The sequence below is a fragment of the Pseudomonas psychrophila genome (assembly GCF_001043005.1).
GTDB lineage: Bacteria > Pseudomonadota > Gammaproteobacteria > Pseudomonadales > Pseudomonadaceae > Aquipseudomonas > Aquipseudomonas psychrophila.
In genome coordinates this window covers 173,014-230,684 of the sequence record NZ_JYKZ01000005.1, presented here as the reverse complement: position 1 = coordinate 230,684, position 57,671 = coordinate 173,014, and the positions used below count along the sequence as shown (strand labels likewise).

Sequence of the window (57,671 nt, the reverse complement as noted above, 5' to 3'; positions counted from 1 at the left end):
TGAACACTTCTTTCAGCGGTTACTCAATCAGATCTATGGGTACAGTCTTGTTAACCTTAACCATAGTCAGTTAAACGCAGCAGCAATCGACCTAGCCGACAAGAATATTAGTCTGGCAGTCCAGGTCACTTCGGATCGCCGAGCGCAGAAAATCCAAAAGACCTTGGATAAATTTGTAAAACACGGGCTGGGGACGACTTACAAGTCGCTAAAAATCTTAGTTATTGGTGAGCGAACAGGTAAATACAGCACTTTGACTGTTCCTGCCGGAGTGTTCTTCGATGGCAGTACAGATGTCATCGATAATAAATCGCTCATGCAAGACATCGAAAAAAAGACGACCTTGGAGCTCCAGGCCATCCTTGCACTCATAGAGAGTGAGATCAGCTATGGGCATACTGCCATTTCCGTCTTGGATAAGACCGATACTGAGGCTCTTTCCGATATTCGGGATCACATGGATCGCTCAGCTTTGCAGGACCCATGGCATTTGGAGAGCGATTATCGGGCGTTTGGAGAAACAATTACTGGTCTTATTGAGATGGTCAACACCGGGCGAGCGGATGGGCAGCTCGTTACAAAACCGCGATTCAAGTACCAAGACCGCGGTCTTGCTGATCAACTAAACGTTCTCTACAACCAACTGCGCGCGCTTCGACTGCTGTATCGGACTTATGTCAAAAGCGGTGAAATCGATTTGCCAGGCAACGTTTGCAACTTCCAATTGGCACAGACCGCAAAAACGTTTGATTCGCATCGAAATTTAATTAACGCCCATTTCAACTCGATTTCCGCTCAGTACAATCTCGCACCGTTACCAAACATTGGCTAGTCATGGATGTCTGCTAACATAATGTCATCAACTATTCTCTGACGTAATCCCAGCGCCGTCAGTTGCTATATGAACGTTTGCGGAGTCCCCATTGTTGACTGTTTGCAAAGGGGTTACTGCAGATAGTTTCTCTAATACAGAAAATTGAGTATGGGTATGCAAGGAACTCTTGAGCATTTCCGATCGGCACTGGGCAGTGCTGGGTGCTCATACCGCCCTGTACAACCATGGGTTCAAGTTTTCATCACCACTTTCACCTGAATGCGTGGCGACCTTGACGGCTCTTAAAATGCTCGGAAAATTTGGGGCTCTCTGGCAGCTACGACTTTCTGACTTTTATCAGTGGGTGCCGTTGTAGGTCGCTTAAGCTGTAACTTCTTCGCACACCACTGTTCCATCCTGACGAAGGCTTGGAGGGAACACTTCAATCCCACCATTTTTTGGAACAATGTCTTTATGCTGCGCTTTAACAAAGTCGCGCAATTCAGTTTTTGTATACTCTGAGTGCCACCAGTACTTTATTTTATGGGGCGCTTGAAGCTCAAGTGTAGGATCGTAATAGTTGCCATCAATCTTTATTACAGCATGCCCTAACCTTTCACCACTTTCTATTTCGACAAAACATAGAACATATTTTTCTGCTAGTGGATAATTGGTTACTGCAGCCAAGCAATTTGCGTAGCATTGTTTCGGCACTGTACAGCCGACACTATCGAGTAGCTGAAGCAAGCCACTTGGCAGCGGGGTCATTTCAATTTCCATAAGGACATCCATTCGTGAAGGGGGGGGGGGGGAGGCAAACACAAACTGAAAATCGCGAAAGCATATCTAGCTCGCTATCCTAACCGGAAAACTAAGCAAGCAATGGGAGTGAAACTTCCTGTTTTGCTTGTACAGCTGGATCTGAAATAACAGCTTGAACTTTTAGTTCATACGCCATGGACTTGAAATCGTCACTGAGTGCTGTCCAATCACATGATTCGAACGCGGCTTCGGAGATAATATATATTTCCTTTACGCCATATTCTCCAGCGAATGAACGAAGATACGTGAAGTACGGCAGCAGGTAGGCATGTTGAGTATCAGGACGAGGTGGGCTGGTCGATTTTCCACAAAGGGAAAAAATGAGGACACCATCGACAGCGGTATCTGAAAAAAACTTGTCCGCGAGAAACAATTCTCCAACTCCAACCTTACGATCGTTGGTGCTAGATGATTCAATTACGCAAACTACCCTGCCCTCAGCGTCCTGGAAAGATAGATCTGGGCGGTACTTATCTGAGCCAATGACGCTTCCATTGGAGTGCCGAACCCAACCGGTAGGGAATGCGATCGGCTTTTGTTTGAAATCAGAATCCGCCATTGATTTACCTTAGGTTACAGTCACTACGCTCACGTATTCATTCAACAAAACGGCGATGCTAATGACAAAAAACCAATAGTAGCAAATTGACATGCACTCAAGCCAGCCCTCCCCTGAGAGCGTCAAGGCAAAGTCGCATGCTGGAACCAGCCTACGAACTGCCAAGTATAAAACCAAGGGCGAATTCAACGCGGAGATTGCGCCTTGGTGATGGCTATTGGCTATTATACCTCCTAGTCTTCCGATATCATGTGAATTTTTGGATCAGGGTTTAGGTAAGGAGCTATATGAATTGCCACCTGCACGTGCGTCAACATTTCCATCCGGTAGGCCACGGAACGTTTTTCACCGGGGTAGTTTGGAATAATCAGTTGCGACGGGCCGTATTCAGTTGGGCTTATGACTGCGGATCTAGAAGTCAGCATCGTGTAGAAAAAGCAATCAATGATCAAAACATCGTAGGCTGGTTACCGCAGGAAATCGATTTTCTGGTTCTTTCCCACTTTGACAACGATCATGTGAACGGTGTGGAGCATTTCTGTAAGCGAACGGTGAACCCACCTACCGATCTCCCAAAATAAGGGCTATCGCGTCCGCTTAAAAATAGGCGGATAACATCGCCCTTAAATCTGGAGTTCGAAAGGTGTGTTCACCGCTCCCTTACCATCAAACCGCCCTTTTCGCGTATCGCAGTATCACTAGACCACCGCGCTTAAACGTTAAAGCCAAACAATAGAACTACTTTCCGGCGTCAGAAAAACAACAAAAATCTCTCCAGCATGCGATTTACAAGACACCATTTACATGGTGATATCTTTGTGCCATTTATGAGCGCCATATCTATCCGTGAAGGGAGTCAACGTGAGCGTTAAGAGCAAAGGCTATCCAGCCACCGCTGTGTCTACGTGGAGCGGCTACGTCTACCAAGGAAAAATTTCACTTTATCACTCCCTCAAGTTAATCCATCAGGGAGACTTAGATTTTGAGCTTCAACTAGATAGCAGCGATGATTTCGCCATTTACAAAAGCGGCGCACTTGTAAGCGCTCATCAAGTGAAAGCCAAGATTGGCACGTACAAAAGCGAGTACATTGAGGCACTGGAAAAATCATCTGCTGTCGAATACGATCGAGTTAAAGGCGTGTCACGCTACTTCCACGTATCCGTCCAACTCAACGACACCGATGATTACACCGGAAAGAACAACGAGTTGGTTCAATTTTACTCGTACGGGAACAACAAATACTGCGGTCTAGACGAGATCGAAGGACTCACAAAAGCTGTCATCAAAGAAATATGCAGCAGCAACTTCATCCTGCTAACCGACGAGCTCTTGCACTACAACTACTGCCTTCTGTCTGAGAAGATAAGCACACAAGCAGTCGCGATTCACCGAATGGTACAGATCGACCGAGAGAAGGCCAACAAGGCAGCGTTTGAAAGCCGCATTACAGCTCAGAGTTTAATAGACGATATTCTTAACAAGAACCCCTACAACAACACTGAGTATTATGCGATCGATTTGAAGGCAAAGCTGCACAACCATTTGGAGGACAGGCTTGATCAAGCCTTACCTGGTATGAGCGACACTTCCTACGGGCGAGCGCGTCGGCTCTTCGAACATATTCGGGATTCAGAAGCCAGCGACATGCAGACGCTTTGTCAATTGATAAAACCATCAGAGCGTTTCTCTAGCATACAAAAAGCAGATATCCGGCGTTATTCTGGCCTTATCGAGGACATGTCGATTGAGCCAGTTTTTAAACAATTCCCGCACTATCTGGACAGTGACAAGCGATTCTATCTTCCGACGGCCCTCGATCTGCCCTTCGTTGATGACCACGAGGGTTGCACTGCAGACTTACTGGGAGAAATGGATACCAATGGAGATTTACTCAAGCTGCTTTTTGAGTACAACAACCTCATCCCTAGCAGATCTTCTGAGTCTTTCATTATCAACACCAAGTTCACGCACCCCAACGACCTTGACGATCAGCAGGTCAGAGACCACATTGACAGTAACATCCTCAAATCATTTTGTTTAAGCATCGTGACTAAAGAAGACGCAGAGGCTCGTTTGAATGATAAATAGAATTATTGATGAGGCACTCATTTTCCATGGGTTCATCAAAGACTGCGAAACCGACCTTACGAGCTTCTACATTCGGGAGTCCGGCTCCGCCATCCGCTTTGCGATTTTGCATAAGCTGGATCACTTACCCGGTCCCACTGAGCTGAATGCTCTTATTAACCAATCGGCCCCCGACTCCTTCATGAACCACCCGACATTCAAGAAGAACTGCGATCTCATCTGCATTCATCACCTGAACCACCTAGCTGAATTCAAAGACCAGGAAGAACAGATTTTTGCGATTGAAGAGGATCCTCACTTCTTCAAGAAATATGTGCTTTACTACAGCGATACCGAGCAACATGCCATCCAAGACTATACCTTTAACAAACTGGTCGCCACTATCTCGGACAAGAGCCAGTTCAGCAACTACAAGAAAGACCCTCTGGCAGCTACGCAGTACAGTGTTGCGGCAAAGATATTCATTAAGCTTCCTTTTCTTGAGCTCCCGTTCACCCGAGGTGAGCTTATTTCATTGCGCCTGCAAGCAGCCGATGCTGTGGTTGAAGCAGGCCTTGATGAAACCTACAAAATCATCCAGAAACTCACCTCGAATAACGCTGAAGAATTGATCACGGAGCTGATGAACAATGAAATGGAAAATAGCGCGAATTGAAGTTTCTCGTTTCAAGGCTTTTAAACACGTCAATCTGGATCTAGGCACCTCATCGCTGCTAACGCTAGACGGGCCGAACGGGTACGGAAAAACCAGTGTCTTCGATGCTGTCGAGCTGCTGCTCACGGGTCAGATCAAGCGGATCGACAATCTCTTTTCAACATTGATGACCAAGCTCAAAACAAACTATGACGACAATCTCTTCTGGAACCAACGGACCGACCAAAAAGACCTGACCATCAAGATCGAATTTCATGATGGGGATAACCGCTTGGTTCTGGCCCGGCATGCACCCGTAAAAGCGTTCGACAAAAAATCGAACAACCGAGCGGACAAGTTCAAGCACTTCAAGCTGTATGAACTCCCCGATTTCGAGTCGAAAGCCTTCACGCAGGCAAACCTGCGTGAGAACGAGTTCCTAGACGAAGTTTTCGGCAAAAACTTCCGGGAAAACTTCACTTTCCTCAACTACCTTGAGCAAGGGCAAAATAAACTGCTGCATACGCGGGTAGACGAGCGCAAAGACCAGCTTGGCAACCTGTTCAACATCAACGATGTTGCAGCAGAGATTGAAAATTGCCGCTCACTCTCGACAAGGCTCACAAAATTCCTAGGGGACGAAAAACGCAAGGCTGATGAAGAAGCGCTTAACAATGAGTGCACAGCCCTGCGCGCGATGGTGCAGGCCGATCTGGGAAGTGTTGAGTACAAAAAGCTGTCCACGGTTGAGGTCGGGCCGGGTTGGGACAAGGAAGATCCCTTCCCCACCTACGACTCGGAGATTCACACCCAGTTCTCGACCGCCATTCGCAAGCTGAATGGCCTGCTACCTCAGAAAACAGCCATTCGTGTCAGAACTCAGAATGATGCCATCGATGCGGACATCGAGTCGCACGCGGAGTCGCTGAGCAGCTTGGCACTGCTGGGCACCGACTTGAACAAACTGGATGACCTGGAACAGAAAAAAAAGGAGCTCGACGGGCTCGGTAAAGCAGCAAAAATCGTCAAGAAAGGTGCTTCCGCCATCACTGCTGAGCAGGCACGTACACTGCCAAGTTGGGCAGTTGGTCGACTTCAATGGTTTGAAGAGCGAATCAAAGCGCGTAATGACTTGAACACCAGAAATACAGCCAATGACAGCGCTGCTGCCGAACTGGCTCGTCTGAAGCAGCAGTTGCTGGATGAGCACGCCAAGCTCTATCCGGACGACAAGTTTTGCCCCCTGTGCGGGAACGACTGGAAAACTCACATTGCGATGCTCGAAGCGATTGAGATCAGAGCCCAAAAGATCTCTGACGCCTTAGGAAAGGATGGGAAGGCACTCGTCGCGCTGACCACTGCGATGACCACTGAGTTGGGCACCATTGATACATTCATTCAGGGGCGCGAAGCGATCCTGAAGCCTGCCTACAACGAAGCACTGCATCAGGCGTTGGCCAAAGTAAAAACTCGCCTCCCTGCAATCCAGCAGATCCTGGAACGGCTCAGGGGCGAAGGCATCCAGATCACCTTCACATTCAACGAAGATGAAGTGGTGACAGCGGCTCGCCTGGAAGAACTGCAAAAAACGATGCGCGCTAAGAAAACGGACGAGACAGTGGTGCTCCCTGACGATTGGCGGCAAACCATCGAAGCAGTCTTCAAGGACTTGCAGGACTTCTACATTTTCGACGCTCAAGATCTGGCAAACAAAGAGCTCTACATCACGATCAAAGCCAACGAAGCGCAGAACAGCCGGCTTCAAAAAAGCCTTGAAGAACTGCAGAAAATGCAACGCGAGACGGAGGCCGCCACTAAAGCAAAGGGCAAGGTCATCCAACTGCGAACTACCTTGGAGAAAGCGGAGCAGAAGTATGCAGATCAGACTATCTCGGAGATCGAGCTCATCTTCCACATCTACAGTGGGCGGCTGATCCAGAACTACCAACGCGGCCTTGGGTTGTTCATCGAGAGCCGAGATGGCAAGCAGCTCAGGTTCCTGACGGCAGAACAATCTGAACATGACGCGGTCATGTCCATGAGCACGGGCCAGGTGTCGGCGCTGAGCCTGGCCTTCTTCCTGTCGCTCAACAAGGTCTACGCAGAAGTCCCGCTTATCCTCATCGACGATCCATCTCAATCTCTAGACGAGGTGAACATCGCATCTCTGACCGACCTGCTCCGCTGTGAGCTCAAACACAGCCAGTTGATCGTGTCGTCGCACGAGGAGGATATCTCGGCGTACATGCGCTACCGATTCAACCGGGCCGGTCTGACGACGAGCTCGCTCAACATGCAACGCTTGGCCAAGCAGGCGTCCTAATGGTCACCGCGTAGCAATTCAGCGACAGGGGTAACCCGAGCGAGTTCGATACTGACGTCTTCGAGGTCGGGGGGCATGGAACGCCCCGCCCGACTTCATCGATGCTCGTCCTACCTTCGATACACCGCTCAACGGGATTCACTGGATATGTTCTCTAAAGCGCTCAGCAGATCGTCGAGGGCATCACGCAACCGGCGATATTACCGCTAAGGAGGTCTTACTGAGCTTGCGCATGAACTTCCTACTGATCAGCGACTTGGCCCAACGGCTTAACTGGCCATGAACGGCGAAGTTAGGGCCCGCCTCCACAGGCAATCCGAGCGTCCTCGCTGCCGACCAATTCGGCCGCCAATTGAAGCGGGAAGTTCTGGGTCTGACCGGACTATCGAGACCCACGACCAGAAATACGATGTTCAAGGTTGCGTACAACTTTCAGTTTTCTCAGCCAAATTTTTGAATGCGCACTTGCCGCATTTTCTGATTTTGAAAAGCCGATTGGGCATGTGCAGGATTTTTTCGTTGACTAGCTTCCTCCTGCCGCAGCACCACAGAATAGGCATTAGCAAAAATACGTGCCTCGACTGATCCGTTCGGCAGGCACTTTATGAGAGCTGAAAAAACGTCATTTCCCAAACCCGGCGTAACGTGCTGTAAGCGGGCACATTCGCCCCCCAATACCTGTATCGCTAACTCCATTTTAGTGTCATCGAGATGCCCCTGATGCCACTCGGTAATCAGAAGATAGACTCGCCAAAGTCGCACCCCCGACTCCCCCTCTAAAGATTTAATGCTTGCCGTATAGGTTACTAGACGGGCAATCGTTCGAAGAGCTTGATCAGGAGCATCTTTACTCATGCCTGCCTTCACAAACCACTGAATCATCAACGCTGCGATAGCAATATCACATATCGGCTCCAAGACGAGCATCAGACCAAGCAGCGCAGCAGCGTGTCGCATGGTTTTCTGGAACGGAAGCTGATAATCCCACACAGCTGACACCAGCATTTTCAAGTCGGGGTCGCCGTCAAGAATCCGAACTCCTTGACTCACGTTCGTCGCCTGCAAAAGCCCGAGAGGGAGAAGTGCAATAAAATCTTGCCAGCGGACCAAGATGCCGACATTCCACTGACAGAGCTGTGCAACCTTACGGGCTTTTTCTCTGATATCTAGAAGCCCCGACTCGACTAAGCCATCGAGCACATCGAGGGTGCAGATACCGTCAGGGTCAGCGCCCCCAGCGCAAAATATTCGAAAGGTAGCGTCGTCAGAATAAAGCCTGAAGTCAGCCGCTTGAGCAGCACAAATATCCGTGATATGGGTGTTCCCTCGACCAACCACGGCATACTTTCCCTGGCTACGCTCAGTCGTGGATGAAGACAGTTGGAGAATCGAGCTCAGGTGTTGTCTCAGTGCCTGCTGCAACGCCAAACATTTGTCACGCATGGGGCTGCCAAAAATGGGGCTGGAAAGCTCTAGCAACTCCTCCAGGGTCGCTTTGGAAACAGCGACGGTGCCGAAGAAAGTCATTACTCGATCAATCAGTTCCAGATCGAGAAGCACTAACAAGGCCGTGAGGTCCAACAATGGCACGCGCGCGCGTAAATCTTGCGCTGTCAGGATCGGCCGATCTGAACCCATTGTCATTGCCAGATGATATTTCGCGTCATCGCGGCTCGACGCCTTGGCAATCTCCCAGAGATGTACCACATCAGATACCGATGAAAGAGCTAAGCGGGGACGCCAAGAAAAAGGAACTGTGGTCGAACCCTGCTGCAATCCTTTCTCTAGCCTTCTTTGCAAAGCTTCACCAGCATCGGTAATACCCGTCAGAGACTTTAGGGCTGACAAGAACTCCTCATGAGACCAATCCTCTCGAATCTCACCTTTGCGCAGAATCTGGGAGTTTGGAAATTTTTCGAAGAATGCCGACGCCCTCTCCTGAAAGCGTTGACGATCAGTGGAAGCGTCGCCATCCGCATCGCCCGAAGGGGCGGCGAGGATCATCATCAGGAAAGCCCCCTCCTGCTGCTCATCGTTTCGATCAACCATCTCTCCGATTTTTAGCGCCAACGCACGGAGCCTAGCACTTGCAGGATCAGCAAGATGGATCAACGAATAGAGCGTTCTCATGCATTCGAGACGCTGCGCATTAGAATCGGCCACCTCCAGGAAGCGTTCCGCAGCATCGACGGCTTCACTCACATAGCCACACCGCGTAGCGATAGTGACATAAGTATCCAGCGCAACATGGTCATTTGAGCCTGAGGCTAGAAGAGCGGCTAAACGATCACGTGCCGCACTGGAGCGTCCGAGATGATCAAGCGCCAGCGCTTCGAACGCCAGCATGCGATCCCCGGCCTCCGCACGGACGCTCCCCCCTTGACACAAACTCAACAGCGCGGACCAGTCCTTTAACGTAATTAGCGCCAGCCCCACCCGTACCGCCATCACTGGAGTCAGCAGGCTCTCCTGGGTGATTCGCTTCGCGACCTGGACACAATGTTGCGCCTCTTCTGGCTGAGTCGGATTCAACTCCTGCAACAGCGTGAAGGCTAGGTCTTGAGGCTGACCGAGTTGCTCATAGCAGGAATGCAATGTGCGGAGCGCTTCACTCTTCTCATTCTGATTGTGCTCAAGGGCCAGATGATATCGTGCAAGAGCGGCAAAGCCCTGCAGGTTCGGGTCACGTTGGAGGTCGTCCAGCCAGGCACGCACAAGATCTGGCCGCACCAGCTTCTGCGCCGACAAGATGGCCGCGACGGCCGCAGTGCCAAAGCGCGGATACAGACGGTCAGCGGACCCATAACACTCCTGAAAGCTCCGCACGGAAAGGCGATGCTTGCCAGTAGAGTGAAACAGGAGTGTCGCCCACAGACTGTTGATTTCAGATGGTGGCAACGAGCTGTTTACCTTAAGCGCCAACTCATGGTCACCACACTCTACAGCGACAATTCGAAGCGCTTCCTGTAGACCGTGCAACTTAGGGCGCGCCGTCGTCGCCTCGACCAACAGTGGCAGAATTTCCGGCCCCTTACCCAAGGCAAGGGCGGTAGACGGCCAGATATCAGAAAGGTGTTCGATGTTAGATTGCCACCCTGCCGCCCGGAACGACTCAACCGCTGCGTTGACAGCTGCCCACACCTCCAGAAGCATCACCGGATCGACCCCAGGTAAGCCAGAGGCCGGGATAAAAGGGAACTCAGAGTCTAAGGTTGCAACATGAGCCAACGCGAACTTAGCTCGTGCTTTATAAAGCAGGAGTGTCTGCCCCACAGAGGTGAGCGGGTCAGCGAAAGTAAGCCCTTGATCGCAGCAATTCACGGCAGCGGTATGCTCGCCGTTCAGCAGATGAGCGAGGGCTGTTGTTACTGAGCGCTCGGGCTCCAGCAGCGCCTCGGCGATCTGAACTGCACCTCGATAATCCCCCTGGATCGCGGCAAGACGCGAACGGGTGGCAATAATCAGCGGATCCTCTCCCTGAAGCTGGGCCCCCAGTTCGGGCAACGTTTCGCGAGCATTGTCAAATCGCAGTCGGATCTCGGCCTCGCACCAAGCGGCTTGATACTTCGGCAATGGGTTGAGTTGATAGGCACGTTGATAGGCAGCGCTTGCGGACACATCTGCACCAGATTCCACATGCCAGTTACCCTGCAGGCACCAGTATTCGGCTTGTTCAAGGACGGTAGCCCCTCCCAGCATCCGCTCGGCGACGTCCAGGTGCGTGCACGCGCGCTCCAACGCATTTGCTAGCAGGTCGACCCTCGCCTGGCTGAGCTCCCAAGCAAGGGATCCCTGTGCCGGAGCGATCCAGTGCCCTTGCGCCGGGGCTGCGAGGGCTTCGATAAAGGATGCCCCTCGTGCGGTAATCCCCTGTGTCGCTCCTTGCACCAGCGATAACCGTTCCTCGGAAGGCATATCCGGATGGGTCTGTTCAGTGTGTCCACCCAACAGATGACCGACGCGGGAATAATCATTTTGCTGGCCGATTTCCGCAGACAGATCGGTCTTTCTGTTGATGAGGTTCTTACGAGGTGCTTTGAGCGTTACGGACTTCTGCTCGGCGGGCAAATCCAACACATTGATCCGGCTTAACTCCTCATGAATCCAGACGTAATGCAAGGGGCAGTCAACCGGATCCTCATTAACGGATAAATCGCAGATCACTAGAAGTATGGGTTCGACCACACGATTGTAGTACCTGACCGTCGAGGCCTTTAAGGCCACCGAGATAAACTCACCGTCCGCTGAAATCGACGGTGAGCGCGTTCCTTTGAGCTGGATACGAAAGACATCCGTGACCTGTTGGTTGGGCGTTGTCTGGACTTGATAGTCGAACCCGTAGTCGTCGGTCCCCTCCAAGCTCTGGATACGCCAATGTTGGGGGCGTCGCGCCCGGAGACAAGAGTCCGCATCAGCATTGATATCGTGCTGATCACCGGTTTGAGGCAGTGGTCCTTCTACTCGCATGCGACAATCTCCGATGATTCAGTGGGGCTACTCAACGAGCATCAATCGCTCACAATACTGTGGTGGCCAGGGCTAGTGGCACATAGAATGTCATTTCCCATCGCACCACGATACTCAACCCAGCCCGGCATCGCATTCAGCAACCTTAATTTCGGCAATGCGCTCGGATGAGTCCAGGGATGTAGGTGGTGCGCTGGTACGAAGTTGCCCACATTGTTGGAGGTCTTTCAGCCGTGATTCGGTGAAGTAACCTGGTCATTTCGCATGAGCGTCAAAGGCCGTCTTGTGCACCGTGGCCGCATGCATCGCCAAGCCTTCTACTACCCCTAGCGACGCATCTCCATGGTGTATCTCACAACCTGGAAAGTGTCGTTTGACAGCCTCTGCGATATAGGGCGCTCGCGACATGCCGCCGGTAAGCAACACGATCGGAGTTCGGCCAGCGGTCGCCCCCCTCACCTGACTGAGCAACTCGTTGAAGGAGCGCATGTACCTTTCATATCCAAACTCCAGATCAGATGTCCCCGCCTTGGCTCGAAGCCCCTTCTGCACGTAATCGAGAGAAACGTATGCTTCGGCTTCTGAACTGAGAGCGACCTTGAGCCTTTCTACGTCACGATTCATCCTGACAGTGACCCCATACCGCTGCAGCGCAAGCAAACGCTTCTTGTAGGGAGCTTTGATCGAATCAACGTCTACTTTTCGAAAGGCCGCTTGCCGGTTCTGGTCGCTGACCATGGCGGCGTCGACGTAAAACGGTGCGAGCAGGCGACAATCATTTTTTCCAAATAGTGGCATTACCGCGCGAAGAGAAAGTCCAAGGTCCACATCGGTGCCGCCCTTAGCTAAGCCCCAACTGGCGTCCAGCTCCGGCGCCCCGGCTTGACCACCGACATGCCCAACGGCGATATCAGTGGTACCACCTCCTACATCCACGACTACCGCAAACTGGGACTCAGGGAAATCCATGTGATAAGTGATTGCGGCGGCGGCGGGCTCTGCCAGGAAATCTACTGATTTAAATCCCGCACGATGTGCTGCTTCGCGCAGCAGCTCCACTGCCTGGTCACTTCCCTCTGGCCCCATCGAGCTTCTAAATACAACAGGCCTGCCAATAGTGGCTTCTGTGACATCGACACTCAATTGCTCAGTCGCCGCACGCCGGACGTGCTTTAGGACATTCGAGACGATTTTCACAATCGCTTCGCGCTGTGGAGCCGCTAACCTGAAACCAAGCATGGATTTCGGAGATTGGATGAGTCGGCCTTCCTCGTACCAAAAGAATTCCTCAATCGCGTCTTCGCCAAAAACTGCTGATTCGTCGACGTTAATCGAGCTAGCCCTACCCGCCTCCCTCTGCTCATAGGCCCATTGGCGTCGAGCTGCGGAAATGGTCGCTCTCCGAATTTCCGCAGCCAAAGGCGATACGGGCTTCTTCAACTCCGAGGTAGCCCAGGAAATTCGAGCCTGTGCCTCTTCTTGAGTAATATCGCCATTCTTCGCTAGCGATCGATAGTGGAACCGAATTTTGCTGGTTGCCTCATCATATTCTCCGAGAGCCTTCGTATACGCCGTCGTCGAAGCACTAAGGTTGTCGCGGACCTGCTGCTCATAGGCGTCTGGCTGAAAAAGGGTCCAGTCAATAGACTTCTCCGGTATGAATACCGCAGTTCGAAACTGGCTGTCGCCGCCGAAGGAAATATGTCGAAGCTCACCGTCTATGTAGGCAGCTGCTGCGGTGTAGCTCGTTCCAAAATCAATCCCTATGCGCATGGTCATCCTAAACATTCAAAGCGGAGGTCGCAGAATCCACCTCCCAACGTCACCGGGCACGGAGGCAATATGCTATCACTTTCAGTCAGATTGTGATCGGGGGTTCACCATTAGGAGTCTCAACTGATACATGCGCGGCCTTATACTGTGCCAAAATGCCAGACGCCCTCCGCTTTCCACCGAGGTGGCGCTGAAGCCCCAGACAAGACTGCTGCCGCACAGCTACGGACGAAGTAACTGCCGTAAGCGAACCAGCAACGCCGCCTGAAGGCGGGGAGGCAGATCCGCAAAGAGCCACTGACAGTCCACCATGGAGGTACACTGGAGTCCAGTGGGCGCCACCTCGACAGATGTTAGAAATCGCCGTTCGCGATCACTTTTACAACCCAAGTCACTGGGGGCAATAATGGGGGCATAATCAGCTTTTTGTGACCTGAAAGTACCGCGCTAGAGCCCTGTCAAAATGTTTTTTGGCGACCCCGATAGCCTTTGAATCACGCCGGGGTTCACAACCCTCATTCAGACTGTGGCTCACTGCCCGCCCGGCTCCAGAAGCTTTCGGCAGACTGACTGAGGATTGCTTTTGGGCGGGTCAGATGAATTTCCAGGGGTATGTCCCAGCTCTCGTCGAGCGCTCTAACCAGGCGTCCATCCAGGATTTCCTGCTCGGTGAGGCTTTTGGGCAACCATGCCACGCCTTTGCTTTCCATGGCCATGGACATCAGTACCGCTGCAAGGTGGCTGCTGAACAGTGGCTTGAGGTGCAGGTAGTCTTCCTTGCCTCGCAGCCTGTGGGCAACGATGCGCCCCAGTCCTGACTCATGGGTGTAGGCAAGGTAGGGCAAAGCTGCCGGTGAGGTGCCGAAGTTAGCGAATGCACTCGCAAGCGGCACGAGAACGTCCTCCCCCACCTTCTTGCTGATGAACTGATCAGGTGCCAGCAACGGCGGAACGTCAGGGTGGCGATGGCAGAGCAGAAACTGAACCTGGCCATGGATCAGCATCTGCTCGCAGACAGCCATGCTGTCCGAGTGCAGTTGCACAGCCTCTATGGGGGCACCGTTTTCGGAGCTTCGAAGCCACTTGGGAAAGAATGTAAACGACAGGGAGTGAGTGGCCGCAAATTGCAGCGACCTGGCTGCTGCCCCTGCAACTTCTTGAGCCTCGTTGCGCATCCTGTACAAGTTTCTGGCGGCTTCCTGGGCACTGGGCAAAATTTGCCTTCCTGCCTCGGTAAGGGTCGCCCCTTGCGGTGTACGCACAAACAACTCGACCCCCATCCAGGTCTCCAGTGAGCGAACTCGGCGGCTGAATGCCGGCTGAGTGACATGGCGCGCTTCAGCGGCACGGACAAAGCTGCCGTACTCCGCAAGCGCTGAAAGATCTTCGAGCCAGACGAGTTCCAAGGGGCCATGCCTCCTGTGCATAGGGTCCGGCATTAATAGCATTGGGCGGGTGACATCGCAAAGCCTAACGTGGGGCCACCAACAACAAGAGGAACCTGTCATGCGCATCGTAGACATCCGTGAAAAAACTGTTTCCATCGCCTCCCCGATTGCCAACGCCTATATCGATTTTTCCAAAATGACCTGCTCGGTGGTCGCGGTCATCACGGATGTGATTCGCGACGGCAAACCCGTCATCGGTTACGGTTTCAACTCCAATGGTCGCTATGGCCAGGGCGCTCTGATGCGCGATCGTTTCCTGGCGCGCATCCTGGAAGCGGATCCGGACACCCTCGTCGACCACGAAAACAACAATCTGGACCCGTTCGCCATCTGGAAAGCCCTGATGACCAACGAAAAGCCAGGTGGCCACGGCGAGCGTTCGGTCGCCGTTGGCACCCTCGACATGGCGGTATGGGATGCCGTTGCCAAGATCGAAGGCAAGCCGCTCTATCGCTTGCTGGCTGACCGTTACCGTAATGGCGTGGCAGACGACAAGGTCTGGGTCTACGCAGCGGGCGGTTACTATTACCCCGGCAAAGACCAGACCAAGCTCAAGGCCGAAATGCAGAGCTATCTGGATCGCGGCTACGACGTTGTCAAAATGAAGATTGGTGCAGTACCGCTGGACGAAGATATCCGCCGCATCGAAGCGGTGCTCGAAGTGGTTGGGGACGGTCGTCGACTCGCGGTCGATGCCAACGGTCGTTTCGATCTTCAAACAGGTATCGCTTACGCTGAAGCCATCAAGAAGTACAACCTGTTCTGGTACGAAGAGATCGGCGATCCTCTGGATTACGCACTCCAGGCGGAACTGGCCAATCACTATGAATTGCCCATGGCAACCGGTGAAAACCTGTTCTCTCACCAGGACGCCCGGAACCTCCTGCGCCACGGCGGTATGCGCCCTGATCGCGACTTCCTCCAATTCGACTGTGCCTTGTCCTACGGGCTAGTTGAATACATGCGCACCCTGAAGGTGATGGAAGAAATGGGCTGGTCTTCCCGCCGCGTCGTTCCCCATGGCGGTCACCAGATGTCCCTGAACATCGCAGCCGGCCTGCACCTGGGCGGCAATGAATCTTACCCGGACGTTTTCCAGCCTTTCGGCGGTTTTGCTGACGGTATCCGCGTTGAAAATGGCTACGTCGGTCTGCCGGATATTCCGGGGGTTGGCTTCGAAGCCAAGTCCGCCTTGTACGCAGTCATGCGTGAGTTGGGCGAAGGCTGATCATCTTAAATCTGCGGTCTCTAGCCAAGGCCGCAGCATCAGGCGTCCTGCGCGAACGTCCAGCCACATGCCCATCACAAAAATAAAATGAGGTGCTTTCGTGGAAATATCCAAGTCCCGCTGGTACAGCCAGCTGTATATGCAAGTGTTGATCGGTATCGTGATCGGTGCAGCAATCGGTTACTTCATGCCCGATATTGGAGCCAAGCTCCAGCCCTTTGCCGATGGCTTCATCAAACTGATCAAAATGCTGTTGGCGCCCATTATTTTCGGTACGGTCGTTGTGGGTATCGCAAAGATGGGCAGCATCAAAGAAGTCGGGCGCATTGGTGTGAAAGCGCTGATCTACTTCGAGATTCTTTCAACCATCGCCCTGGTCGTCGGCCTTATTGTGGTCAACATCGTGAAGCCTGGCGTAGGCATGAATATCAACGTCAACGCGCTGGATGGCAGTGCCATCAGTAAGTACAGCCAAGCGGCCAGTGAGCAAGGTGGCACCATTGAATTCTTTCTCAATATCATCCCGCACACCTTCATCGGCGCATTCTCGAATGGCGTGATGCTGCAGGTCATCCTGCTGTCGGTATTGATGGGTGTTGCCCTGGTTCAAATGGGCGAGACCAGCAAGCCACTGATCAACACCATCGATCTGTTCCTGCAAGGTCTGTTCAAGATCGTAGCAATGGTCATGCGCCTGGCACCCATTGGCGCCGGTGCTGGCATGGCGTTCACTATCGGCAAGTACGGTATTGGTACCTTGCTGTCACTCGGTCAGTTGCTGATCGCGCTCTACATCACAACCTTGATTTTCATCGTGGTGGTACTGGGCACCGTTGCCAGATGGTCGGGCATGCCGCTCATGCAGTTTCTTCGTTATTTCAAGGATGAAATTCTCATCACCCTTGGCACCTGCTCAACCGAAGCCGTACTGCCGCGAATGATGGTGAAACTTGAAAAACTTGGCTGCAAAAAATCAGTCGTGGGCATGGTGTTGCCAACGGGATACACCTTCAATGCGGACGGAACCTGTATCTACCTCACAATGGCCGCCATCTTTATTGCCCAGGCAACCAATACGCCTCTGACGTTTGTGGATCAGATGATTCTGCTCGGTGTATTCCTGCTGACGTCCAAAGGCTCGGCAGGCGTAGCGGGTGCGGGATTTGTGACGCTGGCTGCAACACTCACCACCATCCACTCCATCCCTTTGGTAGGGCTCGTCTTGCTGCTGGGCATTGACCGCTTCCTCAACGAAGCGCGGGCCGTGACTAACCTGATCGGTAACGGCATCGGCACCCTCGCCATTGCCAAGTGGGATAACTCGTTCGATGTAGAGGCCTGCGAGCGTGAAATAGCGGCAATGAAACACGAAAAAGCGCAAAGGAAGGCAGCCTTGCTGGCGCAAAAATAACCTGCAACGCACTCCGGTCATTCCGTGTCAGTAACGGTGATGACCGGTAGTGCATTGCGGGTCGAGCTCACTGATGGAGCGATTACACCATGCCGTACGCTAAGGGGTTGGTTGTCTGCCTTACAGCGTTGCTGCCCTCGCCGCAGTGAGGCCGATCACTCCTTACTCAAATCCACCAACGGCGTTTGCCGCACTTCTGTCGCGCGTCCGTCCTGGATCGATTTGACCTGTTGCAACGCTTTGTCCACCGCCGGTTTGTCGGCCAGCAACGAGTAACTGATGCTGAACTGGCGCTGTTCTTTGGGGCCAATGGTCGGGACCAGGTTCAGCGGCCGCTGGTAACGGCGGTTGTAGGAAAAACTGGTGCCTGGCTCAAGCCCGGTGACGTAGCCCTGGCCGCGTGTATCGGTGTTTTTCCACAGCGAGAACACCGGCAATTGCTGGACATTGAAACCCACTGCGACGCCCAGGCTGGCGGCCTTGTTGTGCAGCACGGTCAAGGTATCGCCTTTGGCGTCGCCGTAGGGCACCACGTTGTACACGGTCTCATCGTAGTCAGGGGTAGGTGCGCGATAAGTCTGCCATTCGCCCAGATCGGCTTTGGCCTTGTCATTGAATGGCGACACTTGCTTGACCGGCGCCGCAAAGCGGGCGCCCTCTTCCAGAAACGGCGTGCTGAAGTTGCTGTGGTACAGCGCCTGGTATTCTTTCGGGTAATCGCCATTGTTGGTCAACGTGTCATTGAGCACAAAGCGCGCCGCACCCGGTTCGGTGACCAGTTCGGTTTGCACGCTGAAGTCCACTTTTTTGAAAGCCTGCTCTTTCAACTCGCCACGTACATGTATTGCATACGGTGGGGTTTCGTCGATGTGCACAGTCACCTTGCTGGCAGGGATATTCGCCGCGCGACCATGCAAGGTCAGCAACTCGCCGTTGTCCATGCCCGGATGGCCTACCCACTCATAACCACAGCGAGTGACCAGTTCGTTGAAGCCTTCAAGCCAGCCCAGACCGCCACGTCCGTTAAGCTCAATGAACGCCGGATTGACCACTTCCTTGACTGGCGAATCCCACCCCATGCGCGCACTGCCGACCTGGGCACTGAGCACATTCATCCCGCGCGTGGGCACCACCGTCAGTTTCATCGTGCCGTTATCGATATCAATCAGGCTCACGCCTTCCTGCCGACCGCCGTGCAAGGTGCGCATGCTGATTGAAAACGGTTTGTCGACCTTGATCCCCAGCTGCTCGCTGGTAATACGCTGATTACTGGCAGGCTTGTCGCTGTCGAGCAGCACAAAGTCCCATGCAAAAGCGTGAGAGCCAAAGGACAGAGCTGCAATGGCGCAGGTGACGGGAAGCAGTTTCATGGGCGGATCCTTTCTTGGAATTATAATTCGCTGATTAGGTGAATCGATTCAGCGCGGAGTCCAGTCTAGCTCCATTTTGAGCGCCCAGGGCGCTCGTCAGACTCATTGTTAGTTCGAGGTGGATCGCCCGGCTCAGTCCCGTACGTACAGGCTGGCCATTATTTGCAACAAACGATCATCCTCCCCTGCCGCGCCAATCACCTGCAGCCCCACCGGCATACCCCCCACTTGCCCAGCAGGCAAGCTGATAGCAGGTAGCCCGGTGAGGTTCCAGGGGCTGGTGTGGCTGAGTACTGCGGCCCGCACATCAATGCGCTGCTCGCCCACCCGGACCTCGCGCACATCAATCTCAGTCGCGGTTATCGGTACGCTGGGCGAAACCAGAAAGTCATAGTGTTCGAACAATCGCGCCATCGCCGCCTGGTACTGCGCCTGACTGGCCTGGGCACGAATGTACTGCCAACCTCTGACTTCACGGGACAACTCCAGACGCTCGCGTACCTCCTGTTCGAATTTAAGCGGCGCGTCCTCCATGCGCTCGGCATGCACGTCAAAAGCTTCGGCGCGTTGCAGCACAAGCAAGGTGTCTTTCATTGCAGCAGCCAGGGGCTCAAGCTCGCGGGTCTCCTGCAGTGCATCAGCAAACAGCTGCTGCGCCGTTTGGTAGACCTGGCGCTCCACTTCGGCGTCGACCGGCCCGAAGCTGCCAGCGGTAATCCAGCCAACTCGCAGCGGTCGAGAGTTCGTCGTGGGCGCACACGCTCGCCCCGCCACGGCTTCAAACAGCAACCGCGCATCCTCGACATGATTGGCAATCGGGCCCACATGGTCGAGGCTCGATGACAACGGAAATACCCCCTCAAGCGGCACACTGGCAAAGGATGGCTTGAAACCAACAACGCCACACAACGCCGCAGGAATACGGATCGAACCCCCGGTGTCGGTGCCCAATGCCAGTGGCACCATACCGCTGGCCACCGCCGCCGCACTGCCGGCGCTGGAACCTCCCGTGATGCAACGGGGATCCCAAGGGTTACGCGCGGCCCCCTGAAGCGAGCGGTCACCGGTCGGGCCGTAGGCAAATTCGTGGGTCAACGTCTTGCCGACGATCACTGCACCCGCCTCGCGCAAACGCTGCACGCACAGTGCATCGCGGCTCGGTCGGTGGCCCTCGAAATGCGCCGAACCATAGGTGGTGACGTAATCAAACGTATCGATATTGTCTTTGACCGCTACGGGTATGCCTTGCAACGGACCCAGGTCCTGGCCTTGGGCGAACAGCTCATCGGCCTTGCGTGCCTGGGCCAGTGCGATGGGGGCGTCGATCTGAACAAAGGCATTGAGGATCGGATTCAGACGCTCGATGCTGTCCAGGGCGGCCCGGGTCAGCTCGACGCTCGTCAGGCTGCCCGCGCGCAGGCGCTCGGCCAGCGCGATGACTGATTGGCCAAAGAAATATCCAGCGTGGGTAGGCTTCTCCAGGTTCATACAGACAACTCCATCAAACTACTGCTGGTGTAGGGGAAGTGACAACCGGCCGACCGCCGGGACGCACCATCAACATCGCACTCATACCCAGTGCCGTAGCCACCGCTGCCGCCACGAACATCGACGAGTATCCGTAGCGAACAGTCAGGTAGCCAGTGAGCATCGGAGCGATAAACGAAGCGGTGTTGGCGATGAAGTGGGTCATGCCGCTGTAGGCACCTACCCGGTTGGACGGGGCAGTGTCGATTACAACCGCCCAGTAGACCGAGTTGGGCAGTGCGTTGAGGGCATTAGCCAGGGTCATCAGGGCTATCACACCCCACACGGTCTGGGCCTGAGATACCAGGATGAAGCACAACGTGGTCAACAGCAGGCAGGTCGCGGCAAGCCAGCTGCGGGCCACTTTCAGATTGCCAGTGCGGCGCAGCAGCAAGTCGGAGATCTTGCCGCCCAACAGCACGGTGAAACAGGCGCCGGTCCACGGGATCATGCCCATGTACCACAGCGAGGAGAGGTTGTAGTGAAATTCGTCTTGCAGGTATTTGGGAGTCCACGTCAGCAACAGGAAGGTCACGTAGACAAACGAGAAATAACCGATCGCGTTAAGCAGCAAATCCTTGTTTTTGAAGAAGTGCCAAACCGGCGCGACGCTGGTGGTAGGGGTCGTGGCATTGACCGCTTCGGCCCGCTCCTTGCGCAGAAAATCAAGCTCAGCTTTGGACACACGCGGGTTTTCATCGGGGGTGTTGGTGAACCGTGTCATGAAGAAAATCAGCAGCGCCAGACTGACCACGCCCAGCACCACGAACATGCTGCGCCAGTCACCGGTCAGGGTTTGCAGGCCTACGGCTACCGGGGCGGTCAACAGTGCGCCCAGAGGTGTGCTGAGCAGACCTACTGAAACCACAAAGCCCCGCTCTTTGGGCGTGGCCCAGTTGGCCACGCTCTTGTTGATGACCGAATAGGCCGGGCCTTCGGCAAAGCCGAACATCACGCGGATAGTGGCAAAACCGGCCATGGCCGAACCACCCAGAAACGCCAGCCCGAAATCACCGGCAAAAGCAGTGGCGATTTCAAAAATCGACCAGGTGGCACCCGCAATCAACCAGATGCGCTTGGCGCCATAGCGGTCGGCCAGAATGCCTCCGACCAACGCGCCAAGGATGTAACCGTAACCGAAGTAACCCAGCACATTGCCCCAATCGGCCTTGTCGAAACCGTACTCGGGAAGAATGCTCGCCGACGCATAGGCAATCGCGCCGCGGTCAATGTAATTGAGCAGTGCCATGAGCATGATCAGGAAGAAAATCTGGTAGCGGAAGGACGGGATGACGGGGCTGTTCATAAGGGATCTGACTCTTCAAGTGATGGCAGAAGTCAATAAGTCGGCCGGTGTCCGCTGATGCCGGTCAGTTAAGGGTTGAACTTGACCCCTTGTGGGAGCGGGCTTGCTCGCGATACAGGCGACGCGGTCAGATGCTCACACCGCGCCGCTCCAATCGCGAGCAAGCCCGCTCCCACCTCTCCCCTGACTGACAGGCATTAGCCGGTGTCGGCGTATTTTTATTGTTTTACCCAAACGTTTGGGTTGGCGAAATGTAGAGCCAGAAAAAGTTTGAGTCAAACGTTTGGGTAAACATTTATTTCCGGGTAGGTGCACCCTATTCGGGTAGAATCCGCGCGCTAAACAACGGACTGCCGGAAGCCTCGAAAACATGCCAAATCCATCTCGCCCCGCCACCCTGAAGTCCATGGCTACTGCACTGGGAGTGCATGTTTCCACGGTGTCACGGGTCCTTAATGGCGACCCGACAGGGGTCGAGCGAGCGGCGTCGGCCGAGGTAGTGGCACGTATTCGCGCATTGGCAAAAGAACTGGATTATCGGCCGAACACGCAGGCATCTAACCTGAAATTGCGCAAAAGTCAGGAAATCTGCGTGCTCATGCCACGCCTCACCGACCTGGTGATGGCAACCATCTACGACAGCATTGACAGCGCTGCCGAGCAGGCGGGCTACCTCACGTTCGTCTCCAACACCGATGACCAGCAACTGCGTCAGATGGCGCGTGCCGAGCACGCCTTGCGCCGCTCGGTGGCCGGGCTGATCGTGGGTGACTCCCATGTGGGCGAAACTCAACCCCTGCTCGACCTGCTGACACGCAAAAACATCCCCTACGTGCTGGTCAGCCGGCAGATCGCCGGGCATCTTGCGGCGTGCAGTGACGATGAGCTGGGCGGCTGGCTGGCGGCCGAACACCTGTATCAGTTGGGGTGCCGGGATGTGGCAATTCTGGCGGGCGAGCGGCATGCGTCCACCGGTGCGGACCGTACTCGCGGCTTTATCCGTTACTTCCGCGAACAAGGCATCACACTGCGCCCTGAGTGGACCCTTAATGGTCCATTCGACAGCCTCACCGGGCACAAACAGGGCGAGTACCTGTTGGGTCTCAACCCGCCCCCCAAGGCGTTCTTCGCGGTCAACGACTTCCTTGCCATCGGCTTGATGGGTGCAGCTCGCGACAAGGGTTTGATGCCAGGCAAAGACATAGCCGTCGTCGGTTTCAACGACATACCGCTGTCCAATGAACTGATGGTACCGCTGACCAGCGTGCGCCTGCCGCTGTCCGAAATGGGCCAACATGCCGTGGAACTGTTGCTCAAGCGCATCAGGGGCGAGGCTGCGGAGTCAATCACACTGACCCCGCAGTTGCAGGTACGGGCGAGTTCTTCACGGGTGGTGTAAGTGTCCCGTGATCACCTCAAAAGTCCCGCAAACCAGTCAATTAGACACTCTTCCTATTCCTCAAAGCGTTCTATCTTTTAGTCCTCAAGAATATATCCCTCAACATTGAAGCCGATGGACTACATGCCAAACGGAGGCCAGTGATAGACGCTTGTGCGGACAATTCTTCTTATTAAATACCCACTGTGAGGTGGGTCCATAAAAACAAGAAGAGGTGTCAGCCATGAGTGAATCTGTTGCTGTCAGTGCAGTGCGGGTTGCAGTGGTGCAATTCGATCCGCAGGTAGGAACTCACAACATCCAGACCAATCTGCAAAACGGCCTGGACTTGGCCCGGGAGGCGGCCATGAACGGAGCCAATCTTATTGTGCTCCCGGAGTTGGCCAACACCGGTTATCTGTTTGCTAACCGCCGGGATGCCTTCAACCATGCCGAAGCGGTTCCTGAAGGCCCAAGCACTCAGGCATGGATCGATTTCGCAGCGCAACACCAGGTCTATCTGGTAGCCGGTCTTGCCGAACAGGACGCCATGCAGCTGTTCGATACGGCGGTGCTGCTCGGCCAGGGCGGCTTTATCGGCAAATATCGCAAAGCTCATCTGTGGAACAAGGAAAAACTCTGGTTCACCCCCGGCGACCTCGGATCCCCGGTGTTTGAAACCCCGATCGGGCGCATCGGCCTGCTCATTTGCTGGGATATCTGGTTTCCCGAAGTGCCCCGCCTACTGAGCCAGCAAGGCGCCGATATTATTTGCAGCCTGAATAACTGGGTCTGGACGCCACCGCCATTGTTCGACGACGCCGGAAAATGCATGGCCTCCTACCTGACGATGACCGCTGCCCACGTCAATAACGTTTTCATCGCCGCTGCCGATCGGATTGGCAAGGAGCAGGACGCGCGTTACCTGGGCTGTTCGCTGATTGCCGGAACCAATGGCTGGCCCATCGGTGCAGTGGCACCTGCTGATGAGCAGATCATTCTCTATGCCGACGTCGACTTGTCGACGGCCCGCAGTGCGCCGATCTGGAACACCTTGAATGATCTGCAACGCGACCGACGCACCGATATATACGACGGGATGCTCGGCTATTGCCATCATCCACGCCTGCCTCGCTAAAGGGGGCAATCATGGAGTCCTTATCTGAGAGACCAACGTGCGGGCCTGCTGCACGTCTTCTGATTTTAATCATGGTTGCCACGGCGATTGTTGGGGCCGTAACCACGTGGGTGGCCGTGAATTACGCCACCCTCCACACTGATTATTGGCCGGCCTACAACGACATGATGGCAAGCATGCCCTCCCCGTTGGCCTGGTTGCGCTGGGTGTTGGGCGACATCAGCGAGGTGGCGTTTTACAAGCACGAACTGGCCTCATTGGGCTTGTTACTCGGAGGCGCCCTGGGCTACTGGACCAGCCGCTACGCCCAACGCTGGAAAGGATTCAGCATCTGTTATGGCACCGGCTTGTGGCCTTGGCTGGTAACCAGTTCATTGTTGGGGCTGCTGCTCAGCAACGCGCTATGGGGCTGGACCCTTACAGCAAACACCTGGCAGCCGACCTTCGCCGCGTTCGTCTCTTTGCCTGCAGCCATGGTGCTGCTGTTTGGCGGCGGCTGGAAAGTCACCCTCAACGGAGCAATCCTCGGCGCCCTGCTCGTCACGCCATCGTGTCTGTTGATCGTCAACTACGTGTGCCTGCCCTTGGGCTTGCCCGTGGTCATCGGCAATGTGCTGGGCATGGCACTGGGGAGCGTGATTGCCTTTGGTCTGTGCCGGGCGCTACCCGCTCTGGTGTCATCGAGTAACGCGCAAAAACCGCCAACTGCGCCTGCATCGCCTGACAAAACGCCGGACTATGGTGCCATCTGGATAGCGCGTCGCGTGCTGGCTGACTTTTCGGAAGCACCCTTTTATGGCAATGAGTGGGCCAGCCTGGGCATGCTCTCGGGGGTTGTGTTGGCATTCACCTTGAATCCCCTCAGTCCGGCCTATGGATCCGGCTTGCTGTTGCATATGGTCGCGGCGCAGGCTCTAACGTCGCTGGTGGGCGTCATTGTGTGGCGTGAGGAATGGCGAAAACGTGGCTGGTATCCCACGTACGTGACGCTGGTTTCAGTCGTGCCTGCAACGGTCTTGACCTACGGTGGCGGCCCCGGAGTGATGATCGTCAGCGCAGTGCTCGGTGCCTTGATCGCGCCGCCCCTGGCCTGCGCCATCGCCCGGCGGGTGCCTGGTTACATGCACCCCTATATCGGCAATGTCTTGTCGATGGCAATCAGCACCTTGCTGATCATGCCGGTGATTGGCGTATTGGTTGCTGCTTAAATGACTGATTCATCCAGACATTATCAGATCCATTACAGAGGTCCCCCTTTAACAGGATTCGACCGCTGCATCTGTGCGGTATCCTGTAAACACTATCTGTATTTTGTGTATTTATTTGCGCAACTACCGAAACTGTCAGCGCTCGTATCTCCAATCTGCAGCGCAAAACTGGCATGGCACCACCATCTTGCCCGAGAGTGACCACTTGAAATTACCGCCGCTGCTTCACATTGTCGGGATGTACTGGCTACTGCTGTTTTCATGCAGTTCGTTGGCCAATGACAGCACTCTTCAGTTACATGCACGACACCCCCTGAACGGACTGAAGTTTCAACTCGATGGGCCCACAAAAGCGTGGGCGCAAGAAAAACGCACCCTGATTGTGGGTGTGCAAGAGGATAATTATCCGCCGTACCGAATCATCACCACCCTCAATGAGCTGGAAGGTATAGCCGCTGACTACTTGTCGGCCTTGCAGCGTGAGTTGTCGATGGACTTGACCCTGCGTCGCTTCGCTACAACTCAAGCACTATACGAGGCCTTGCGCGAAGGTCAGATCGACTTGGTGGCTGTCGCGACAGACGCTGATGCCAGACACTATCAAGTGCAATTGAGCCCACCCTATGCCTTCACCGAGCTGGCTGTGTTTACCGAGGCCGGAGACCTGCGCGACTTCGATATGCAGGCGAATGCAATGCAGTTTGCCGGCGTCGATGAACAGCTAATTGCGCTGTACAGGCAGTCAGGCGGACAGGCAGACATTACCCGCTATCGGTCACGGCGCGACGCAATGTCAGAGGTCCTGAAAGGACAATCTCAAGCCTATCTGGGCGATACCTTCTCCACCCGTTACTTGTCATCCCAATTATTCAGCAACCAGATGGTGGTCAATCAGAGCGCCCGGCTGCCGGAAATTCCGGTGGGTTTTGCCTACAGTGCCTCCAGTAAAATACTCGGATCCCTGCTCGATCAAGCGCTAGGCGGCCTATCGCGGTGCAATCTGGCTAACGCTATGCGCACCTGGAGTGAGACCGAGACATGCGATTTGAGCAGTTTTCGTCAACGCCTCAGTGAGTCCGAGCAAGCCTGGCTCGACAAGGCAGACGTTGTGAGGCTGGTCGTCAGTGAGGATTTGGCCCCTTACAGCTTTTTTGACAAGCAGGGTCGATTCAACGGCATTGCCTCAGAACTTCTGGACATCGTAAGGCGTAAAACCGGCATGCGCTTTGAGATCAATCGTGTCAGTTCACTGGGCGATGCCCAGGACCTGTTGAGCCAGGGGAAGGCCGACCTTGGCGTTTTGTTCCAAGACAGTGCTACAGCGGATGCTTATCTGTTTAGCCGACCTTTCGTGACAGCCCCCTATCTGATCATCACTCGGCATGAAGACGGTGCATTGACCTCTCTGAACACGCAGACGGCCGCCGTACTGGCCGTTGCAAAACGCCAACTGTCACCCGAGTGGCTGCGCAACTACCCCAACCTGCGCGTGATAGAAACGGCCACAACTGCCGATGCACTGAATCGGGTGCGCGATGGCAAGGCGGACTTCTCATTGGTACCGGCCAACATGGCGCGCTACTACCTGTCCTATAAATATGAGGACACCCTCAAGGTCAACGGCCTGATTGACTATCATGATGCACAAATACTGTTTGCAGCACCGGGGCAAGATCCTTTGCTGATGTCGATCCTCGACAAGGCCCTGGCTGAGATAACCCCAGCAGAGACCTTGCAGATTACCGGGCGCTGGCGAGCCAACGCCGCGACTGACGACAAGCATTGGGAGGGGCTGGCTTCGACCACATGGCAGACCCTGGGGGTGCTGTGCGCACTGCTCTTGGTGGCGGGGCTGCTGATCATCGCTCAACGGCGGCGGATCATCCGCAAACAGCACGACCTGCATCAGCGCCAGCTCATTCTTGACGAACTGCAGACCACCAAAGAAGCTGCGGAAAAGGCCAACCGCAGCAAGACCGTATTTCTGGCGACCATGAGCCATGAAATCCGCACACCGTTGAACGCCATTATCGGCATGCTGGAGCTGGTATTGACCCGCAAGGCCGACCCCACGCTCAACACCCGGTCCGTACATATCGCTTATGAGTCGGCCCATAACCTGTTGGGGCTGATTGGCGAGATCCTCGACATTTCCACAATCGAGTCAGGCACACTGACCTTGCGTCCACAAATCTCCTCGCTCAAGCAGTTGATTGAATCAGTGGCCAATGTATTTGCAGGTCTGGCGCGCCAGAAGCACCTCAGTATCCGCCTGGAGCTGGATCAAACGGCTGAAGAGCGGTTGTGGATCGATGAGCTCAAGTTCAAACAGATACTGTCCAACCTCTTGAGCAACGCAATCAAGTTCACGGACAAAGGCGGCATCGTGATCAGTTGCCAAGGCGAAGACGTTGACGAGCACACCGTGCACTTGCAACTGAGCGTCACTGACACCGGCAAAGGTATCGCTGCATCACAAATCGACAAGGTGTTTACCCCTTTCTTTGAGCTCGACAGCGCTGTGAACAACCTCAACACCGGTGCCAGTCTCGGTTTGTCGATCAGCCAGGTGCTCAGTCAGTTGATGGGGGCCAGTCTGCGGGTCGAGAGCGAGCCGGGGGTGGGCACCTCAATGATTTTCAACGCCCGCTTCGAGCGTGTGAGCGCTGACAGCACACAGATCAGCCCGATCCAGAAACAGACACCCGCAGCCATAGACCTGCCACTGAACATACTGATAGTGGAAGACCACCTTCCGAGCCAGTACCTGCTTGAACAGCAAATCAGCTATCTGGGCCACCATGGGATCACTGCCAGCAACGGGCAGGAAGGCATTGCGCTGTGGCAAAAACACGACATCGACATCGTGTTGACCGACTGCAACATGCCGCACACCAACGGCTATGAAATGACCCGTGCCATACGAGAACTTGAGTCCAGCCTTGGCGTCGAGCCTTGCATGATCATCGGCATCAGCGCCGATGCGCAGCGCGAAGCGCTCGAATATTGCCTGAGTTGCGGCATGGACGAAGCGCTCGCCAAACCCGTCGACCTGGCCGGCTTGAACCGGTTTATTCCAACACTCAACCGCGGTAACAACGATCAGGCGCAGGCACAAACCGACCGTGCAAAAGAGGTACAGCTTGAGATCGCTGAACACGTTATCACCAGTAACAATGAAGAACTGCTGGCGCTGAACAAGTCCCTGAGCCTAAACGACTACGAAGCACTGGCGCGTATTGCCCACAAGCTCAAAGGCACCGCCTACGTGCTCAACTCCCAGAGCTTGCTGCTGCTGTGCGTCACATTTGAGGAGCTGACGGCCAGCCATGACGGACCTGATGCAATTCGTCAGGCCGCAAAGGTTCTGATCCAGGCGCTCAACGATATCAATATGTCGCTGCAAACAGCCTGATCAATGGCTTCGCGCCCGAGCGGCTTCAAGCAGGTTACTGTGCAGTTTTGCCAGCGCCTGTTCAAGCAATCTGGCGCACTGAAGCACATGCTCTGGCACAACCTGCGAAACACTGCAGGCCTGCTCCAGCATGTCGCAGTATCTGACAACTACCGGGTCGGCCACGAGCAGCGCTGCCCCCTTGATACGATGGGCCAGGCCTGAAAACGACGCCATTTCATCCCTTGCCAGCATTTCGCCAAGCTCTGCACTGTCTCTCTCGAAACTGTTCAGCGCCTCATGAATCAACACGGTGGTGGCCTCGTGAACACCGCCCGTCAATGTATGCAGACTCGCCGTGATGGATGCCTGATCGGCACACACTCCAGCTTGATTCTCTGAAGCAAAACCGTCGGCCAATGGGGCTTGCCAGCCCGATAAAAGCATCGACAAGGCTTTCAAGTTCAGGGGTTTGAACAAGCAGTCATTCATTCCTGCCCTCAGGCATCTGGCCTTCTCCTCTGGCTGGGCGTTGGCGGTCAAACCCACCACCCAACAAGCCCCCATTCCCCGCTGAACCTCATCCTGACGGATCTGTTGAGCCAGATCGTAGCCACTCATCAACGGCATGTTGCAGTCAGTGATAACCATATCGAAATGCCCGGCCCGCCAAAGCTGCAGCGCAACCACACCGTCCTCGGCAGCGCTTGCCGATTGCCCCAGAAACGTCAACTGCTGGACCAGAAGCAAACGATTCGGCGACTGGTCATCTACCACCAACACTTTCATCGCACGCGATACCCCGAGAACTTGCTCTCGGGGCGTCACCGTGGCAGTCACAGCATCCAGTTTGTGAAATGACAACGATACTTCAAGTGTTGTGCCCTGCCCGATGACACTGCTGATTTCAAGTCTCCCCCCCATCAACTCGCACAATGAGCGCGAGATCGCCAGCCCAAGCCCCGTTCCACCTCTGCTGGAAACGCCGTGATCCGCTTGAGAGAAAGGTTGGAATAATCGCTGCAGATCGTGCGCGGCAATGCCAATACCGGTGTCTTCCACCGTCAGGCACACCTGCAGGCGCTCATCAACACTGTGCTCGGCACGAATTAATACGCGCACTTCTCCAGTGTCCGTGAACTTGATCGCATTTCCCAACAGGTTGGACAGCACTTGCTGAAAGCGCATGGGGTCGACCAGCACATCACCGCCGACGCTGGCGTCGATTTCAAGTTTCAGGATCAGGTTTTTCTGTCTGGCCAGGCCTTCAAACACCCGCGCTACCGACTCGACCAGCTCCCGCAGATTGGCCCTTCTGGGCGAAAGGCTGACATGCCCTGACTCAATGCGTACCACATCCAGAATATCGCCGATCAGTTCAAGCATGCCCTTGGCTGAGGTGTAGGCCACCTCGATCGCCCCGCGATCAAAATCACCCTGGTCGGCCCGCTTCAGTGCGAGTTCGAGCATGCCGATCACAGCGCTCATGGGGGTACGAATCTCATGGCTCATGGTCGTCAGGAAGGTGGTCTTGGCCCTGTTTGAGTTGTCCGCCTGCTGCTTGGCCGCACGCAATTGCTCAATAAGTTCACGACGCTCACTGATATCGATCCAGCCGCAAATAACCCCCTGAACATGCCCACGGGTGTCATGAAAGGGTTGAATCCAATGGTAAATAATCAGTGTCGAGTCACCCACATGCAGTGTGCGATCGACCTCGTATGGCTCGCCCTGCTCGATCACCCGCATATAACCGGCATGGAACTGCATGGCCTCGTCACGGTTGCGCTTGGCGCTTTGAAGTGCCGTTTTGCCGATCACATCCTCACGGGTGACAGAAAATGTTTTCAGGTAATGGGCATTGCAGGCCACCATTGCGCCGTGACGGTCACGGACATAGATCGGATGCGGGGTGCCGTTGATCAGCGCCTCCATGAACGTCAACTGATCACCGAGGGCCAATTGCGCCCGCCTGCGCTCGCGAATCTGGCGGCGGATGTAAATATTCCAGACCAGGGAGCAAAGAATGAACAGGAAGGCGACGCCAGCCATCTGGTAAATGAGGGTTTGGTAGTCCCTCCATTTCATGACCTCAAACACGGCAACCGGCCGCCAGCGATTGAGCACACTGTTGATTTCATCCGGTGCGATACTCAGCAGCGCCTTGTCGATAATGGAGATCAGTTCGGTCTCGCCCCGCTGGGCTGCAAACGCCAATGCCCCGTACTCGCCCTGCAGAATATTGCTGATGCGCAACTTGCCTGGGTACAGATGCTGAATGTAGTAACGGGCACCATGCAGCGTGGCAAACGTCGCATCTGCCCGACCATCGGCAACCATGGCCAGAGACTCTAGGATGGTGGTTGAGTCAATGATTTCGATGTCCGGGTACGTACTCAGCACTGCGCGTTCGGCCGCCATGATCGGCACCGCCAGACGTTTTCCACGCAGCGCATCAAGGCTCGAAGGTGCTTGCTCCACGTCAGGGGTGACAATAACGAACGAACTGAAAATAAAGGCCCTGCTGAACCTCAGGCTGCTCTCGCGCTCAGGCGTGTGCGCGGCCAGGGTTAAATCCGCTGTGCCATCCGACAGAGAACTGATGAGGTTGGCGAAACTGTCGGTGCGAACCGCTTCAAATCGCAGCCCAGTTCGCCTGTGGATCAACTCCAGCAGCTCTGAACTCATGCCACTGAATCGCCCCTCGGCATCAAAGAAGGCATAAGGCGCCAAGTCATCATTCACCACATAACGCACAACCGGATGCTGCTCAATCCAGCGTTGCTCATGGGTAGACAGGTCAATTTTCCGGGGCGACAGCATGGCCCCGCCACCGGACCAGCGCTTGACGATCTGGTGCAGGCTATTTTTGTCGATGGCGTTGATCGCACTGTCCAGGACAGCTTTCAGTCGATGATTGCCACGCCGGATGGCAAACCCGAAGCCGGCACTTGGCATATCGACAAAACGCTCAAGTCGCACATAGTTGAAATAACTCAAGTTGATCAGATAGTGACTCGACAACCCGTCTCCCAGGTAACCGTCAAGACCGCCGAACGCCAGGGCAGCCAAGGCCAGATCCCGTGATGCATAAGGCACAAACAGGGCGCCGGGATACAATCTTGCCAGTTGCTCGAGCGGCAAGTAGTCCTCGGCTATTGCTATGCGCTTGCCAGCCAGGCTGGTCGGCAACGGTTGCTGATCGTCGTTACGGACAAACAACGCGGACTGATCCTGCACATAAGGGTTGCTGAGAAGTGCATGTGCGGCGCTGACTTCAAAACCGTTGGCGCTGCCCAGCATATCTATCTCGCCTTGCTCAAGTGCAGCCAGCGCATGGCCGCGATCAGCAAAGCGCTTAAGCTTGAGGTTGACGTGAAGGGTCTGCTCCAGAAAGCACGCTACGTCAGCAGTGATGCCTTCGAAATACGGAGAACTGGCCGTCATTTCAAAGGGCGGGAAATCCGGTTGGGCGACACCCAGGACCAGGGAGCGCTTGTTCCTGAGCCACTGCCAGTCGTCATTGGAAAGTGCGACTTGCATGCTTGTGCACTGAGGACGCACCAATAGCCGTAATGGACTATCCACGGTTGTTGCATGCAACAAATCAAATGGAAGAAGTAGCCACACGACGATTACCACTACACGTCGAACTGCACAGGCTGGTGATGCAACAAACCCCATGACAACGCCTTTGAATATCAACCAGGGTGCGATCACGGCTGATCAAGGTTGTGCTGCAACCTGAACAGCTCAACATCGGTGCGTATACCCAATTTTTTGTAAGCAGAGTGTTTTTGCCCGCTGATGGTTTTCCTGCTGCGCATGAACTTCAGCGCAATCTGCGAGACCTGCAACCCTTCCAGGCAGCAACGCAGGACCTCGCGCTCTTTGGGGGAAAGCGCAACGTTGCTGACTAACAAGGTATCGCCAGATGGATCATCGCCATTTGCGCTCGTACGCTCCTGGCCGGACACCGGCTTTTTATCCAGCTTAAAGGCCATCATCGAGGAGAGATACAGCTGCCCCGAAGCAACGGTACGAATGGCCACGGTCAGATCCTCAACCGGCTGGGACTTGCCCAGAAACCCGTTGGCGCCTGCGCCGATGGCGAGATTGACGATGGCAGGCTTTTCCGAAGAGGAAGAAATCAGAATAAGCATTTTCGGGTACTGCTTGCGCAGCATCCTGATCAGATTCAAGCCGTCGAGTTCGCCTTCGTGCAATTGATAATCCAGGACCAACAGATCGATCGTCAGCTCGCGCAGGGCCGAAATCAACTCGGCGCTGGCGCTGAATACCCCAACCACCGAAAAGTCCGCCTCCCGGCTCAATCGCGAGTTCAAGGCCAGCCGAATAAGAGAATGATCATCGAGCACGGCAACACGTAAGGGTGTGACAACAGACCATTGCATTCTTTGTCTCCGGCAAAAGCAGTTTCAGATCATCAAATCAATGAGAAAATTCTGAATGATCTACCAGACAATGGATATAGGTCGTTGTCTCAAAACCACACAGGCAAGACCGTCCAGGCACATCACCCTGCGGGAGACACGGCAGTTCGCCATAGCGCTGGATCGCCCGTAAAAGCCCAGTTTGTCATGTGGGCCTCGCTCATCGGCCGGGCATACAAATAACCTTGCCCAAGATGACAGCCCAAGCTTTGCAGGGAGCGTAGCTGCTCGATGGTTTCAATGCCTTCGGCAACTACTCTCATGTTCAACCCACGCGCCAATCCCAAAACAGCGCTGATCACCGCGCCAGAGCGTGGCTGCTTAAAGTCCCGGATAAAACCGGCATCCAGTTTGACCTCGTTGAAAGGCAACTGGCACAGACGCTCAAGCGAGGAGTAACCCACTCCGAAGTCATCAATCGACAAATCGCAACCCAGCATGCGCAGCCGGACCATGTTGGTAATGCACATGCCGGGGGCTTGCAACAGACCGGTTTCAGTCAGCTCAAACGTCACGCTTGCGGGCGATGCGCCGTGCGCGGACAGCATGTCCCGTATTCGATCAACGAAGTGCGGGCATGCCAACTGAGATGCCTCCAGATTGAACGCAAGTTTGAACCCATTGCCAGCAGAACACATGTGTCGCTGCAAACGCAGTCCTTGTTCAAACAAGCTGAAGAAAATTGTATCTAGCAGACCGTACTGCTCTACAGCGGGGAGAAATGTAGCGGGCGACCACACTTCACCCGGTGACCGCTGCCATCTGAGCAACACTTCTGCACCCTGGATCAATCCGTTGCTCAGGTGGAACTTGGGCTGGAACCAGGCACAGAATTCTTGCCGGTTAATCCCCCTGTGTATTTCCTCTGCGCCCGGCTGATCTGGCGCAACACTGGGCCGTGCAATACGGGGGCGACTATTGGCTCGGTACGCCTGCAACAAGGGATTAAGCACCTGCGCCAGCGCCGGCTTGCCTGCATGACCCAACAACTCCAACCCCTGAAGCCTTACGATCTGCTCCACGGCATGAACCAACTCACCGGGCATCGCACTACAGATAATCACCCCGCTGACCAGTCTCGCCTCACTGACACAGCTCAAAAACGCCAACCCATCCACTACCAATGTCTGTATGTCACATAACGCGATATCAACACCTCCATGCCGTTGCAGCAATGCCAGGGCGCCCTGCCCGTCAGCCGCCTGCAACACATCAATGCTTCCGATCCCGAGCAATGTTTTGACGGTAAGCGCGCGCTGAACGTCGTGATGTTCCAGCACCAGCACGCGCAATCTTTTAAAGAGATCTCTTGCACTCGGCATATAAGCGCTCAAGAAGATTGCAGGGGTAAACGCCGGAACAAATCAAGATCACTTTTCAAGCCCAACTTTCGGTAGGCAGAACGCTTTTGCGCACTGACGGTTTTGATACTTCGCGAAAAGTCCGCAGCTATTTGTGTGACCGTCGACCCGGCGGCACACAAATGCAGGATTTCGCGCTCTCGTGGCGACAACATTGCGCTATTCAACAGGCGATCCCGAGTGACAACTACATGGCTTGCATGGGTACCGACCGGCTTATCCGGGATTGCTTGCGGAATCAGCCGGGTGCAAAAGTAAAACGCTCCAGCCGCCAGGCTGCGAATCGCGTCAACATAGTCATCAAGGGGTTGTGTCTTGCAAACGATACCGTGTGCACCAGATGCCAGGAGCAATACGGCTGTCGCCAGATGAGGTTGATCCAGCAAAACCAGAAATCTCAGTGATGGCTGCTCAATGCTGAGCGTCCTGATGAGCGCCACGCTGTCGCCCCCTTCTGACAAGTGCCCAAAAAGCAACATGTCGAATGCGTTATCACGGGCACTACGCATCACGTTGGCGCAATTCCCATAAGAGCCGACAACAGCAATGCCGGGTTGTTCGAGCAGGTGTAAACACAAGCCATAACGCGCAATTTCATGCGTATCCAGCACCCCGACTCTGACCGGGTTTAACATTTGTTATCTCCATCTCCTGTTTAACCGCGCGTCCTTTAAAAACGAACAACGCGGGCAGCAGTAGAACTTATAAAATCTTGAGGTGCTTCAGGCACGGTATTGGGCACAGTAACGAATACTTCTCCAATAAACCTTAAGACTTGTCTCAAAACATTCACCTGCGACCGCTGAAAAGCACACCACCCGGAGCAGAACTGCTCACACATGATCCGGCAACAAGTCCATTCAATACGCAACGAAAATTGCTTTGGGACAATTCTCAAAGACCGGCCCCCAAAGGCGACCTAACATAGTCCCCGCAGTTTGATGAAACACACTTATACCCTTTCAGGATACAAACATGAAAAAGCTTTACCTTGCTATTCTCAGCCTCTCGATTCTCGCAGCTTCCAACTCTGTTTTCGCTGAGGACGAAATTCCGCCATCTGCCAAGGTTAAAGGCGGCAGTGGTCAAATCCAGTTTTCTGGCTTTATCAACAATGATGCGTGTTCAGTTGATGGCAGTACCGGTAAAGATAAAGTGATCTCGATTGATATGGGCAACGTATCGATCAAGGACATGGGCACTGATGTAGCTCCAACTTCCGGACGCATGGGTGCAAATGACTTTAGCTTGACCGTTAACTGTAATATCGGAACCAAAGTATCCATGGTTTTCAAACCAAGTCTGAACGGTGGTTCGGGTCTGGTCAGTGGCAAGAAAGTGCTGAAGCTGCAAGGTACCGACGCGGCCAAGGGCGTGGGTATTGCTCTGCTTAACGGTGATGGCGAATTGATCGACCTGACCTCGGATACCGCAGCTATGGTTTCGACCGGTCTGAGCGGCGATCAAGCTGCGGGTGGTGACGGCACGTTGTCATTCGCCGCAGCCTACGTAACCACCGAAGGCCAGGCTAAAGCCGTTGCCGGTACAGGTAACGCAACACTGCCATTTGTACTTCAGTACGAATAAACCTGGCTCAAGGGAGAGGCTCTCGGGCCTCTACTCACCCTGCGCAATAGTAAGTGAATAATTCATATGATACGACGCTCAATTGCTGTTTTTATAAGTATGCTGGTCGCCACAGAAGTCTTTGCCAGTATTTCACTAAGTGCAACCCGAGTGATCTTTGACGGCTCACGAAAAGAAGCGAATATTACCGTACGTAATGGCGGGCAAAATGTATTGGTGCAGTCCTGGATCGACAGTGACCAGACAGAACATGTAGAACTGCCATTTGCCATTACCCCTCCCCTTGCCCGAGTGATTGCCAATCAACAGCAACTGCTGCGCATCCTTTACGAAGGCAGTGGCATGCCGCTCGACAAGGAATCAGTAGTGTGGTTAAACGTTCAGGAAATCCCGCAAACCAGTGCCGCCGATATAAACGTATTACAGCTGGCCGTGCGTCAACGGGTAAAGGTTTTTTTTCGACCGGCCAACTTGCCTGGAGAAGCAGCCCAAGCACCTGCACAACTCAAGTGGGCACTGAAAAAGGACGCTGGACAAACCCTGTTAAACGTCAACAACCCCAGCAGCTACCATGTATCATTAGCCGATCTGAAAGTAGGCGACACCGACAAATCTGAACTGATGATCGGTGCAACCATGATCGCGCCTGGCGAAGACAGAACATTTAAATTTAAAACAACTCCTCAGGCATTGTCGCCAACACTATGGTTTTCAAGCATCAACGACTATGGCGCGCTGCAAAAATTCGAAGCATTGCTAAACCCACAAGAATCAAGTTCGGCGACGGCCACAAAAGTCAAAGAGTAATCAATAACGGTCACCCACACGGCCATCTTGCACGCTTAATTTTTCGCACACGTTATGACTGCATCAGTCATGCTGACGGCACAGGCTATTGATATGTTTATCTACAATAACCCTACGCATGATAGTTGTGCGGACAATAGCGTCCAAACAAGGGGCTCCAATAACAAATACCTGCTTCTACCTCTGTGCCCACTGTGCCTGATCATAACAATCACTCTGTCGAGCACCGCCTTCGCCGAAGAACAGGCAGTTCAACTTGAAGAACAATTCAACACCTCATTCTTTCAGGGCGGAACATCGGTGGATTTACAAACGCTGTTGAGCGCCAACCGGGTATTGCCGGGTAACTACCGGGTCGATCTGTACAGTAATGAAGTGCTGGTAGGTCGCAGGGACATCGCGTTCAGACCCAACGAACACAACGGCAAGGTTGAGCCGTGCATGACGTTTGATTTGATTCAACAACTTGGCGTCGATGTACAAAAACTGCAGGAACAAGGGCTGCTCGATCCCCAGTTGCCCCACGCCTGCCATGACCTGACCTCCATGATTGAGCAGGCTACCTGGCGCTACGACTCCAGCCGCCTGCGCTTGTATTTCAGCGTACCGCAACTGGCAATGGCTCGAGGCATGCGCGGTTTTGTCGATCCTGAGCTATGGGACCAAGGCGTTCCTGCAGGGTTTACCAACTATCAGTTCAGCAGCAACCGCAACGCCACTGAGTTCAGCACCCAGGTATCCAGCAACCTGGGACTGCGCAATGGCATCAACCTGGGCCCGTGGCGTCTGCGCAACGAGTCGAACTTCAGCGCCCGTACCGGCCGTGCAAGCATATTCAAGAGCAATCGCAGCTACGTGCAACGCGACGTCACCGCTATCAGGGGGCAGTTCAGCGCTGGAGAGATCCTCTCCGATACCGAGTTGTTTGACAGTGTGCGCTACCGGGGCGTGAAAGTGGCTTCGGACGACGGGATGCGCGCCGACAGCGAACGCGGTTATGCACCGATCATTCGCGGCGTAGCCGAGTCCAACGCTTTGGTCGAGATTCGCCAGGACAACTACACCCTGTACTCCACCACGGTACCGCCTGGCCCGTTCGAAATCAGCGATATCTACCCCACGGGATCCAACGGCGATCTAGAGGTAGTGATTACCGAAGCCGACGGTCGCCGCAGAGTGAGCAAGCAGGCTTTTTCCGCCCTGCCCACGATGATTCGCGAAGGTCAGTTCAAATACAGCGTGTCTGCTGGCCAATACGCCAGCAACGCCGAAGGCGTGGCATCCCCTTCCTTTGTCAGCAGCACGGGCGCCTATGGTTTGAACAGCAACCTGACGGGTATTGCCGGTCTGCAAGCCAGTGAAAACTTTCAGGCGGTCTCGCTGGGAGCGGCGAAAAACACTGCGCTGGGCGCGGTCTCGTTCGACCTCACCCAGTCATCCAGCCGCGCCCAGGGCAAAACCACCCGGGGCAACAGCTTGCGGGCGCTCTATGCGAAAACCTTTACCGGCACTGATACCAGTTTCACCCTGGCCGCCTACCGTTATTCCACGGAAGGTTATCGCACGTTCAGTGATCACGTTGAAGACATCAGTCAAGGTATCAGGCAGCGCAGTGGCAGTTCGAAAACCCGCACCAACCTCACCATCAACCAGACACTCGGCGGCGCCCGTCAGTATGGCTCGCTCTACCTCAACGCCAGTGACCAACGCTACTGGAACAGGGGTGGTTCGCGAAGTTTTTCTGCGGGCTACACCAACAACTGGGGGCAAATGAACTACAACCTGAGCGCCAGCAAGAGCCAGGATTTGGTCAAGGGCGGCTTAGCGAACACCGACACTCAGGTCAACCTCTCAGTCTCTTTTGCGCTGGGCTCTCGCCCCCGGTCGCCCCGGGCCTATGTCTCAAGCAATAGTGAGCGCAGTGGCAACAGCACACAAATGGGGGTCAGTGGTTATCTGGCGGACAGTCGGGATTCGTTTTACTCCATCCAGGCCGGTGACAGCAGTCACAGTGGTCAATCCGGCTCGCTGGCCTTGAATACCCGCACAGCAATAGCCGATATCGGTGCCGGCTACAGCCAGGGCCAGGGCTATAACTCCCAGAACCTGAATATTTCAGGCTCCATGGTCGCCCATGCTGGCGGAATCAACCTTGGGCAAACCATCGGTGAAACGTTCGCCCTGGTTGAAGTACCCGGGGTACCCGGCGTCGAGATCAGCACCCACTCCGGGGTTACGACCGGCAACAATGGTTTTGCCATTATTCCCAACACTCAACCGTATCGAGTGAACTGGTTGAGCCTGGACACCCGTGACCTGGGCGGTGGCGTGGAACTCGAAAATGCGACTCAGCAAATCGTGCCGCGCCGTGGTGCGGTGGTGGTTGCACGCTTCGAAGCAAGCAAGGGTCGCCGGGTTCAATTTGATCTGGTCGATGCCAAGAACCGACCTATTCCGTTCGGTGCCTCGGTGGAGGATGCCAAGGGTGTGCAACTGGCCATGTCCGACCCTACCGGCAAAGCCCTCGCCATGGTCGAGCATGACAGCGCTACCCTGACCATCAAATGGCAAGGCAAACAATGCCTGGCTAGCTATGCGCTTGCGCAAAAACAAGAAAAGGTCAATTACGAACGCTACAAACTTATGTGTTTGCCTGAACCAAAGGCACGTTGATGATCGAGTCACGTATAAATACCCGACACCAGGGTATGGCAATTACCCTATCGAAGGAACTTTTATGTTTGACGCGAATAAAATGCATATGACGTACCTATTTTTACTGACCTTGCTATTACTCTTCAATCACACTGAAGCAATGAGCGAATGTCGCTTCAATCATCCAGAACGCACAGTCGAATTAAACCCGCCAGTAATGGGAACTATCAGCATACCTGCTGACATGGAAAACAACAGTACTGTATATGAGGCCGTCTATTCGCCTGGCATTTATTTCATCCTTAACTGTAGCTACTACACGCCTTATGGTTTTGTTCCAAACCCGGAACTCGGTCCTGCGCCTGCAGGCGGCTACACATTCCCGATAAAAGATAGTGGTATCGCAATCCAGATATTCAACTTAGGAACAACCCCCAAAGACGCAATTCGTGCACATGGAGAACAAATAGTCGGAGGACAATTCCTTTGGGGGACTGGAGGCGGAGCGTACACTTTCAGATTTATAAAAATAGGAAAAATTAAACACGGCACAGTCATTGGCCCCATCAATATAGGGGCTGTCAAATACGGGACATTGACCACGCACAACATAACAATCAGAAGCAAGCTGATTATCGCCACGGCCTCCTGCAAAACCCCCAACGTGTCGGTCAACATGGGCGACTACGTAGCCAGTGAAGTCACGCGCAGTCGAGGTCAGACAAACCCCGTCCACTTCGACATCGCACTCAACGAGTGCCAGGAAGGCATCTCCAGAGTAACCTACTCACTACAAGCCAACACCCCAGTCATAGACAGGGAAAGTGGCCTGGTTTCGCTGGATGGCACCTCCACAGCCAAAGGAGTCGGGCTACGCATTATGGATGGCAATGGAACACCACTGGCCCTAGACAGGGCACATGTTTTCAGCGATTACGACACTCGAGGCGGCAACTTTAAACTCCCCCTGAGTGCTGCCTTTGTACATCTTGGCACTCAAACTCTGGGGTTTGGTTCCGCCAATACAAGCCTGACTTTTACCATGAGTTACTTATAACCTCTTCAATTGATTTCAAACCAACAAACCTTAAAGCGCCAGTACAACGCAAACGCTCAGACCCATAAGGAATTTTAAAACAACACCACGACTGACATTTCGAACCCCATACAAGGCAACCGCTAGAGAAGAAATAACGCCATGCATAACGTAAAAGACAATTGCATACATCACTTACCCTTACTGGCACTATTATTATTCAGTCCAGCCTGCTCATATGCCGATTGTGTTTTCAATGCGGGACCCAACCCAACCACCAGCCTTGAAGTCGACTTGCCAGGACCGGGAGTCATCAGCATGCCCGCAGACCTGGAAAATGACCGCACGATTTATGAAGCCAGTAAGCTTGTGCGCATTCATAACAACATGACGTGCAGGGGTATTACACCCCTCGGCCTGGTCCCGAATCCAGCACTCGGCCCTGCACCTGTGAGCGGATACACATTCCCGATAAAAGACAGTGGCATTGCAGTCCAGGTTTTTAGCGGTTCAGCGACCCCAAATAACACGATCAACGTGTTTGGCGAAAAAACTTTCAAACAGGGAAACGTTTGGGGAACCTACGGCGGGCAGTTTATTTTCAGATTTATAAAAATTGGAAAAGTTAAACATGGCACGATCATTACCCCCGCAAAAATTGGGACCATCAAATACGGGACATTAGTCACCCATAACCTCACGCTTACCAGCAACCTGATCATCTCCGCGGCCTCCTGCAAAACCCCTGACGTGTCGGTCAAGATGGGCGACTACGTAGCCAGTGAAGTCACGGGCAGTCGAGGTCAGACAAACCCAGTTTACTTCGACATTGCACTCAACGAGTGCCAGGAAGGCATCTCCAGAGTCACCTACTCACTCCAAGCCAACACCCCCGTTATCGACAGGGAAAGTGGCCTGGTCTCGCTGGACGGGACTTCCAGTGTCAAAGGTGTTGGCCTGCGCATCATGGACGGCAATGGTGTACCCCTGGCCCTGGACAAGGCCCATGTGTTCGACGCTTATGAGGAGCGTGGCGGCAACTTTAAAATTCCGTTGAGTGCTGCTTATATTCGTCTCGGCGATCAAGACCTGTCGTTTGGCACAGCCAATACGTCCATGACCTTTACCATGAGTTATTTATAATCAAGGGCGAACAGGCCTTCAGCATGAACAACAAAGGGCTGAACAATCCCCCCCACACAGAGAGCAGCCCATGGTTCTACCAACCCCCCTATTCAGACACGCGACCCCACAGGACGCGGAGCGCTGCTATCAGATCGAAATTTCAGCCTATGAAGGCGATGAAGCCGCCACACTGGAAAAGATTCGTACTCGGATCGCCCAGTATTCCCAGGGCTTTCTGATCCTTGAGCAGGCCAGCCAGGTGGTGGGTTTCATCAATAGCGGCTGTGCCCACGACGTGGTCATGTCGGATGAGGCCTTCAAGGAACTGATCGGGCACGACCCAGCGGCGCCCAATGTGGTGATCATGTCCGTGGTGGTGTCCCCTGAACACCAGGGCAAGGGCTTTTCAACGCTGCTGATGCACGAGTTTGTCGAGCAGATGCGCAGCCTCGGGAAAAAAACCATCCACCTGATGTGCAAAGAACAGCACGTCGGGCTCTACACCCGGCTGGGCTATCAGTACGTTCAGCCATCCCCCTCCGAACATGGCGGCATGGCCTGGCATGAGATGGTCATGGCTGTCTGAGTGTCTGTGCGAGCGCCCAAGGCGCTCGTGATACCCGCAAAAAACACTTCACTGCACACGCTTCAGAAAAGGCGTTGTGTTGCCGTGAAAACAAATGTTATGTTGCTAACACGAAGCAAACAAATGACATACCAATAACAACCACGGTGTCGGCGCGCTCTTATGTCCTTGGAAAAAAACAGCTTTCTTCAGTTGCTGGAACAAGAGTTCTCCAACCTGACACCCACCGGCAAGCGTATTGCCAGTTACTTGTTGGGCAATCCGCAACAGTTGCCCTTCGAGTCCGCTGACAGCATTGCGCAGCAAACCTCTACCACGGGTATTTCCGTGGGCCGTTTCCTGCGTTCCCTGGGTTATCAGAACCTGGATGAGGTCAAGCAGAGCCTGCGCGGTGAAGCACCTACCTCGTGGTTGATCACCGACCGTATCGGCGCCTTCCGCGCCGAAAACAGCTGCGATGATGCGCTGGACCGTTCCCTGCACCGCGAAATCGAGGCCATCCAGCAGGTCTATGAACTGGCCCGCAGCGAAACCTTTGCCCACATCGTGCAACGCATTCACGAAGCCGATGCCGTGTTCATCCTCGGCATCCAGTCCACTCGCGGCATTCTCACCGCGTTTCACAGCCACCTGGAGTACATCCGTCCCAAGGTCTACTACGTTGACGGCCTGTCGGGCATCTACGCCGAAACCCTGAATTCCGGTTTCGCCAACCCGTACGCGATCATTGCCGACTTTCGTGCGTACTCCAGCGTGACCCAAACCTTCTGTGACGCGGCCATCGACAACCAATTACCCCTGGCCCTGATCACCGATCTGCAATGCCCATGGGCCCGGGATTACCCGCTAGACCTGCTGCAGATCAAGACCGACGTCGGGCAGTTCTGGGATTCCCCGGCTCCCCTGGCTTGCCTGTTGAACCTCATGGTTTCGGCAGTGGCAGAAAAATACGGCGAGCATCTGGATGCACGCCTGGCAAAAAATCGTCAGTTGCAAAAAGCCTTCGGCCAGTTCGAAGGCTAAGCCGATCGCCTCAAACAAGTCACAAATGGAGTGTTTGTGTGAACCAAAGCGTTGCAACCCCAAGCCCGCTCGTTGAAATCGACGTGGAGCAGTATCAGGTGCAGATCGAAATGATCTATGCCACTGCCGATAACCTGGCCGGCAAAATCATCTACCCGACAGCGCGTTGCCAGTTGCACCGTGATGCGGCCGTCTGTTTGCGCAAGGCCAGCCAGCTGGCGAACCTTGCTGGCTACAGCCTGCTCATTTATGACGCCTATCGGCCACCCTATGCGCAGTTTTTGCTCTGGGAAGCGTTGCCCAACGGCGACTACGTGCGTGATCCGCACCTGGGTTCTCACCACAGTCGCGGTGTTGCAGTGGATCTGACCCTTGTGGACGAAAACGGCAAGCCGCTGGACATGGGCACCGCATTTGATGCCATGGAAGACAAATCCCATCAGTTCTACCCCGACCTGCCGGTCAACGTGCAGCGCAACCGCCTGCTGTTGCTGGGCATTATGTTGGGCGCGGGCTTCCAGGCGATCCCTACGGAGTGGTGGCATTTCGAGCTGCCCAACGCTGACGATTACCCCTTGCTCCACGAGTAATCCGGCCACGAAACCAAAGAGTTTCGATGCCAGTGACACCGCTTCACGACAACAACAAAAACGTTTCAAACAAGCTTCATCTGCTACTGCCCGGTTATAGATTCCAAAAATAAACCTACTTCCAGACATCGAATGTTGAAGGAAACCGGCATGACCCTCATCAAGACCGTGAACCGCACTACCGCTTCCCGTGCCCGAAAACTGTTACCTGGCTTGCTGTGCGCAGCCTTGAGCCTTGGCACCTGGCAAGCTGCAACCGCAGCCACCGCACAGGACACCCTGATCATCGGCAAACCTGCCGACCCGCAAACCCTCGATCCGGCCGTGACCTTTGATAACAACGACTGGACCATCACCTACCCGTCTTACCAGAGACTGGTGGGCTACAAGACCGATGGCGACAAGAGCAGCACCGAAGTCCAGGGAGACCTGGCCGAGAGCTGGACTGTTTCCCCGGACAACCTGGTCTGGGAGTTCAAGCTCAAGCCTGGCAACAAGTTCGATGACGGCACCGGCGTAGACGCTGCGGCAGTCAAGTTCTCGTTCGACCGTCTGATGACCCTCAAGCAGGGCCCATCCGGTGCATTCCCTGAAGACATGGTGGTTGAGGTGATTGACCCGCAGACCGTGCGCTTCACCCTCAAGACACCGTTCGCGCCCTTCCTGTTCACGCTGGCCCACAACGGTGCCTCGATCGTCAATCCGCTGGTGGCCAACAAAGGCGCAGAGGCCAATGCCTGGCTGTCCAGCCACACCGCAGGTTCTGGCCCTTACCGCTTGAGCAACTGGCAGAAAGGCCAGTCGCTGACCATGGAACCGAACCCCTATTACGCCGGCGCCAAACCTGCGCTCAAAACCGTCGTGCTCAAGATCATCGCCGAGCCCTCGGTACGCCGCCTGCAACTGGAACGCGGTGATCTGGACATCATCGAAGACATGCCCGAAGACCAGCTGGGTTCTCTGGCCAGCAAACCGGGCGTCGTGGTCAAGGAGTTCCCGTCGCTGCGGGTCACCTACCTGTACCTGAACAACAAGCAAGGCCCCCTGACCAACGTGGATGCGCGCCGTGCGATCACCGAGGCGGTGGACTACAACGGCATCGTCAAGGGCATTCTCAAGGGCAAGGCCGAGCTGCTGAACGGGCCGATCCCGGACGGCATGTGGGCCTATGACAGCTCGTTGCCGAACATGAAACAGGACATGCCTGCTGCCATGGAGAGCCTGGCCAAGGTTCCCAAGAAAATCACCAACCTGAGTTACATGTACTCGGACAAGGACGCCAACTGGGAGCCGATCGGCTTGACCCTGCAAGCCGCCCTCGCCCCTCTGGGCATCAACCTCAAGCTGGAGAAGACCGCCAACGCCACCCTGCGTGAGCGTGTTGGCCAAGCCGACTACGACATCGCCGTAGGCACCTGGAGCCCGGACTTCGCTGACCCGTACATGTTCATGAACTTCTGGTTCGACTCCAAGATGCAGGGCCTGCAAGGCAACCGTTCGTTCTACAACAACCCGCAGGTCGACACCCTGATCCGCGAAGCCGCGACCACCAGCGACACGGCAAAGCGCACCGAGCTGTATCAAAAGGCCCAGAAAATGGTGCTCGACGACAGTGCCTACGTTTACCTCTACCAGAAGAACTACACCCTGCCGATGCGTGATTCGGTCAAGGGCTACGTGTTCAACCCCATGCTCGAACAGGTGTTCAACCTGGGCAGCATGAGCAAGTAAACCTGCTGCTGCGTGCGCGCTAGTAATGGCGCGCATGGCGTTGGATTTCTGTCGTTAGTGTGACTGAGGTGCCCTATGGCCTTCCTGACGTTGTTGCGCAAGCGCGTGCTTGGCCTGTTACTGGTCGTGTTCGGTGTTTCGCTGATTACCTTTACCATTTCCCATCTGATTCCCGGCGATCCCGCCCGGCTGATCGCCGGTGACCGTGCCAGCGATGCGCTGGTCGCCGGAATCCGTCATCAACTGGGGCTGGATTTGCCGCTGTACCAGCAATACGGCCGCTACGTGCTGGACCTTGTGCAGGGCGACCTCGGCACATCGATTCGTACCAACCGCCCGGTACTGGAGGACTTGCAGGCGTTCTTCCCGGCGACTCTGGAACTGGCCCTGGTGGCATTGTTCCTCGCCATTCTGGTCGGCGTGCCACTGGGGGTGCTGTCGGCGGTCTACCACAACCGCGCCATCGACCAGATCGCACGTACCCTGGCCGTCACCGGCATCTCTACACCGGCATTCTGGCTAGGTCTGGGCGCGATCGTGCTGTTTTATGGTCACCTCGGCTGGCTGCCTGGTGGTGGTCGATTGTCCGAAGGGCTCACGCCACCGTCGACGATCACCGGTTTCTACCTGATCGACTCATTGCTGGCCGGGAACTTCACTCTGTTTTTCGATGCACTCAAGCACTTGATCCTGCCCGCAGCAACCCTGGGGTTCGTGACGCTTGGGGTCATCTCGCGGCAGATCCGCTCCGCCATGCTCGATCAATTGGGTGAGGACTACATCCGCACCGCCCGTGCCTACGGTTTGTCGCGCTGGACCGTGATCCTGCGTCATGCGCTGCCCAATGCGCTGATTCCGTCGGTAACCGTGCTGGGCCTGACCCTGGGCGATCTGCTGTACGGCGCAGTCCTGACCGAGACCGTTTTCGCCTGGCCGGGCATGGGCGCCTACGTCGTAAAGTCGATCCAGTCCCTGGATTTCCCGGCGGTGATGGGCTTCGCAATCCTGGTGTCGTTTATCTATGTACTGCTGAACATGGCCATCGATCTTCTGTACCGCGTGATCGATCCACGCATCGGCGAGGTGAATTGAGATGTCGGTACCCCTTAGCGCAACACACGGCCCGCAATGGCGTGAAAAACTCACCTACCTGGCCTATCAGATCCGCCGCAGCCCGCTGACCATGGCGGGCCTGCTGATCACCCTGATGGTGGTGGCGGCCATGATCTTCGCTCCCTGGCTGGCCAGCCACGACCCCAACGCCCTCAACCTGGCCGAGCGTCTGGCACCACCGTCCTCCGAACACTGGTTTGGCACCGATGAAGTGGGCCGGGACCTGTTCAGTCGTGTGCTCTACGGCAGCCAGCAATCGGTAGGCGTTGGCCTGTTCGTGGCCTTTGCCTCATGTTTTATCGGTGGCCTGCTGGGCTGTTTTTCCGGCGTGATCGGCGGGCGCTTTGACTCCCTGACCATGCGTTTGATGGACATCATGCTGTCGGTGCCTTCACTGGTGCTGATCATGGCACTGGCAGCCGCACTGGGTGCGAGCCTGTTCAATGCCATGCTGGCAATCACCCTGGTACGGATTCCGTCCTATGTCCGCCTGGCCCGTGGCCAGGCCCTGGGTATCCGCCAGATGGGCTACGTAAAAGCTGCCGAAACGTTCGGCGCCAAGCGCTGGCACATGGTCCACTGGCACGTTGCCCGCAACGCCATGCCGCCCTTGCTGGTACAACTGAGCCTGGATATCGGCAGCGCCATCCTGATGGCTTCAGCCTTGGGCTTCATCGGCCTGGGCGCGCAGCAGCCAACGGCCGAATGGGGCGCAATGGTTGCGACCGGGCGCAACTACATCCTGGATAACTGGTGGTATTCCACCTTCCCGGGGCTGGCGATATTGATCACCGCCACCGGTTTCAACTTGCTGGGCGATGGCGTACGCGACCTGCTCGACCCACGGCAACAGGGGAAATGACCATGTCTACGTGTAATCCTGTGCTGGCCATCGACAACTTGAGTCTTGAGTTTCCTGCCTACAAGAGCAGCGTCAAGGCACTGAACGGCGTGTCACTGCACGTCAATCCCGGCGAAATCGTCGGTGTGGTCGGTGAGTCCGGATCGGGCAAGTCCGTGACCGCGATGCTGAGTATGCGGCTGCTTCCCGAGCGCAGTTATCGCATCACTTCAGGCAGCCTGAGTATGCTCAATCGCGACATGCTCAGCGCACCCGAAAAAGACCTGCTGAAAATACGTGGCCGTGATGCTGCAATGATTTTCCAGGAACCGATGACCGCACTGAATCCGACCCGGCGTATTGGCCGGCAAATGCTCGACGTGATCATTCACCACCAAAAGATCAGCGCCAGCGCTGCCCACGCCAAGGCCATCGCACTGCTGCGCGACATGCACATTGCCAGCCCGGAACAGGTTCTGGAGAGTTACCCGTTCGAGCTGTCCGGTGGCATGCGTCAGCGGGTCATGATTGCCCTGGCGTTCTCGTGCGAGCCGCAATTGCTGATAGCCGACGAGCCCACCACTGCACTCGACGTAACAGTTCAACGCCAGGTGCTGTTGTTGCTGCGCGAAAAAGCCCGTCAAAAAGGCACGGCCATCCTGCTCATCACCCATGACATGGCGCTGGTGTCGCAGTTCTGCGACCGGGTCTATGTGATGTACACCGGTGCAGTGGTTGAACAGGGGCTGACGGCCGAGGTCATGAGCAATCCCCGGCACCCCTACACCCAGGGTTTGCTCAGTGGCTTGCCTGAGATGGTCGAACCGGGCCAGCCACTCATGACCATTCCCGGGCAAGTTCCGAACCTTTCACAATTGCCCACCGGATGCACCTTCGCCGAGCGCTGCACACATGCCATGCCGGTGTGCGCCAAACGCCCGGTGCTGACCGCCATCCACCATGATGAGCAACGCAAAAGCGCGTGCTGGTTACCGCAAGAGGAGCTTTCGTGATGAACAGTGCGCTGATTTACCCTGCAATCGACACGGCCCCAGAGATTCTCAAGCTGACAGACGTTCGCGTGCGTTTCTCCGTCAGCAACGACTGGCTGGGACGGCCCCGGGGCTACGCCCACGCGCTAAACGGCATCGACTTGCAGGTCCGGGCCGGAGAAACTCTGGGCATCGTCGGCGAGTCGGGCTGCGGCAAAAGCACACTGGCACAATTACTCATGGGCCTGCTCAAGCCCACTAGCGGCGCAGTGAGCTGGGCCAACGGGAAAAATGGCGAAGGCAGCAGTAACGTCCAGATCGTGTTCCAGGACCCCCAATCGTCGCTGAACCCGCGCCTGCCGATCTGGCGCATCATCACCGAGCCGTTGTATGCCCGGGGCATGCGTTCCAGCGAGCAGATGCGCAGCATTGCCGCCAAAGTGGCAGCCCAGGTGGGAATCCGCCCGGAATACCTGGACCGTTTTGCACACCAGTTTTCCGGTGGCCAGCGCCAGCGGATTGCGATCGCCAGGGCCCTGTCATCCGACCCGGACATCATCGTCCTGGACGAACCGACCTCTGCGCTGGATATTTCGGTGCAGGCACAGATCCTCAACTTGTTGGCCGAGTTGCAACAGGCGCGCAACCTGACCTACATCCTGATTTCCCATAATGTTTCGGTTGTGCGCCATATGGCCGATCGGGTGGCGGTGATGTATCTGGGTCAGATCGTCGAACTGGGCAGCGCCGCCCAGGTACTGGAGCAGCCGCGCCACCCTTACACCCGCCTGCTGTTCGAAGCGGTGCCGCGGCTGGGCGTGCCGCTGCTGGCCGAACAAGTGGCGGCACCTACCGAACTGCCGGGTAACAGGAACCTGCCCGAAGGGTGCTTTTTCTTTGAGCGCTGTAGCTTGAGCAGACAAGACTGCGGGCAGCCGCAGGTGATGCGCGGTGGTCAACACCAACAGGTCAGGTGCCACGTACAGGACTGACTGCACTCTTTGTAGCCGCTGCCGAAGGAACGAGGCTGCGTTCGTGCGGGCAGCGGTCGAAAGACCGGTACACACGGTGTGCCTGATTAACCGTGAAGCCGATTTTACGACCGCTGCGCGCTCGGACGCAGCCTCGCACGGCTCGTCAGCTGCTACGAATTTCGCAACTCATACCACTGCGTAGCAGTTGACGAGTAGAACGAGGCTACGTTCGAGCGCGAAGCGGTCGCAAAACCGGTACACACGGTGTGCCTGATTGACCCTGAGCCCCCAATTATCAAGCCTTCACCAGCACTCGACTCACTTCAAACTGCCCCACCAGCTTTTGCAGTTTATTGGCATTGAGTCGTACGCTTTCGGCACTGTTTTGCAGCATCACTACGGTCTGGCGCATTTCTGTTGAAGAATGGTCGACCTGCTTGATGGTCCTCCCGTAATCGAGACTGCGCATGTTGAGTTGCTGGATGATCGCAAACATGCTTTCTACTGCTTGATGCAAATGGACGTTTTCCGACGAGGCATCTTCGGCCAGACGAAGGCTGTTATCGACGTCCTTGACGCCCTCCTCCATGAAGCTGACGGCTTTTTGCGTTTCGCTTTGCAAGCCTTCTACCATGTGCCTGATGTCCTCGGCAGCGCGCGATGTGCGTGAGGCCAGGCTGCGCACTTCATCGGCAACCACCGCAAACCCCCGACCATGTTCACCGGCACGCGCAGCTTCAATGGCGGCATTCAACGCCAGCAGATTGGTCTGGTTGGTGATATCGCTGATCAGGCCGGTGATATTGCCAATCTGAGTCATCTTGCTGTCGAGTAACTGCACGCTGGAAGATGAGCGCTCAACCACATCCCTGATGGACTGCGTTCCTTTCTGTACGGCAAGAAACTGTTCGCGGGCACGGGTGACGACTTCATCCATGACCTGCTTCATGTGTTCGGCACTGGCAGAGGCTTGCTGAATTTCACCCAGTTGGTCTTCGACGATAATCATCATCCGGTGAACGGCTTCGCCCACTTCTGCAGAGGTGGTACTGGCTTGCTGGCTGCGCCCCAGCATCATCCGGTTGGTGCTGCCGACATTGCTGCTGGCTTTCACCACCTGGCCTACCACCGAGTCCAGATGGTCGATAAAACTGTTGATCCAGCGCCCCATGTCCCCGGTTTCGTCGTTGGCCATTTTGCTGGTGTCGAGTCGCTGGCGCAGGTTGCCCTCACCCTCGGCGATGGTCATGATCACGCCCGTCATCACGTTCAGCCTGGCAGCCAGTCTTTTTGGCCCCCACAGGCTGAACAGCAGCGCCGCACACACCATGCCCAGAATTTCGGCGGCATCAATCATGTCCTGGCCCAGGCCACTGTAATGCCGGACCACGTAGTTGCAGGCAAACAGGCCTGCCATGGTCGCAAGGTAAGGCTTCATCAGGCCATAACTGAGGGAGCGCCGACGATAGACTTCCTCCAGGTCGGCCTCGCACATCATGCCCCAGCGATCCGGTGAACCCGGTAACTGAAACGTCACACCTTTACCCACCACCGGAATGTGCCGGTAGTCCGAATAACCGGGGTAGGTCACGAACAGGTTGGAGCCCGTACGGATGGTCTCGCGAACACCCGCGTGCAATTGCTGTGTGGCAGGGTCGGTGAAGCGCAGCTCCAGCTCGGTATGGCGCTGTATCTGGACGGTTCTCCAGGGTGTTTTCACACCATTTTTCAGGTTTTCTCCGTGGGTAAAGGTACCGTCCTCGAAGCGCGAGCGGGACAAGGCCGTCCCTGGCGCAATGGCGGGGTTAAAACGCGATTGGGCCATAAACAAATAGTTATCACCCGACTCGGCAAAGATGTGCCCGGCCTCGCGCTGGATCAGATCGCCCAGCACATCATTGGGTACGCGACCGCAGAGGCAGCCCAGCACTTTATCGCCGACCTTGATCGGCTGATAAAACATCAGCGTGACTTCATCGTGAAAGCGCGAAGACGACGGGCCGATTTGCAAGGTCAGCGGGTCGCAGTAAGGACCATGAAGAAACGGCGCCTTCAAGCCTTCTGCCAATGCCCGCGTAGGCTCGATAAGGATGTTGGTGCGCCGGTTCCAGGTCGAGGCAACGACCTTGGCGTTGGTATCCAGCACAAACATTTCAGAGAAATCTTCTGCCTGAACGAGGGTGTCCATCAGTGAAGTACTGTCGAGTTGGGCGAAATCACCAGCGAGGTTTTCCGCCAGTTCAGCCAGGTGCTCCCATTGCTCCCGCGTCCAGTTTTGCAGCAGCTGCACGCGGGTTTCAGCGATGGCTTCGAAGGTCTGCTCTATCACCGGGTAAGCCGAACGGTTAAGCCAGCACGACCAGCCCATCATGAATTTTCCGGTTTTGCCGAACCAGGGTAGCCAGTGTTTCTCACGGGAGGACAGCATCATGGAACTGCTGGATAGCGGCATTCAACACACTCTCAATGACATAAATGATGTCAAAGTGACAGCAACTACCAAGCCAACTCGAAATGCCTCTGGCGTACGGTATTGGCAAGGCTGAAATGCACTACGCCATGCCTCAACCCGGTTCGTTCTGCGCAATGCGCTCCATTATGAGGCTGGGTTCAATACCTCAAGCACTCAGTGTGGTCCAGGTTACTCCGCCTCAAGCGCACCGAGCCAGCGCGCTTCTGAACGCAGCAGATGCTGGCGAAGGGCCGTCTGCGCAGCGATCACGTCTTTGCATTCCAGAGCATGCAAGATCGCTTCGTGTTCGATCACCGCAGCATCCCAGGTGCCCGGGTTTTCCGAGTGTTCGCTCAGGTGCGACGAAATCGGGCTGTGGCGCTCGTCAAACAGCGACGTGATGATCCGCACCAACGCGGAATTACCGGTCATTTTCGCCAGACGATGATGAAATTTGCGGTCGTCTTCAAGGGGCGGTCGATTAGCCTTGATACTCGCCCTCATGGCGTCGATGCAGTCCTTGAGGTAGCGGTGATCGCTTTTTTTACCGTGCATGCAGGCCAGCACCACGGCCTCGCCTTCGATCAGCGCCCGCGCCTGCATCAGTTCGGAGGGGCTCTCACCCAGTGTCACCGTGCGTGCGCCGCCCTCGTGCACGCGCGCGGCCACATACACCCCGGACCCCATCTTGATTTCGATGCTGCCTTCGATTTCCAGGGCAATCAGCGCCTCTCGCAGCGATGGTCGTGACACCCCCAGCAACTGCGTCAAGTCACGTTCAGGAGGCAGGCGCGAGCCGACCTTGAAGTCACCCTGAACAATGTACTCACGAAGCCGGTCGGCGATTTTCTGGTAGAGCTTGCGCTCTGGAGCAGGATAGGAGGAGACCATCGAGGCAGAGTCCGAAAAATGATGCCAAAGGCTACCACAGAGGCCGAGGTGGACTGGAGAAACCTCGGTGGTGGCCCTGGATAAATCATCTGTCGGCTCAGCCTTCATGCCCTAGTGCTGGTCTTGCCACTCTGAACCGTTGGGGTATTCAAAATGCTCCAGGGAGGATTGCTTCATCGTCACGCTGTACCCCGGCTGTTGAGGCGGCATATAGCGTCCGCGGCGGATCACGATCGGTTCCAGGAAATTTTCGTGCAGGTGGTCTACGTACTCCAGCACACGTTTTTCCAGCGAAGCCGAAACAGCGATGTAATCGAACAGAACAATGTTTTGCGAGTACTGGCACAAGCCGACACCACCGCCATGGGGACACACGGGTACACCGAACTTGGCGGCCATCAACACCACAGCCAGCACCTCGTTCAGACCGCCCAGGCGTGCCGGGTCGAGTTGGCAGAAGTCCATGGCACCGGCCTGGAAAAACTGCTTGAACATGACCCGGTTGTGCGCGTGCTCACCGGTGGCCACGCCTATCGGGTGAATACGTTGACGAATTGCCGCGTGACCTAGTACGTCGTCAGGGCTGGTGGGCTCTTCAATCCACCATGGATCGAATTCAGCCAGGCGACGCATATTGCTCACCGCCTCGTCCACGTCCCAGGTCTGGTTGGCGTCCATCATCAGCTTGCGATCCCAGCCCAGCTCTTCACGCAGGATTTGCGCGCGGCGCATGTCTTGCTCGATGTCTGCACCCACCTTCTGCTTGAGATGGGTCCAGCCTGCTTCAACTGCTTCACGGGCCAGGCGGCGCATTTTTTCTTCGGAGTAGCCCAGCCAGCCGGCGGCGGTGGTGTAACCGGGGTAGCCTTCGCGCAGCATCTGCTGCTCGCGCTCGGCCTTGCCCGGCGCCGCCCGACGCAACATAGCGATGGCTTCCTGTGGCGTCAGGGCATCGGTAATAAACGTGAAGTCGACACAACGCACCAGCTCTTCGGGACTCATGTCGGCGAGCAGTTTCCAGACCGGCTTGCCCTCCTTCTTGGCCCACAAGTCCCACAGCGCATTGATAATGGCCGCGGTGGCCAGATGCACCACACCCTTTTCCGGACCCACCCAGCGCAGTTGGCAGTCGCCGGCAACGATCTCATGCCAGTAGGCCCCGAAGTTGCTGGTGATGCTTTCGAGGGTGCGGCCGGTGACAAACAATTTGGCCAGTTCCTTTACTGCCGCAACGCACAAATCGTTGCCGCGCCCGATGGTGAACGTCAGGCCTTGACCCTGCAGGCCGTCGTCCGAATCGGTGTGCAAGGTGACATAGGTGGCGGAGTAGTCCGACGTCGAGTTCATCGCGTCCGAGCCGTCCATGCTTCGGGAGGTTGGAAAGCGAATATCGCGTACGGCGACCCGGGTAATTAGGGTAGACATGGAGTTATCCTGAAGTTGAAGCTTGCCCCGCCCTCTGCGGTGGATGCAGGCTTATTCATGTTATTTTCGTGTCGCTCCCGCAGTCTGTCCTGCATGACCCCTCTGCGAAATTGAATGTTTCGACTACGCCGATCACTCCAGGTAATAGCCCCATGATCAACCCGCTGGAACAGTTTCGCAGCCGCCTGCGCATGCGCCACTTGCAGTTGCTGTTTGTCCTGTCTGAAGAAGGATCGCTGCGCAAGACTGCGCACATCATGGCGCTGACCCAGCCTGCGGTGACCAAGGCACTGCACGAACTCGAGAGTCTGGTGGGCGATGCGCTGTTTACCCGCACGCACAAGGGGCTGGTCGCGAACAAACTGGGGGAAGCAGCCATTCGTTATGCGCAGCTGGTATTCGCTGACCTGAGCGGTCTGCACGAAGAAATGACGGCCCTGCAATCGGGCAATCTCGGCACCTTGCGCATCGGTTCAATGGGATCACTGGTGGGCGGACTGTTACCACGCACGCTGGCGCAACTGACCCAACGCCATCCCAAGCTGAACATCACCGTGGTCATCGACACCAGTGACGTATTGCTGCAGGCCTTGAGCCTCGACCAACTGGATCTGGTCGTTGCCCGTATCACCGATGGCTGGCCAACCGATGAGCTGATCTTCGAGGCATTCGATGAAGAGGTGATACAGATCGTCGCGCGCACCGGTCACCCGCAGCAGCACAACAGCGAAGTCACCCTTGAAACCCTGGCCCGCTACCCGTGGGTCGTGCAATCACAACCCGCGCCGCTGCGGGAAATCTACCAGCAGATTTTTCGCGAATCCCAGGTACAGGCTCCCGCCAGCCAGCTTGAAACCGCCTCGACGATGCTCACCGTCTCGCTGCTTCAGCAAACCGACATGGTCGCCTTGATGCCACTGTCACTGGTGGAGTACTACAGCGACCTGGGCGTGCTGGCACCGCTGCCGGTCAAGGTGTCGGCGCGCTTGATGCCCTTCGGTCTGATCAGCCGCAAAGGGCGGGTGCCCACGGCGGCGATGGAAGTGGTAAAGGCCGAGCTGCGAGTGCAGGCCGGCCTTGAAGGTACAGCCGGGGTTACGAACGACTAGACGTCAGGTCGGCGGGCGGCACATATGTGCTGGTCGCCGTCGACGGGGTGCGCTTGAGCATCATCAACAGCAACACGCTGACAAAACACAGCGCGGCCACAACCTGAAAGCCTGTGCTGCTGTTGCCTGTCACCGCATCGGCGTAGGCCTTGATCTGCGGCGACACAAAGCCGCCCAGGTTGCCGATAGAAATGATGAAGGCGATCCCGGTGGCCGCACTGGTGCCGCCCAGATGACGGGTCGGCAAGCTCCAGAATACCGGCTGACTGGCCACCAGCCCCGGAATGGCGATGCAGAATGCCAACAGCGTCAGCACTGGCGTGTTAATCACCGACAGCGAGGCAAAGGCCAGCGTGCCAACCGCAAGCATTGAAGATGCTACCAGGCGATGGTTGTTGTGCTTGTCGGCATACACCGTGGCGATACGCATGGCGACGATGGTGCACAGCCAGGGGATCATCAGCAGCAGGCCGACCGAGGTGTTGACCTGACCGCCCAGGGTCGAAGCCAGTTTGGCCGGCAAGTAGAACGCCAGCGGCGCATTACCGATCTGTACGCAGAAGTAGATGGCAATAAACATCAGCACGCGCTTGTCTTTGAGCACACCAAAGATCGAACCGTGGCTGGCGTAGCCCTTGGCTTTTTCTTCGCCTTCAATGACCGTGTTCATCGCGTGTTTTTCTTCAGCGGTCAGCCATTTGGCTTCGCTTGGGCGGCTCGCCAGATAGAAAAACGCAATGACCCCGACCACCGAGGCAGCCAGGCCTTCGACCACAAACATCCACTGCCAGTTGGTCAGCCCGAACGGGTTGTGGGTGTCAAGGATGAAACCAGACAACGGACTGCCAATCAGCATCGCCACCGGTACGCCAAAGTAGAACAGGCCAATGGCTCGGGAACGTTGCTTGGCCGGGAACCAGTAAGTCAGGTACAGGATGATCCCGGGCATGAAGCCTGCCTCGGACACCCCCAGCAAAAAGCGGATGACGTAGAAGGATGTCTCGCTGGTGGCGAACATCATCGACGCCGAAACCAGGCCCCAGGTGACCATGATCCGCGCCATCCAGACCCGTGCCCCCACTCGCTGCAGGATCAGGTTGCTTGGCACCTCAAACAGCGCATAACCGATAAAGAAGATACCTGCGCCCAAGGCAAACGCAGCGTCACCGATACCGGTGTCAGCTTGATAGGCGATCTTGGCAAAACCGACGTTGGCGCGGTCGATAAACGCCAGCGCGTACATCAGGGCGAGAAACGGCAACAGCCGGATGGCTGCTTTCTTTACGCCGCTCGCCAGCGCGGGCGAGTCATACAACTCTTGATAACTCATGGAACGTACCTCTTCTTATTGTTGGAGTAGGTGTTATCCAGGATGCGGTCAGGCATCTTCACTCTGCGTTTCAGGTGTGTTCGGCAAACCTCGCCAGCTCTGCGTGAGTCGGCAAACCATCGCTGTCCCCCGGGAAGCCCAGCACCCGGGCACCGATCAGGTTGCCCCTGGCCACCGCCTGGGCAACACTTGAACCCTCGAGCAAGGCGCTGATGACGCCCACGGCAAAACCGTCCCCCGCGCCCACGGTGTCCACGACGTTGCTCACTGGGTAGCCAGGGCTGTAGCCGCTTTCATTGGCGCTGGCGTAATAGGCACCTTCGGCCCCGAGCTTGATGACCACCAGCGAACAGCCTTTGGCCAGGAAGTACCGGGCGATGTCCGCCGGATGTTCCAGGCCGCTGAGCAAACGGCCTTCGGCGAGACCGGGGAACACCCAGTCAGCGAGCCCGGCCAGATCATTCAGGCAAGCCACCATGCTGTCCCGCGATCCCCAGAGCCGTGGCCGCAAATTGGGGTCGAAAGACACGCTGCAGCCCGCGGCACGCATGTCGCGAGCCATATGCACAATGAGTTCGCACACGCTGTCGCTCAGTGCCGGGCTGATGCCCGTGATATGCAGGTGCTTCGCAGCGCGGCAGTACTCGGCCGGGTAGTCGCTCAGGTTCAAGTGGCTCGCCGCCGAACCTTTGCGGTAG

General features: G+C 55.5%; 42 protein-coding genes (2 of these 42 only partly in view). 25 read left to right on the top strand and 17 right to left on the bottom strand.

Features of this window, described 5'->3' with window-relative positions:
- Positions 1-832, top strand: partial view of an SMEK domain-containing protein gene (locus tag TU76_RS14190; protein WP_048654699.1) — the 3' portion only. 110 nt of this gene lie to the left of the window's left edge; the window shows 832 of its 942 coding nt (coding positions 111-942); the start codon falls outside the window, past its left edge; the stop codon is at positions 830-832.
- Between the two features lie 363 nt (positions 833-1,195).
- Here TU76_RS14190 and TU76_RS14185 read toward each other — a convergent pair whose 3' ends face one another.
- Both TU76_RS14185 and TU76_RS14180 read right to left on the bottom strand, forming a co-directional pair.
- Positions 1,196-1,594, bottom strand: coding sequence for a hypothetical protein (locus TU76_RS14185; RefSeq protein ID WP_048351898.1), 399 nt, complete (start codon positions 1,592-1,594; stop codon positions 1,196-1,198).
- A 91-nt stretch (positions 1,595-1,685) separates the two neighbouring features.
- A complete protein-coding gene (locus TU76_RS14180; protein ID WP_048351897.1) occupies positions 1,686-2,195 on the bottom strand; it encodes a hypothetical protein in 510 nt (169 codons plus the stop codon).
- Positions 2,196-2,482: 287 nt separating this feature from the next.
- On the opposite strand from TU76_RS14180, the gene TU76_RS25235 reads away from it, so the two are divergent.
- The 4 genes from TU76_RS25235 (at position 2,483) to TU76_RS14165 (ending at position 7,243) form a co-directional block, all read left to right on the top strand.
- Positions 2,483-2,776 (top strand): MBL fold metallo-hydrolase, encoded by a 294-nt coding sequence (locus tag TU76_RS25235; RefSeq protein ID WP_082136537.1) that lies wholly within the window; start codon positions 2,483-2,485, stop codon positions 2,774-2,776.
- A 280-nt stretch (positions 2,777-3,056) separates the two neighbouring features.
- Positions 3,057-4,286 (top strand): ABC-three component system protein, encoded by a 1,230-nt coding sequence (locus TU76_RS14175; protein WP_048351896.1) that lies wholly within the window; start codon positions 3,057-3,059, stop codon positions 4,284-4,286.
- Entirely contained in the window at positions 4,276-4,941 is a 666-nt protein-coding gene (locus tag TU76_RS14170; RefSeq protein ID WP_048351895.1) for an ABC-three component system middle component 1, read from the top strand. The genes TU76_RS14175 and TU76_RS14170 overlap by 11 nt, the downstream gene beginning before the upstream one ends.
- The gene (locus tag TU76_RS14165) at positions 4,916-7,243 is read left to right on the top strand and encodes an AAA family ATPase (RefSeq protein ID WP_048351894.1); all 2,328 of its coding nucleotides are present in this window, start codon (positions 4,916-4,918) and stop codon (positions 7,241-7,243) included. The genes TU76_RS14170 and TU76_RS14165 overlap by 26 nt, the downstream gene beginning before the upstream one ends.
- A 441-nt stretch (positions 7,244-7,684) precedes the next feature.
- Here the strand turns inward: TU76_RS14165 and TU76_RS14160 are convergent, their stop codons facing one another.
- The 3 genes from TU76_RS14160 to TU76_RS14150 all read right to left on the bottom strand — a co-directional run bounded on the left by TU76_RS14160 (position 7,685) and on the right by TU76_RS14150 (position 14,889).
- Complete coding sequence (locus TU76_RS14160) at positions 7,685-11,710, bottom strand: DUF4365 domain-containing protein (RefSeq protein WP_072022805.1); 4,026 nt, start codon at positions 11,708-11,710, stop codon at positions 7,685-7,687.
- A 255-nt stretch (positions 11,711-11,965) separates the two neighbouring features.
- Positions 11,966-13,483, bottom strand: coding sequence for an Hsp70 family protein (locus tag TU76_RS14155; protein WP_048351950.1), 1,518 nt, complete (start codon positions 13,481-13,483; stop codon positions 11,966-11,968).
- A 515-nt stretch (positions 13,484-13,998) separates the two neighbouring features.
- Positions 13,999-14,889: a LysR family transcriptional regulator gene (locus TU76_RS14150; protein WP_048351893.1), complete on the bottom strand. Its 891-nt coding sequence runs from the start codon at positions 14,887-14,889 to the stop codon at positions 13,999-14,001.
- A gap of 100 nt (positions 14,890-14,989) precedes the next feature.
- Between TU76_RS14150 and TU76_RS14145 the strand changes: the two genes are divergently transcribed.
- Both TU76_RS14145 and dctA read left to right on the top strand, forming a co-directional pair.
- Positions 14,990-16,159, top strand: a complete 1,170-nt coding sequence (locus tag TU76_RS14145; protein ID WP_019827199.1) for a mandelate racemase/muconate lactonizing enzyme family protein — start codon at positions 14,990-14,992, stop codon at positions 16,157-16,159.
- A 100-nt stretch (positions 16,160-16,259) separates the two neighbouring features.
- Entirely contained in the window at positions 16,260-17,570 is a 1,311-nt protein-coding gene (dctA, locus tag TU76_RS14140; protein WP_048351892.1) for a C4-dicarboxylate transporter DctA, read from the top strand.
- A 155-nt stretch (positions 17,571-17,725) separates the two neighbouring features.
- On the opposite strand, the gene TU76_RS14135 is transcribed toward dctA, so the two are convergent.
- From TU76_RS14135 to TU76_RS14125, 3 genes are all read right to left on the bottom strand, one after another.
- The gene (locus TU76_RS14135) at positions 17,726-18,940 is read right to left on the bottom strand and encodes an aldose 1-epimerase family protein (protein ID WP_048351891.1); all 1,215 of its coding nucleotides are present in this window, start codon (positions 18,938-18,940) and stop codon (positions 17,726-17,728) included.
- Positions 18,941-19,072: 132 nt separating this feature from the next.
- Entirely contained in the window at positions 19,073-20,428 is a 1,356-nt protein-coding gene (locus TU76_RS14130; RefSeq protein WP_048351890.1) for an amidase, read from the bottom strand.
- 13 nt (positions 20,429-20,441) lie between these two features.
- Positions 20,442-21,773: an MFS transporter gene (locus TU76_RS14125; protein ID WP_048351889.1), complete on the bottom strand. Its 1,332-nt coding sequence runs from the start codon at positions 21,771-21,773 to the stop codon at positions 20,442-20,444.
- Between the two features lie 370 nt (positions 21,774-22,143).
- On the opposite strand from TU76_RS14125, the gene TU76_RS14120 reads away from it, so the two are divergent.
- The 4 genes from TU76_RS14120 to TU76_RS14105 all read left to right on the top strand — a co-directional run bounded on the left by TU76_RS14120 (position 22,144) and on the right by TU76_RS14105 (position 28,912).
- Positions 22,144-23,172 (top strand): LacI family DNA-binding transcriptional regulator, encoded by a 1,029-nt coding sequence (locus TU76_RS14120; protein ID WP_048351888.1) that lies wholly within the window; start codon positions 22,144-22,146, stop codon positions 23,170-23,172.
- Positions 23,173-23,395: 223 nt separating this feature from the next.
- A complete protein-coding gene (locus tag TU76_RS14115) occupies positions 23,396-24,289 on the top strand; it encodes a nitrilase family protein (RefSeq protein ID WP_048351887.1) in 894 nt (297 codons plus the stop codon).
- Positions 24,290-24,360: 71 nt separating this feature from the next.
- Positions 24,361-25,497 carry a hypothetical protein gene (locus TU76_RS14110; RefSeq protein WP_403212610.1) on the top strand — a complete coding sequence of 379 codons (1,137 nt, stop codon included), beginning with the start codon at positions 24,361-24,363 and terminating at the stop codon, positions 25,495-25,497.
- 205 nt (positions 25,498-25,702) lie between these two features.
- A complete protein-coding gene (locus TU76_RS14105; RefSeq protein ID WP_082136543.1) occupies positions 25,703-28,912 on the top strand; it encodes a transporter substrate-binding domain-containing protein in 3,210 nt (1,069 codons plus the stop codon).
- Here the strand turns inward: TU76_RS14105 and TU76_RS14100 are convergent, their stop codons facing one another.
- The 4 genes from TU76_RS14100 to TU76_RS14085 form a co-directional block, all read right to left on the bottom strand.
- Positions 28,913-32,434, bottom strand: coding sequence for a transporter substrate-binding domain-containing protein (locus TU76_RS14100; protein WP_048351884.1), 3,522 nt, complete (start codon positions 32,432-32,434; stop codon positions 28,913-28,915).
- A gap of 173 nt (positions 32,435-32,607) precedes the next feature.
- Positions 32,608-33,306 carry a response regulator gene (locus TU76_RS14095; RefSeq protein WP_019827221.1) on the bottom strand — a complete coding sequence of 233 codons (699 nt, stop codon included), beginning with the start codon at positions 33,304-33,306 and terminating at the stop codon, positions 32,608-32,610.
- A 122-nt stretch (positions 33,307-33,428) separates the two neighbouring features.
- On the bottom strand, positions 33,429-34,631 hold the full coding sequence (locus TU76_RS14090; protein WP_231984094.1) for an EAL domain-containing response regulator: 1,203 nt from the start codon (positions 34,629-34,631) through the stop codon (positions 33,429-33,431).
- Positions 34,632-34,675: 44 nt separating this feature from the next.
- Positions 34,676-35,341 (bottom strand): LuxR C-terminal-related transcriptional regulator, encoded by a 666-nt coding sequence (locus tag TU76_RS14085; protein ID WP_019827223.1) that lies wholly within the window; start codon positions 35,339-35,341, stop codon positions 34,676-34,678.
- Between the two features lie 340 nt (positions 35,342-35,681).
- On the opposite strand from TU76_RS14085, the gene TU76_RS14080 reads away from it, so the two are divergent.
- From TU76_RS14080 to TU76_RS14020, 13 genes are all read left to right on the top strand, one after another.
- The gene (locus TU76_RS14080; protein WP_019827224.1) at positions 35,682-36,293 is read left to right on the top strand and encodes a fimbrial protein; all 612 of its coding nucleotides are present in this window, start codon (positions 35,682-35,684) and stop codon (positions 36,291-36,293) included.
- Positions 36,294-36,359: 66 nt separating this feature from the next.
- Positions 36,360-37,100, top strand: coding sequence for a fimbrial biogenesis chaperone (locus tag TU76_RS14075; protein WP_048351883.1), 741 nt, complete (start codon positions 36,360-36,362; stop codon positions 37,098-37,100).
- A gap of 93 nt (positions 37,101-37,193) precedes the next feature.
- Positions 37,194-39,773, top strand: coding sequence for a fimbria/pilus outer membrane usher protein (locus TU76_RS14070; protein WP_082136542.1), 2,580 nt, complete (start codon positions 37,194-37,196; stop codon positions 39,771-39,773).
- Between the two features lie 64 nt (positions 39,774-39,837).
- Complete coding sequence (locus TU76_RS14065) at positions 39,838-40,812, top strand: fimbrial protein (protein ID WP_048654697.1); 975 nt, start codon at positions 39,838-39,840, stop codon at positions 40,810-40,812.
- 297 nt (positions 40,813-41,109) lie between these two features.
- Entirely contained in the window at positions 41,110-41,934 is an 825-nt protein-coding gene (locus TU76_RS14060) for a fimbrial protein (RefSeq protein WP_048654696.1), read from the top strand.
- A 70-nt stretch (positions 41,935-42,004) separates the two neighbouring features.
- Complete coding sequence (locus tag TU76_RS14055) at positions 42,005-42,502, top strand: GNAT family N-acetyltransferase (protein ID WP_048351882.1); 498 nt, start codon at positions 42,005-42,007, stop codon at positions 42,500-42,502.
- Positions 42,503-42,664: 162 nt separating this feature from the next.
- Positions 42,665-43,525 carry a MurR/RpiR family transcriptional regulator gene (locus TU76_RS14050; RefSeq protein WP_019827230.1) on the top strand — a complete coding sequence of 287 codons (861 nt, stop codon included), beginning with the start codon at positions 42,665-42,667 and terminating at the stop codon, positions 43,523-43,525.
- Between the two features lie 38 nt (positions 43,526-43,563).
- Positions 43,564-44,115: a D-alanyl-D-alanine dipeptidase gene (ddpX, locus tag TU76_RS14045; RefSeq protein WP_019827231.1), complete on the top strand. Its 552-nt coding sequence runs from the start codon at positions 43,564-43,566 to the stop codon at positions 44,113-44,115.
- 150 nt (positions 44,116-44,265) lie between these two features.
- Positions 44,266-45,846, top strand: coding sequence for an ABC transporter substrate-binding protein (locus TU76_RS14040; RefSeq protein ID WP_019827232.1), 1,581 nt, complete (start codon positions 44,266-44,268; stop codon positions 45,844-45,846).
- A gap of 75 nt (positions 45,847-45,921) precedes the next feature.
- Positions 45,922-46,938 carry an ABC transporter permease gene (locus TU76_RS14035; protein ID WP_019827233.1) on the top strand — a complete coding sequence of 339 codons (1,017 nt, stop codon included), beginning with the start codon at positions 45,922-45,924 and terminating at the stop codon, positions 46,936-46,938.
- A gap of 1 nt (position 46,939) precedes the next feature.
- Entirely contained in the window at positions 46,940-47,821 is an 882-nt protein-coding gene (ddpC, locus tag TU76_RS14030) for a D,D-dipeptide ABC transporter permease (protein ID WP_019827234.1), read from the top strand.
- Positions 47,818-48,813, top strand: coding sequence for an ABC transporter ATP-binding protein (locus tag TU76_RS14025; protein ID WP_173667395.1), 996 nt, complete (start codon positions 47,818-47,820; stop codon positions 48,811-48,813). Before ddpC ends, TU76_RS14025 begins: the two co-directional genes overlap by 4 nt.
- Entirely contained in the window at positions 48,813-49,784 is a 972-nt protein-coding gene (locus TU76_RS14020) for an oligopeptide/dipeptide ABC transporter ATP-binding protein (protein WP_048351881.1), read from the top strand. Before TU76_RS14025 ends, TU76_RS14020 begins: the two co-directional genes overlap by 1 nt.
- A 277-nt stretch (positions 49,785-50,061) precedes the next feature.
- On the opposite strand, the gene TU76_RS25890 is transcribed toward TU76_RS14020, so the two are convergent.
- From TU76_RS25890 to TU76_RS14005, 3 genes are all read right to left on the bottom strand, one after another.
- Positions 50,062-50,703 (bottom strand): methyl-accepting chemotaxis protein, encoded by a 642-nt coding sequence (locus TU76_RS25890; protein ID WP_403212608.1) that lies wholly within the window; start codon positions 50,701-50,703, stop codon positions 50,062-50,064.
- Positions 50,704-52,407: 1,704 nt separating this feature from the next.
- The gene (locus TU76_RS14010; RefSeq protein WP_019827238.1) at positions 52,408-53,109 is read right to left on the bottom strand and encodes a FadR/GntR family transcriptional regulator; all 702 of its coding nucleotides are present in this window, start codon (positions 53,107-53,109) and stop codon (positions 52,408-52,410) included.
- A gap of 111 nt (positions 53,110-53,220) precedes the next feature.
- The gene (locus tag TU76_RS14005; RefSeq protein ID WP_048351879.1) at positions 53,221-54,534 is read right to left on the bottom strand and encodes an L-fuconate dehydratase; all 1,314 of its coding nucleotides are present in this window, start codon (positions 54,532-54,534) and stop codon (positions 53,221-53,223) included.
- A 152-nt stretch (positions 54,535-54,686) separates the two neighbouring features.
- Here TU76_RS14005 and TU76_RS14000 point away from each other — a divergent pair, with 152 nt between their 5' ends.
- Positions 54,687-55,643, top strand: a complete 957-nt coding sequence (locus TU76_RS14000; RefSeq protein WP_048351878.1) for a LysR family transcriptional regulator — start codon at positions 54,687-54,689, stop codon at positions 55,641-55,643.
- On the opposite strand, the gene TU76_RS13995 is transcribed toward TU76_RS14000, so the two are convergent.
- Positions 55,630-56,973 (bottom strand): MFS transporter, encoded by a 1,344-nt coding sequence (locus tag TU76_RS13995; RefSeq protein ID WP_019827242.1) that lies wholly within the window; start codon positions 56,971-56,973, stop codon positions 55,630-55,632. The two genes, TU76_RS14000 and TU76_RS13995, sit on opposite strands and share 14 nt — an antisense overlap.
- A 70-nt stretch (positions 56,974-57,043) precedes the next feature.
- A protein-coding gene (locus TU76_RS13990; protein WP_048351877.1) for a sugar kinase crosses the window boundary here: on the bottom strand, positions 57,044-57,671 show its 3' portion. The gene runs 332 nt beyond the window's last position; only the last 628 of its 960 coding nucleotides appear in the window; its start codon lies off the right edge, out of view; the stop codon is at positions 57,044-57,046.

Coding starts and splice junctions, on each gene's coding strand:
- TU76_RS14185 (WP_048351898.1), bottom strand. CDS start 1,594: ATGGAAATTGAAATGACCCCGCTGCCAAGTGGCTTGCTTCAGCTACTC.
- TU76_RS25890 (WP_403212608.1), bottom strand. CDS start 50,703: ATGGATGAAGTCGTCACCCGTGCCCGCGAACAGTTTCTTGCCGTACAG.
- TU76_RS14125 (WP_048351889.1), bottom strand. CDS start 21,773: ATGAACAGCCCCGTCATCCCGTCCTTCCGCTACCAGATTTTCTTCCTG.
- TU76_RS14075 (WP_048351883.1), top strand. CDS start 36,360: ATGATACGACGCTCAATTGCTGTTTTTATAAGTATGCTGGTCGCCACA.
- TU76_RS14160 (WP_072022805.1), bottom strand. CDS start 11,710: ATGCGAGTAGAAGGACCACTGCCTCAAACCGGTGATCAGCACGATATC.
- TU76_RS14010 (WP_019827238.1), bottom strand. CDS start 53,109: ATGGTCTCCTCCTATCCTGCTCCAGAGCGCAAGCTCTACCAGAAAATC.
- TU76_RS14055 (WP_048351882.1), top strand. CDS start 42,005: ATGGTTCTACCAACCCCCCTATTCAGACACGCGACCCCACAGGACGCG.
- TU76_RS14050 (WP_019827230.1), top strand. CDS start 42,665: ATGTCCTTGGAAAAAAACAGCTTTCTTCAGTTGCTGGAACAAGAGTTC.
- TU76_RS14000 (WP_048351878.1), top strand. CDS start 54,687: ATGATCAACCCGCTGGAACAGTTTCGCAGCCGCCTGCGCATGCGCCAC.
- ddpC (WP_019827234.1), top strand. CDS start 46,940: ATGTCGGTACCCCTTAGCGCAACACACGGCCCGCAATGGCGTGAAAAA.
- TU76_RS14120 (WP_048351888.1), top strand. CDS start 22,144: ATGCCAAATCCATCTCGCCCCGCCACCCTGAAGTCCATGGCTACTGCA.
- TU76_RS14065 (WP_048654697.1), top strand. CDS start 39,838: ATGTTTGACGCGAATAAAATGCATATGACGTACCTATTTTTACTGACC.
- TU76_RS14110 (WP_403212610.1), top strand. CDS start 24,361: ATGGTTGCCACGGCGATTGTTGGGGCCGTAACCACGTGGGTGGCCGTG.
- TU76_RS14085 (WP_019827223.1), bottom strand. CDS start 35,341: ATGTTAAACCCGGTCAGAGTCGGGGTGCTGGATACGCATGAAATTGCG.
- TU76_RS14165 (WP_048351894.1), top strand. CDS start 4,916: ATGAAATGGAAAATAGCGCGAATTGAAGTTTCTCGTTTCAAGGCTTTT.
- TU76_RS14020 (WP_048351881.1), top strand. CDS start 48,813: ATGAACAGTGCGCTGATTTACCCTGCAATCGACACGGCCCCAGAGATT.
- TU76_RS13995 (WP_019827242.1), bottom strand. CDS start 56,973: ATGAGTTATCAAGAGTTGTATGACTCGCCCGCGCTGGCGAGCGGCGTA.
- TU76_RS14170 (WP_048351895.1), top strand. CDS start 4,276: ATGATAAATAGAATTATTGATGAGGCACTCATTTTCCATGGGTTCATC.
- TU76_RS14070 (WP_082136542.1), top strand. CDS start 37,194: ATGTTTATCTACAATAACCCTACGCATGATAGTTGTGCGGACAATAGC.
- TU76_RS14155 (WP_048351950.1), bottom strand. CDS start 13,483: ATGCGCATAGGGATTGATTTTGGAACGAGCTACACCGCAGCAGCTGCC.
- TU76_RS14035 (WP_019827233.1), top strand. CDS start 45,922: ATGGCCTTCCTGACGTTGTTGCGCAAGCGCGTGCTTGGCCTGTTACTG.
- TU76_RS14095 (WP_019827221.1), bottom strand. CDS start 33,306: ATGCAATGGTCTGTTGTCACACCCTTACGTGTTGCCGTGCTCGATGAT.
- TU76_RS14060 (WP_048654696.1), top strand. CDS start 41,110: ATGCCCGCAGACCTGGAAAATGACCGCACGATTTATGAAGCCAGTAAG.
- TU76_RS14005 (WP_048351879.1), bottom strand. CDS start 54,534: ATGTCTACCCTAATTACCCGGGTCGCCGTACGCGATATTCGCTTTCCA.
- TU76_RS14040 (WP_019827232.1), top strand. CDS start 44,266: ATGACCCTCATCAAGACCGTGAACCGCACTACCGCTTCCCGTGCCCGA.
- TU76_RS14100 (WP_048351884.1), bottom strand. CDS start 32,434: ATGCAAGTCGCACTTTCCAATGACGACTGGCAGTGGCTCAGGAACAAG.
- TU76_RS14115 (WP_048351887.1), top strand. CDS start 23,396: ATGAGTGAATCTGTTGCTGTCAGTGCAGTGCGGGTTGCAGTGGTGCAA.
- TU76_RS25235 (WP_082136537.1), top strand. CDS start 2,483: ATGAATTGCCACCTGCACGTGCGTCAACATTTCCATCCGGTAGGCCAC.
- TU76_RS14130 (WP_048351890.1), bottom strand. CDS start 20,428: ATGAACCTGGAGAAGCCTACCCACGCTGGATATTTCTTTGGCCAATCA.
- TU76_RS14145 (WP_019827199.1), top strand. CDS start 14,990: ATGCGCATCGTAGACATCCGTGAAAAAACTGTTTCCATCGCCTCCCCG.
- TU76_RS14025 (WP_173667395.1), top strand. CDS start 47,818: ATGACCATGTCTACGTGTAATCCTGTGCTGGCCATCGACAACTTGAGT.
- TU76_RS14080 (WP_019827224.1), top strand. CDS start 35,682: ATGAAAAAGCTTTACCTTGCTATTCTCAGCCTCTCGATTCTCGCAGCT.
- TU76_RS14180 (WP_048351897.1), bottom strand. CDS start 2,195: ATGGCGGATTCTGATTTCAAACAAAAGCCGATCGCATTCCCTACCGGT.
- TU76_RS14135 (WP_048351891.1), bottom strand. CDS start 18,940: ATGAAACTGCTTCCCGTCACCTGCGCCATTGCAGCTCTGTCCTTTGGC.